The organism is Paenibacillus sp. MDV22-iso6 (assembly GCF_058408365.1).
Genome location: NZ_JBZVDZ010000011.1, coordinates 115,343 through 173,013 on the forward strand (window position 1 = coordinate 115,343; position 57,671 = coordinate 173,013).

The following is a 57,671-nucleotide window of genomic DNA, read 5'->3' on the forward strand; positions in this document are numbered from 1 at the left end:
CATGCTGCGGCTTGAGAAATACTTCCGTCACTGGCCCTTGCTCCACGATGCCTCCCTGATGGATAACCGCCACCTGATCACAGATATTCTGGATCACGTGCATCTCATGGGTGATTAGAACAATCGTGAGGTTATACTTTTCATTGATATCCAGCAATAACTTCAGAATCGAATCAGTTGTCTGGGGATCAAGTGCCGATGTGGCCTCATCACACAGCAGCACGTTCGGATCACTCGCGAGCGCTCTCGCAATACCTACCCTTTGCTTCTGTCCGCCTGACAGCTGGGCCGGATATTTATTGCTGTGGTCCTCCAGTCCAACCAATGCGAGCATTTCCTTCACTTTTCGATCAATTGCAGCCTTGGGCGTATTAACGAGCTTTAAAGGAAAAGCCACATTGTCATATACCGTAGCTGAGGATAACAGATTAAAGTGTTGAAAAATCATGCCGATCTTACGCCGTTGTTGTTGCAAATCGGACTTATTGAGATCGGTTAGGTTGATTCCATCAACCCAAACCTCGCCTGCCGTGGGGCGTTCGAGCAAATTGATACAACGGATCAATGTACTCTTGCCTGCACCGGAATGACCGATAACTCCGAATATTTCACCCTTGCGGATATTCAAATTTAGTTCCGATAAGGCCGTCGTACTTTTTGAACCTTTACCGTACTTCTTGGTTAAACCTTTTAATTCAATCAAAATTACTGCTCCTTCCCACTGCCTACATGTATCTTTACCCGAATGAAAGGAAAACTCCCCTTCATCGTACAAAAAAAGAGCCCCTTTTGCAGAAACAAAAAGGGCTCTTCACGTGAAAGATTATACCTTCTCATCTGCCAAAATCGTGCCTTGCACCATTTTGTAGGAATTAGCACCTAACATCTATAAAGTATGACACAGCTGTCATGCAGTTATAAATCGGTTGCCGGGCTTCATCGGGCCTGTCCCTCCGCCGCTCTCGATAAGAAATATTTAATTTATAAGTTCAGTAGTAGTTATAATGTTAATGTCATAAATGTTAATTCCATCTAACTGTCGATCAGGAACTCAGTATAATCCAAGTATTCCGATTTGTCAAAGGCAAATATTACTATCCAATCAGTTCGTCGGTTGATTCACTACCTGCTTATGCCACTTCTCGTTGATGTAGCCATACGCTGCTTTTAACGTCTCACATACCATATCCACACCCTGCCGGAGTTCCAAAAGATGCTGATCCAGGTCTTCCAGCTTCACTTTCCCTTGCAAAGTCTGGTGCAGCTGCCACAGATCATCCTGCATTTCGGAATTCATGTAATGAATCTCCATGTTTCGCCGCTTGCGCAATTTGCTCATTGGCTCACGGTAAGAGTCCTTGATCCGAATTAGTTCGTTAGCAAGAACATAATGCAGCTTATCATATCCGAACTGTCTTAATACGGTGAAATAAGAATAATGCGTTTTAACATTGGTTGTGTTCAGCTCAAATATTTCATTCAACACTGTACCTAACTTATCCAGAATGGCAAAACATCGGATGAAGCCATCCTTATAGAAATAGACGTAACGGGCATACTCTGCTTTTTCTGGTAATGTCATATCGTCCGTAGAGCCCGCTTTGACTTTCTGACGGAAATGGGAAGCTGCAAAACAGCTTTGCTCCAATTCATCCAGCGAAGAGATCAATCCCTGGGTCCATATATACAGTTTACGAAAATCATGGGTAGGATCATGGTCCACATGCATCTGTCGCTGAAATAGCTCAAGCGTATCCGCCATCGCTTCCATCGCGTCCTTTAGTATGCCTTCGTTCTTACGCGGCTTTTCACCCAGCAACGTTCGCAGCATATATAGCCTCCTCTTTCCACTCTGCAGATCATCAAATTAATAATAATTCATCATATTAAACAAAATCGGAATCAGAGTAAACGTATGACCGCTGCTTACAATAGGGTGCCCTGACACGCCTGACATCAAACAAAGTTCACCTGTCCAATGATGTACATCATCGGATGGTGAACTTCACTGGATTATCCCTGAACTACAATAATTCGGATATATCAGAACCGATTAACGGGCCGATGCAACTTGTACACCAGGAAACTCATATAGGTTAATACACCGAACAAAATAGCAATATCAAGCATATGCGCCAGCGCCACGAACATATACACTTCCGGACGATTCATCGTGAGCATCAGTCCAAAACCAATGACCACTTGCAACAAAACCAGCACAACAGAAATGACGCCAAGTGCTCTTAATTCCGTGTTATCCGGATGTTTGCGATACGCAAAATGACCGAGGATTGCAATGACGATTACTAATGAAACAGCTGCCACCCGGTGAGCAAAAGCAACAGCTACGCCTCCCGAGAGCTCAGGAATAATCTGCCCGTTACAGAGCGGAAAACCTGAACAGCCTCCAGCAGAATCCGTATGGCTCACAAATGCTCCAGTATATACCACGAGGTACGTATAGATTGTGGAAAACCACACCAGATTTCGGAACCCTTTGCTGACTCGCGGATATCGATTCAATCGTTCCAATCCACCATGGCGAGCTTCCTGCCGAATACCAAGCGCCATCATTAAGGAGCTAGCAAAAGCAATTAAGGCAAATCCGAAATGCAGTGCCATGACTGCGGAAGATTGGGAGAATACGACGGCAAAAGCACCCATGATTCCCTGGACAATAACAAATATCAGCGTTAACAATGAAAACAATTGCAGATCACGGCGTGATTTGCCAAAACGCAAAAATGCTACAAAAGAGGCTATGGACAAAAGCCCTGCCAGTGCGCTGACGGCGCGGTGGGAAAATTCAATAAGTGAGGCAACAGTATGTGCAGGCACAAGTTTTCCGTTACATAAAGGCCATTCTGCGCCGCAACCGAGGCCCGATTCCGTTCGGGTCACAACGCCTCCGCCAAATGTGGCCAGAAACATGACAAGACAGGTTAATACGGTTAACCATTTAAACAAGGTTAAGTGTTTCAATTTTTTCTCACCCGCTGTTGGTTTAAGATGGCGAAGAACTACATCCTCCGCTTGATTCGATACTTTGACACTTATTTCACAACTAAATTCATTATACCGGATAAATGTGTCATTGACGCCGCGCTTTGTGACAAAATGTTAACGTCTGTCGAGAAGTTGACCCGCAGGTCATCGGTAAATATGTACATTATTACAACGTTAGTTTCTCCCGAAAACTCGGAAAATACAAACGCCACTTCCCTATTTCAAGAGAAATGGCGTTCCTTTAATTATAACCTTTAACATGGTAAACCTGTCATGCTTTATTTATGAATCGTGTTATACACCTCAACTGCACGCTGCAGGAATTGCTCAATCTCTTCTCTCGACTTGCGCAGTTTGTTCACATAACGAACAAGTTCCCGGCCATCTGTGTAAGCTACAAAGCTGGGGATGCCGAGGATATTTTTCTCTTCGCTCACTGTACCCACCTGATCTACGTCGACCTCAACCAACTTCAGTTCACGAGCAAACTTTTCTTCAACTTCAGGCATAAACGGATCGATGTACTTGCAATCACCACACCAATCTGCCTTAAATACAGCTACAGTCAAACGCGGAGATTGGATTGCCACATCAAATTCCGGTTTCGATGTAATCTTTTCCATTACAACATCTTCCTTTCTATACCTTGTCTTATCCTCTAAGTGAAGCAAATTGCGGAGTGGAAGTCAAATATTCGGCGCATACTGACATCAACAGCTTCTTAAACTAAAAGCGTAATCAGAATATCAGGAAAGGAGGTCATGTCATGACTTCCGTTAAATCGGATTCCTCCGAGTCTGCCCATCATGGGTCAATATTACAGATGGTTCGATCCATCCCCGGTGCGGCCCGGGAAGTGTGGAGGGGCAAACAGGCGGCTTGGCAGGCTTCTGCACAGCTTCGTCATCCCTTGCGTGATATGGCTTGGGACTCTGACATGGCTGCTACCTTACAAGCTGAAGTGGAGCGCTTGTTGCCTGGAAACGAGAGTTCTTTTGCCCGAAATACGCTCAGTGCACTGGTCTGTGAAGAGGACTGCATCATTCTGGAAGAAATCAAGACATTAACGCAAGAAAACAACCGGAGTAACATCACTCGCACAGCAGCATACCTGGAATGTTACGAACAGTATCCAGAGCTGCATTGGGCCCTGCTTGCCCATATGGTATCCCGCAACGGAGGATATCACATGACCGATCTTCAAAGTGACCTTATGCATAATCTGCAAAATCAAACAGACCGTGAGCACATGTATCGACTACTGGAGCGATGTAATGCCCTCATTTTCCAAGATGCTTATCCCCAGCTTCTGTTATATATGAACAGCCGCCGGATCGGCCGGAGCTGTTTTCATTTGTTGTCCCATTTTCATGTATCGGCGTTCATGACACCGTTCTGGGAACGATTTTGGCTGGAGCGATGCAGCTCGCTGCTCAGTGTCGCGTTAATTATTAATGAGCAGAACTATATCGAGAGCCGGGTCGTGCAGCATCCTTATTTTCAAAAACAAGTGCTGTCCAAACCCGCATTCCATCTGCATAATCTGGCTGGGCTGAACCATATCGTATTTCCACTCGGACGGGAAAAAGGTCTTGCAGGCCGGGTTATTGAACATTTTGGCAAGCTGGATGAGCGGATTATGTTTGGTAAAGGCTTATATGCGATGCTGTTTGGAGTGGAACAAGTGTACACACAAGTATTGGAGTTTGCGCGCTCGGTTCCCCACCGTGGCTCACGTGCTGAATACTGGCCTGGTCTGTTCACCGCACATAAAGATGAACCCGGAGAAGCTGAGCTCTATAGTCAGGAGCTGTTGGATCAAGAATGGCTAGGGGAAGGACAACGGTTATATAGTCCTGAATTGCTGGCTGTATGGGGTGATACGCCGTATGAACCGATTACAAGGCAGGATTGGCTGCAAAATCGCGATTGTCTCGGTCATCTCACTGCCCCGCGCCGCCCTTGGCTGTTTGAGATGAGTCATGAGCATCGGTATGGAATGCTAAAAACTGCATTGGCCCATGATGCCAAAACCTTGACTCATTAAGGACAGAGGCCTTACCAGGGAATACGTCTAGAGTACAATAATGGACTACTTTTTTGGTATTATAAAAAAGCCCTGTCCGCTTTGAGAGCAGACAGAGCTTGTACTTATTTCAAACAATATAACGAAGTGTGTATTGTGTGTTGAATCGATTATCCACGTTGCCCGGCTCCACGTTGTAGACGCATGAGCGGACGGAGTATTTTTTGCAAAATACGAGGGTAACTGCCCAGTTCGTCTTTACGAAGTACACGTAGAACAACCATGAGTACCAAGTACACGACAACCACAAGCGCACCCACAAACAGACAGGTAACGAGGAATGATACACGTGTTGGCAGGAATAAATCAAAGATGGAGTTCCCAGCCCAGTTCGCCGCAAAACCAACACCCGCTGCACACAGCACGGTAATGATGAATCCTTTCCAACGATCACCCATGATCGAGAAATCAACAATTTTGCGAAGCACCCGCAGATTAAGATACGTAATAACCAGGAAACACAATGCGGTCGCAATAATGATCCCGTAAATGCCAAAGATTGGAGCCAGAATTAAACTCGCTACGAGTTTGACTACGATACCGGCAGCTACACTGATCATTGTAATCCGTGGTTTACCTACCCCAAGCAAAATGGAGTTGGTGGTCATCATCGTAATTTGGAAAATGGTACCGAACGTCAGCAATGTAATGATTGGTGTTCCGTCTGGGCTGGTAAACAGTAAGCCGTTAACGGAATACGCTGCCGCACACAGAGCGATAACGATCGGCATTCCTGTCAGAATCGAAATGCGCAAAGCAAGCGTCACCTGATTTTTCAGATGAACTTCATCTTTGCGTGCAAAAGCTGCCGAAATGACTGGCACAAGTGATTGACTCAGTGCGATAGCCAGAATCGGAGGAATGCCTGCAATACTTTGGGCCTTGGCACCGAGAATGGCAAGAACTCCTGTCGCTTCATCCATCCCGATTCGTCCGCTAAGCAGTGGAACTACCAGCGATGAATCGATAAAGTTAATCGCCGGAACAGCGAGTGAAGATAAAACGATTGGAATCGAAAGTTTGAATATATCGCTGTAGATGCCCCGCATGGGCAATTGATCCGCACGCTCATAATTCAATTGCGCCGCACGGTCATTTTTGCGAAGTTTCAAGGTGAAGTACAACATGACCGCAAAAGCGCCAATGCTTCCGAATACGCCCCCAAATGAAGCCCCTGCAGCAATGGTTTGATCATCGTAATTCCATTGCAGCATAACAAACGCCACGATGATCGCTGTACCTACACGTGCAAACTGCTCCACAATCTGTGAAATGCCGCCTGCCGTCATATTGCCGCGACCCTGGAAATATCCACGCATCATTGCGATGGCCGGGAAGAGCAGTAGCGCTGGAGCCAAGGCCCGAATGGCGCTCACCGATTCCGGTACTTTGGATACGTACGTCGCATAATAAGGTGCTGCGAACCATAATAAAGTAGACATCACTACCCCGGCTACAGCCGCAAAGATCAGGGCTGCACGGTAGATTTGTTGAGCTTCACCTGCGCGTCCCAGTGCATAACGTTCCGAGACCATTTTGCTAAGTGTACTCGGTATGCCTGCTGTAGCTACGGTTAACAGCATTAAATATACCGTATTGGAGATGGTAAACGATGCGTTACCGATATCGCCGAGGATATGCTCCAGCGGCACCCGTTGAACCAATCCGAGTACCCTCGCAATTAGCGCAGCTGCCGCCAAGATGAGCGTACCTCTAATGAATGTTTCCTTCTTAGACAAACCAATTCCCCTTCTTTCCCCCACAACGACGTGCATCCAGATGAAGCCGCTCCCGAACGTCTATGCGAATCTTACCACCCAGATAATAAACAGAACAATCATGACGATTTGCAAAATAATTTTCATAACGGTGCTTGTAAACAGCCCCACCACGGAACCAAATCCGACTTTGGAAGCTTTGGCAGGTGAAGACCCTCCGATCAGTTCCCCGATAAAAGCACCGATAAATGGTCCCAGTACCAGTCCGAATGCCGGAATCACAAATGGGCCAATGATGACACCAATCGTACTGAGAGTCGTCGATAATTTGGAGCCGCCGAATTTCTTCACACCCCAGGCACTGACTACATAATCAGCCACAAACAGCACCACTACGATCAAAATCTGGATAATCCAGAACCATACACCGAACGGAACAAAGCTGAAGAACCAGCCATAGACCAGAAACGCGAAGAAAATCGCTACAGCACCAGGCAGTATGGGATATACCGTTCCGGCCATCCCCACCGCAAACAGCAGTACAATTAAAATCCAGCCAACGGTTGCGAGCAAAGGTTATTCCCCCTTCAAAATATGATCACGGATGACTTCGACAATGCCATCTTCGTTGTTGCTCGCTACGATCAGGTCAGCCGCTTCCTTCACTTGCTCCTGTGCGTTGCCCATGGCAACACCAAGACCCACGGCTTCAATAACCGCCAGATCATTCAAGCTGTCTCCAACAGCAACCACTTCGGACATCTCTATGCCCAGCAGCTTGCAGACTTCAGCTACACCACTCGCTTTGGATACTCCACCAGGGTTAATTTCAATATTAACAGGTGAGGAGTTCGTCATTTGCAAGCCTCCCATTTGTTGCAGCTCCATCATAATCTGGTGACGGACTTCATCCACTTCGGTATTGAATCCGAATTTCAGCCATTCCAGACCTTCAATATTGTCCGTCCAGCGATCACGGTTGAACAGCTCTTCCACGGAGTATGCCCAGTACCAGCTATTATATTTTTCGCCAATCTCCTGCATTTTGCGGATCAATGCCGGGTCCATCAGATGGCGCATATGCAGATCATGCGGAGCTTTCCAGACTTCACTGCCATTGACCGTTACCATCTGGGTCTCCAGCCCAAGCTGTACCGCATAAGGCATCGCATGAAAAACAGCTCTTCCCGTCGAAAGGCACACATGCACTCCCCGACGAATGGCGATCTGAATCCATTTGGCGGTTTCCTGTGTGATCTCATGATTATCGTTAAGCAATGTTCCATCCATATCCAATGCAAGCAATTTGTATTTTAGTTCACTCATACCGTATTTCCTCCTCAGTTGTCTCTCTACTTCTCCCTATCCAAATACTCTCACAAAAAGATCGCCCGGCATCCGCGTAGGCGGATACTCCGGACGTCACAGCTAACGACATTTTACCACAGATCGTCGGCCTGCAACAAAGTAACCCGCGATACGGGTGAACCTTTGCAACAAGGGCACAGGTGTCTGTTCCAATTCGTGTAAGAGTCTGGTATAAGATAAAACTTACCCGTATCCATGAAAAAACCGCCTGCAATGCAGACGGCTGCTACTTTTTTATCCATTAACGTGCCGCGAATTTGCGACGAGCATATCGGAAGACAATACCATGCTTTGGAGACAGCAACAGGGCCAGCACAAACAGAATTCCTGCTACCGCCACCATGCAACCTGCAATGGAAGCATCCAGCGCGTAAGCCATGATGTACCCTCCAACCGAGGAAGCTGCTCCTACGAGCACGCTGTACAGAATCATTTTGCCCAGTCGATCCGTGAGTAAGTAAGCCGTCGCTGCAGGTACAATCAACATGCCTACCACGAGAATAGATCCTACGCTCTCAAATGAAGCCACAGATGTCATGGAAACGAGCCCCATAAGCAGATAGTGGAACAACACCACCGGAATGCCGCAGGCCGCAGCCAGCGCCGGATCAAAGGCACACAACTTGAACTGTTTGTAGAACAAGCCGATTACAAGGAGGATGACCAGCAAGGTGATGCCCAGCATCCAGACCGCCCTTGGGCCTACATCCGTCCCTCCAAGCGTTAGGGTATCCCACTGGACATAAGCGATCTCACCGAACAAGACACAATCGAGATCCAAATCAATATGTCCAGCATTCAGACTAATTAAAATGACACCCACTGCGAAGAGTGCCGTAAACACTATTCCGATGGAAGCATCCGATGATAGTCCACCAGCCTGCAAGCTTTGAATGAAGAACACTGTCAGTAATCCAAATACCGTCGCCCCAAGCAACATCCATAACGAATCACGTGATCCACTCCACAGGAAAGCAATCGCAATACCCGGGAGAACAGCATGACTGATCGCATCTCCAACCAGAGCCATCCGCCTTAATATGAGAAAACAGCCAAGAATAGCGCAGGCGGAGGATACCAGGATAGCCGTCAATATAATCCAAAACGTTGCCATTACAACTCACCCCGTTCCTGCTGTGCTCGCTGTGCAGAGAGTGTCTGTAGCGTGGCATGTTCTTCTCTCAAGTAAGCGGATTTCGCCTGCATACTTCTTAAACGGCGTGCTAACAGTCCGCGCCGTGGAGCAAGCAATGCGGAACCTGCAAATAGCACTGTCGCTGCCAGTACCGTTACTGGCCCTGTCGGCAGATTAGGCACCAATGTGCTGAAGATTGTACCTGTCGCACCGCTCAGTGCTCCAAATACGCCGGCTAACAGTACCATAAGCGAGAGCGAGTCCGTCCAGCAGCGAGCTGCTGCCGCCGGGGTAACCAGCAAAGCGGCCACAAGCACCACGCCAACCGCCTGAATCCCCGCAACAACCGCAATCACGGTCAACAGCAGAATCAGTTGTTCCAGCATGCCAACCGGCAGTCCCATACCCCGTGCGAATCCCGGGTCAAAACTCACCAGCTTGAATTCCTTGAACCATGCCAGACAAGCGATCAATAATACAAGACAGACACCGCCCATGACATACACATCCGTCATCACCATGGAGGCGGCCTGACCAAACAAATATTTATCAAGTCCACTCTGACTGCCGCTTGCACCGTGCTGAATCCGAGTAAGCATCACTACACCAATACCGAAAAATACAGTCAGCACAATCCCCATTGCCGCATCCTGCTTGATCCGGGAATACCGTGTAATCCACGATATGCCGAAGGTCGCAATGATTCCAGCCACAAGCGCACCGAACAGAAATAATCCTACTGATTTGGTTTCAGTCAACATAAACGCGATGCAAATTCCTGGCAGAGCTGCATGAGCCAACGTATCCCCCATGAGACTTTGACGACGCAAAAATGTAAAAGAGCCAATAATTCCACTACTGAATCCGAGTAACAAGCAGCCAAGCAATATCCAGCGTGTATTGGGATCGGACAAAATGGCTACTATCCAGTTCCACATGCACTACACCTGGCCTTTCTCCGACCGGCTTCCGATCATCGCTATCCGGCCTCCGTACGTCTCTTGCAAAGTATCCGGTACAAATACTTCATTCGTCGGTCCACCTGCAACCAGCCGTCCATTAAGCAGCAGCACATGGTCGAAATATTCCTCTACTGTCGCCAGATCATGGTGAACAACCAGTACGGTCTTCCCTTGCTTCTTTAGCTGTTCCAACAATGAAATGATAGCTTTCTCCGTTGTGGCGTCCACACCTGCAAACGGCTCATCCATGAAATACAATTCCGCATCCTGTACCAGTGCTCTTGCCAGAAAGACACGCTGCTGCTGTCCTCCAGAAAGCTGACTGATCTGGCGGTACATATAATCACCCATTCCGACTTGCTCCAGGCAGTGAGCTGCCAGATCCCGTTCTTTTTTGCCAGGACGGCGGAACCAGCCCAGATGTCCATAACGCCCCATCATGACAACATCGAGGGCGTGGGTTGGGAAATCCCAATCAACAGATTCACGCTGAGGTACGTAGCCGATCCGGCGACGCTGTTCTCGGTAGGACTGACCAAAAATTTTCACCTCGCCGTGCATTTTTGGAACAAGTCCCAGAACGGCTTTGATCAAGGTTGATTTCCCAGCCCCGTTTGGACCAAGGATGCCAATCAGCTGACCTTCCGGGATGTCAAAAGATACCCCACTGAGGACCGGCTTTTTATGGTAAGCCACCGCCAGATCCCGAACGCTAAGCGGAGCTGATGTAGGCTGTGTTCCCTTCAGATGGTTAGCATTTGGTTGTGATTGAGATTTTTCGGATAAAATTGTATCGCTCATGCTCTGTCCACTCCTCTCTTCATATCGTTTATCATTTTAATGCCTCTACAATCGTCTGAGTGTTATGGCGGATCATGCCAATATACGTTCCTTCTTCTGTTCCCTCAGCACCCATCGCATCCGAGAACAGTTCACCACCAATACTTACGGTATGTCCTTTTTCGGCTGCACCAGCAATAATGGCTTCCATCGCTTTTGCTGGTACGCTGGATTCTACAAATACCGCTTTGATATTGTTGTCCACAAGATAATCTCGCAACTCACTGACATCTCTCGCACCATATTCTGCTGCTGTACTGATTCCTTGAAGCCCCATCACTTTCATGTCATAAGCTTGGCCGAAGTATCCAAAGGCATCATGCGCCGTAACCAATACCCGGCTGGCTTCCGGAATCTCCTGGATTTTTTCCCGCACCTCGGAATCCAATGCCTCCAGTTTGGTTAGATACTGCTCTGCCTGGGCCTTGTACTCTTCTGCATGTTCCGGGTCTGCTTCCACGAGCGTATCGCGCACAGCCTCTGTGGCATGCATCCAGTGGCTAACATCAAACCAGACGTGTGGGTCGTATTCCGTTCCGCCTGTATCTTTTCCTGAACGCAATTCCTCCACCGGAATGTTCTCCGAGACAGCTGTTACTATTTTGCTCTTGGACATTTTCTCTAAGATGTCTGTCATTTTGCCTTCAAGATGCAATCCGTTATAGAAGATAACTTTTGCTTGCTCCAGCTTCCTAATATCTCCCTGTGAAGCCTTGTACAAGTGAGGATCTACCCCTGGGCCCATCAGCCCGGTCACATCAACATATGCCCCGCCGACTTCACGCGCTACATCCGCAATCATGCCTGTTGTGGCTGTGACCTGCACCTTCCCTTCACTACCTCCTGTTTCCGCTGCACCTGAGCACGCTGTTAGCACGATAACCAGAACAACAGCTGCCAGCGTCATTAACCCTCTCTGAATGCTCCTCATCTTCACCATCAACAATTCAAACCGCCCCTTTCCCTCTCCTAACATAATTGTCCTCATCTAATTTTGTTGTACAAGGTATTAAAATTTATACAAGACTAATAATGTTTCCCTTGTGCAAATTTTAGCCGATGCAAAATAAAAAGGCAAGGGATAATTTCCCCTGCCTGTCCAATTGAGTATATGGGCGATTTAATTAGATTGTTTGTCTTTTTTCGCTTATCTGTGCTAATTCATTTGCGTTTCTTCACGTTACTCTGTATCTTTCCCCTGATCTTTCTTCCCTTTTGGAGTCCCATCAAGGCCATACACTTCATCGTAAGCATCGAAAATTTTACGTGCAATCGGAGACGCACTAACCGATCCAAAGCCACCTTCAGGCACAACAACCGCTATAGCCAGCTTCGGATTATCCCGTGGTGCAAATGCGATAAATACTCCGTTTTCCTTTTTGTTCGGCCCTGTTCCCTGCTCCGAGGTTCCTGTTTTTCTCGCATAATCGTAGGGGAAACCGTCAAACGAACTTACTTTGGTAACCATACCCTTGTGCACTTCATTCCAGTATGCATCCGCAAAATCAACCTCGTTTAACACTTTTGGTTTAATTTTCTTCACCACATTACCTTCTGCGTCACGGATTTCCTTTACTAAATGAGGCTCCATCCGTTTGCCTTTATTCGCAAGCATTGTCGTATATTGTGCAAGTTGAAGCGTTGTATATTTACCTTGCTGACCAAATGAGGCAAAAGCCAGACGTGTAAGAGCCGATTCATCTTTGTTTGTATACTCAAGTCTGCCCAAGAATTCACCAGGCAAGTCAACACCAGTTGATACACCCAAGCCAAATTCCTGCATGTGCTTGTGCCAAACATCAAGCCCTTTATCCGAGCCATACTTATTTAGAAGTCTCTTACCAACCATATCAATCATAAAGGCATTGGAAGATTTCTCAATAGCCCGTCTCGCTGTAATATTGCCATTATATGCTGAATGGGAGTTCTTCACTTGTCTCCCGTCTTTCCCTAAAATAGCATATCCTTGGTCGTGATACGTTTGCCCTGTCGTGAATAGTCCTTCTTTCAATCCAATCAATACACTGAGTGGCTTGATTACGGAACCTAGCAGTACAACGGATTCAGTATGTTTTTTCGAATCGTCCGGCGGGAAGGAAGCCATCGTTCCGTTGCGATAAACGTACTTGATCTTGTCATAATCCCAGTCATTCGGATCATAATCCGGCATACTCGCCATAGCCACTACATTGCCAGTATCCACTTCCATGGCTACCGCATATCCCGTAACGGCTTTCGGAAGCTTACGCAATTCATCCGTTATTGCCTGCTGTGCTGCCATCTGAATTTCTTTATTGATTGTGGAGACCAGACTGTATCCCTTCTCCGGCGGAGTCTGTTGCATCGTACCCTCTGGCAAATTACGCAAATTAATATCAATGGATTGGTAGCCGCTACGCCCACGAAGCTCTTCCTGATATTGAAATTCAAGACCATCAACTCCAACTTTTTCTTGCTGGGTATAGCGCAATCCCGGGTCGCGTTCTGTTGCTTCCGATTTGCTGATTTCTCTATACTTATCCAAGTTGTCCTGTTGGCCCTTGAACTCTCTTGTATATCCGATCACCTGAACTGCGACCCTATCGGGATCATACTTTCTTACGTTTTCCTCAAGTACCATAGCACCTGGATATTCAGCCTTTTTCTCCATAAAATAAGCAATTTCTTTCATGTTGAGATCCGATTTCACCAGACGAGGAGAATACCCATGTGCCTTCTGAGATTTGAGATCCAGTCTTTTAATGATCTCTTCTGCATCCGGCTGCTCCTTGTCCCCTGGATTAAACTGTTTAAACACAGCGGCCAGATCATGAGCCAGTTCCTCCGCTTCCTGTCTGCGGTCATCATTTCTATAATCCTCATACAACAACACATAGAGGGATTGTACAGGCTCCGAATAAGCCAGCGCGACTTCCCCTGTCGCATCATAGATTGGCCCACGAACAGGGGCGAGCGGAATATCTTTGGTATTACGGCTGGTTTCCATATAGGTCAGTTCAGGTCCCTCGACAAATTGTACAAAGGCCAACCTAAAAATTAGGATACTGAATATCACAAACGCAGCGAAAAAAAACATATTCATTCTTACACTAGACGGCTTGTTGTTGACTGGTGTATCTTCATTGGACATTTTCTTTTTCCTCAATCGGTTAAACATGGGATAAGCCTCTCCGTTCTTATGTAAAAGTAGATTCATCTATCACGCATATTGCATTAATCGGTTCAAATAACATACCTTTCCTTCTACAAGTCTATCAAAGGTCAACTGCCATGTCCTCCAGATTTTGGTTACATTTTCGTGAACATTCTCTTATATAAACGTGGCATGCACGATGTTTGTTACATATTGATTTGCAGCAGCTTGTCGAAAAGAGACCTCTCAGTACTGGCAAACGTAAAAAGGACCCTCGAAAGGGTCCCCTCTTTTGAAATCAAAGAATCACATTACTGTGTATCTGATTCTTTATTTTTATCTTTCTTCGGTACACCGTCCAGACCAAACTCCTCGTCATACGCGTCGAAGATCGCACGTGCAACAGGGGCAGCACTGCTCGAACCAAAGCCCCCTTCAGGAATAACCACGGCTACAGCCAGCTTCGGATTGTTACGTGGTGCATAAGCAATAAACACCCCGTTATCCACCAATTTGCCTCCGACTAACTGTGTGGATGTACCTGTTTTTCTTGCAAAGTCATAAGGGAATCCACTAAACGCTGTTACTTCGGTTGCCATGCCTCGCTGTACTTCATTCCAGTAAGCATCATTAAAATCGACTGTGCTGAGCACTTTCGGTTTCATTTTCTCAACCACATTGCCTTCCGAATCACGGAACTCACTGACTAATTGTGGCTCCATGCGTTTTCCTTTATTCGCTAGCATCGTAGCATACTGTGCCAGCTGCATTGTTGTATACTTCCCTTGTTGTCCAAAGGAGGCATATACGAGCTTAGTAAGTGAGCTCTCTTCACTCTTAATGTATTCCAAGTAACCAGAATATTCATTAGGCAAATCTACTTCAGTAGGTACACCAAGTCCAAACTGCTTCATGTATTCATCCCATACGCCAATACCCTCTGCACCATACTTCGAGTACAGTTTCTTCCCGATCTCGTCAATCATGAACACGTTCGAGGAATGACGAATCGCATCACGAGGAGTTAACGAACCATACACGTGACCGGAGGAATTCTGTACTCTGCGGTTATCCCCACCAAAAGTCGTTGAGCCTCTGTCTGAATATACTGTATTTGTTGTGAAAAAACCTTCCTTCAAACCAATCAATACACTAAGCGGTTTGATTGTGGAACCAAGCAATACAACAGATTCCGCCCGTTTACCTGAATCGTCTGGCGGGAATCCACGAATGGTACCATTTTGATAAATATATTTTATTTTATCGTAATCTTCAGTACTTATACCGCCAGTTCTCCAAACGTTCGTGTCGTAATCCGGCATACTGGCAGCAGCAACAATCTTCCCTGTATCCACTTCCATTGCGACTGCAAAACCTGTTTTTGCATTGGGATGCAGCTTACCGGAGACCTGATGTGTATGCAGCCAGCTTATTTGATCCAGTATCGCTTGTTCCGTTTTCACCTGAACATTTTTGTTAATCGTTGTAATCAGATCATACCCTTTTTCGGGTGGGGTAGAGCCTGCTACACCTTCAGGCAAGTTACGTAAGTCAACGTCCACGGAGTTATAACCGCTTTTCCCTCGCAGAACATCCTGATATTGCAGTTCCAGTCCATCAAAGCCAACAAACTCATTCTCGGTATATACAAGACCTGGGTCCGTTTGCTTTTTATTGGCCTCATCGACCTCTTTGTATTTATTGAGTGTTTTAGAGCTTTTGAACTTTTTGAGATAACCAATCGTCTGAACGGCTACCGTATCCGGATCATAGTAACGCACACTTTCCTCTACAATCTGAATTCCCTTGAATTCATCCTTGTGCTGCAGGAAATAAGCCACTTCCTCATCGGACAGATCACTCTTGATCAGACGTGGCATGAACCCGTTTGCTTTACGCGAATTGAGGTCCATTGCTTCTAAGATGTTATCGACCGTAAGGGCCTCGGAATCCTTTTTCTTATACTGCTCAAAAACATCATGCAACCGAGTTGCGATGTCCTCCACTTCCGCTATATTTGGATTTGGCTTACCATCCACATCCCCATAGTTTTTGTATAAAGTCAGATACAAGGATTGAATCGGCTTGGAGTAAGCCAGCTTTACCTCGCCCGTGGAATCATAGATGGTTCCTCTCACGGGAGCGAGTGGTACATCTTTGGTAATATTACTCGCTTCCTCCTGACTGAGCTCAGGGCCTTCCACGAATTGCAAAAATGCCAGCCGTACAATAATAACGCTAAAAATAACAAAGGAAGCGAAGAAAAATACGTTCATCCGGTAACTGAAGCGCCGCTTGTCCGTAAGTTCGTCCTTCTCTTTTGAATGATTTTTCATTCATCCTACCTCTTTCATGACTTGATGCATACCGTCCAGGCTGTACAGCCTCGGCATGATAACCTGGCAACGTCGTCATCTCCCGGACCCATGTCCGGCGTAATATTAAGCTGATTGATCTTTCAGATGGGTATCGGCAAAGTTAGGAGGATTGAACCAATTACCACTAATCGCCCAAGTGGGGTCAAGCGGAATCCAGCTTTCCGAATCACTTAAATATATTTCATTCCAGGCATGTGGACCATATCCACCCTGCCCATTATAACCAAGTCCTGTAACCACTTTGACTTCCAGACCCTGTGAACGAGCCATGACTGCATATAAACGAGCGTAATCGATACATACGCCTTCACGTGTATCAAATGTATTTTGTGGCGTCTGCTCGTGCCATATGCCTTTTTGCTCATAATCATCCACTTTACCATAGTCATATTGAATGCGAGAACCTACCCAGTCATATAATGCCCTGGCTTTGGCTTCATCTGTCGTTTGACCTTTCACAATTTCTTTTGCCGCAGATTCAATATCCGCCGGAATGTTATGGTCAATGACTTCATATTTGCGTTGCAGGATCGCGCCAAGTTCCTTTTGCACGGCTTGCGTAAATACGGGCAGCTTGTCCTTAATAAATGTACCTGATAATGGCTCTATAACAGATTTGGCCCCTTGCATATAAATGGGTGAAGCCTCTACATAGCGACTAAACATGCTGCCCGGATAGAGACTTACAATCATGAACAACACGGCAATCACAATCATCCCACGGACGGAGCCAATGACTGTACCGATCACTGCACCTGTAAAACGGCTGAAAAATCCTTTGGGTCTGCTCTCTTGCTCTGCTGAACTGTATCTTCTGCTGAAAATAAGGGAAGAGAGCAATCCGAGAATCAATCGGATGAAGCCATAACTAAGCACAAACAACACGGCAAACCGCATCAGCGGAAAATCAGCAATGGCCGTAATCAATGTATAATACATCTGCTCCCATCGGTTCAATTCACGGTTTGGCATGTCTGCCGCATGCACAGACAACCATTGTTGAACATATGGCGCAAGCCATAATGTTAAACCGATGGATAACAAAATACCAATGACCGCCATAATGCCATCCATGAGGAACCCAAAGAGTCTTCCTGCCGAACGCGAAGCACCTCTGGACCACCCCTGAAGCAATGAAGCGGCCACAATAAGCAGCAGCATAATCGTTATGCCGTTGAATTCTTTCAGACTATCCAGCCAACTTTGCAGCACGTATCCATTCCTCCTTTACTACGAAGCCGGTGCTGTTCCGTTCTCCTGTGCCTGTTCGACAAACGTACGTATGGTGTCATTGTCGAGTTTCCATTCGCCAAGTGAAATTCCGCGGAAGGTCACATCGACTTTCTCTGATTGAGTTCTGCCTTTAATCTCCACATTGGGACTTGTGATGGTGAACGCCCCATCCTGTCCTTTGACGTATTTAGCTTTGGAAGCTTCCTTAAGCATCATGCTGGTAGCTTCCTTCTTCAATGTGTCCATCGTACTCGATTGTACGTCAGTAACTGTCTGTTTGATCTGATCAATGGAGATGCCGCTGTATATCAGTAGAGCCGCAATAATGATGATGGCAATCGCCCATTTCAATACGGTTTTGACCACGTTCAGAACAAAGAACAAAATGATCAACGCAACCACGATCACCAGCCAGTTCTGCATCACAAACTCTTTGATTACTTCTATGTTCATGACTACACCTTCCGTATTAGAGTTGATTATTAACACTTCCCGAATATTATACATGATTTCCGAAGCTGCTGTCAGCTAAGCCCTCCTATGTAAAAATAAACGGTCTAAGTTCGTCCCGCCGGGCGTACAAGTAGTACCATGAGGTTCTGTCCAAGGAACGGGGAACACGTCATAACCAGTTATTGAATATGCATCGCTTAACAAGGAGGGGCTTCTGTGAAAACGGCCATCTGGCTATATCTATTTTTGTTCCTTGCTGTTTTTGATTTGCACGCCCAGTATCCAATCTTGACCCCTTTCGCTATCTCGCTCGGGGCGGCCCCGACCTTCATCGGCTGGATGATGGGCATCTATTCCTTGACTCATCTCCCAGGCAATCTGATCGCCGGAACCCAAATCGACAAACATGGCAGCCGTCGTTACATTGTATTCAGTTTGCTGGGTGCAGGCATCATTTTGCTTATTCAGGCACAAATCCATACGCCATGGCAGCTGCTCGCCCTGCGCTCCATCAGCGGGTTTGTACTTGCTTTTCTCTCTCCGGCCTGTCTCGCACTGCTTGCGCAACTGTCAAGTGATCCAATCAAGCAAGGCAAGTATATGTCAGGCCATGGCGTCGTACATACGCTGGCATCCGTGGTGTCCCCTGCCGCAGGCGCATTGATCGTCGGAGCTTTAGGATTTTCCGCCACCTTTGCGAGTCTCGGTTATCTGCTCATTCTGTCCGGCGTTATCGCATGGTTATCCATGCCCAAAGGCCTCGCTGAGGTTCAGCACGAAAAAGTGACCGAGCCCGCCATGCCTAGCAACCCAGTCGGAGAAAAAAGAAAGTTCCTGCCCGTATCCTGGCGATACTTTGCTCTGCCCCTTGTCATTGCGTGTGCCCAAGGAATTCTTTTTTTTGAACTACCACTGCGCGGAGGCGGACATTCGTCCATGATGTCTACCGGGCTTTTGTTTTCCATTATCAGTATTGGAGCACTATTTACCCTGAGCTTGCTATTTCTCAACCGTTATTCCCCCAAACTGCGGTTGATTGCAGGTGTACTGCTAATGTCTTTATGTTTCTTTGCTATGGCGGCCATACCACAGATTCCGTTATCATCCGTGCTTTTCGTTCTGGGGATGTCTAAAGGCATTATTTTCCCAGCCATGGCAACACTCTTTATTCATTTAAGCGGTGGAAACAAGCTGGGTCGCATCTTCTCATTGCAATCCATTGCTACCTCCATCGGTTCTTTCATCGGCCCCATCACAGCAGGACAGCTTCGTGTGGGTTTATCGCCGTATTTCATTGCCTTTGTATTATTGATGATCGGCATTATGCTGCTCCCTTATTTCACAGCCAGACGCGAAGCTGCCCTATCTGATCCCAAAAGCATACTGGGTTAACCATATCAGAACGCTCCATATCCATACCCTTTGACAACAGAAAGGCTTGTATTTTTCTTGGCTTTGCATCATTCTCCCATTTACAGCTAAACTATATAAAATGGACTGATGTTTTACACACGAACGGAACGGACAGACATTCAGTTTCAGAATGTGGAAAAGAAGTTAGAAATCAAAGATGTTTCTGTCAGCGTAGTCGCATGTGTAAAAATTAGAAGGTCCATTTTATATAATCCAGTCGATTTTCGCTGCAACATTTCCCGGGGAATGTCGACATAAGCTCTCGATCAAGAGGTGAATATGATGCCAATTCATGTCATTGTGGAAGGTAAAAACGACCGCAGCAAACTAAAACGTCTTGTAAGACCCGAAATAAACATTTTGTGCACGTTTGGAACACTGAATTCCCTCAAACTTGAGTCGCTGCGCAAACAGATTGGTTACGACGAGGTCTACTTATTTATGGATAATGACAGTTCGGGCAAAAAAATTAGGGGTGTGCTGCGAGATGCCTTCCCAGATGCAGTACAGATGTATACACGACGCGGTTACGCTGGTGTAGAAGGAACTCCCGATGAATACATCATCGCCCAGCTGGAGAAAGCCGGATTGGAATCGTATATCCAATATCCTGAACTCCCATCGTTTTAAACCGTAAGAGGCTGCTCGCCGGGGTATTCATTCATCCCAGGAAGCAGCCTCTTTATTGGCTTGTTATTATGAACGCATTTTTATTCCTTGATCAGATTGCGAATGTCTTCCGCAATGACTGCTGGTTCAACATCCTCTGTATTAAACGCATTGTATACCTTGCGCAACTGGTTATTCCGATCCACTAATCCAATCATGTTCATATGGGCAAAATCGTCCTTGTTCTCACCCTGAATGAGGATCTGGAATGAATCCTTGGCGAGCTGCTTCGTTTGATCCATATCCCCCCGCAGGAAGTACCAGCCATTATAATCCGCATGGAATCGATCTGCAAATTCCTTAATCTTCTCCTTAGTATCCACTTTCGGATCAAACGAGATGGATACAAAGGAGACATCCTTACCAAAGGTATCGTCCTCTTTTAACAGATCCTGCACCTGGGATAACGTAAACGTCGTAATTGGGCACACATCCGGACAACTGGTGAAATAAAAGTAGAACAAACGCACCTTGCCTTTGGTATCATCCAGAGATACTGTGCTTCCATCCACATTTTCCATCGAAAAGGATTGAATCTCCCGAATTTCGGGTAACTTTTCCTTGCTGGCAAATACGGTGCCCCACATTAAATACACCGCCATAATTAGTGCAAGCCCTAACAGCATCCATGTCCATTTATACTTTTTTAGCATCATTATCGTCCCTTCCGACTATCAGATCATATGAATACGCATACATAAAGTTTTAAAGGTTATCTATAAAAATCATGGACTTGAATTGTGTTTTTAATGACTTTTCCTCATTCCCATACCACTTTGATGCATATGTATACCAAGAACCCAACCGACAATGGGCCCCTTGTTATTGTAACTGTTCCACGGACCCATGCCCATCTAATGTTTATTAAAGCATTTCATGCTGCTCATTTGTGCACTGTATCCAGAATCATTAATATAAAACTCAAAGAAAGATAGTTAATGGAGTAAAGGAATACCTTTTTGGCCCAGGCATCTGTATTTTGTGCACGAAAACCTTTAAGTGCGTAGTACAGCCACAGTACGGAAAGTATCAGTGAGACGGTAAGATAGAAGATTCCTGCATACCCGTAAGCATACATGAGGACCGGGACAAAGATTTGCAAAACCAGATAAGGAATCATCTGAATCTTGGTCCGTTCAATACCCTTTACAACCGGTAATAGCGGAAATCCACCAGCCCGATAATCTTCCACCCTGCGGATCGCGAGCGCCCAGAAGTGTGGAGGCTGCCATAAAAACAACATGGCCAGAAGCAGCCATGCACCAAGATCCATACGCCCGGTTACTGCGACATACCCGATGACTGGCGGCATTGCACCAGACAGACCACCAATGGAGGTGCTCCATGTCGACGAACGTTTTAACCAAAGGGTGTACATAATCACATAGACAAACATGCCAAAAATGCCGCATAATCCGGCAAGTACCCCGGAGAAGGAAAAGAGTACGGATAATCCAATCACACCTAAAATAATGGCATAGGATAGAACGACTTTGGGTGTTAAACGTCCTGTTGGCAAGGACCTGTTGCGAGTACGTTCCATTTTGAGATCAAGTTCACGATCAAAGTAGTTGTTAAATACACAAGAAGAAGCCATAATCAGCACCGTTCCAAGCAGGGTCAGCACCATCTTGCCATAGTTGACGTCCCACTGGGATGCAAGCCAAAAGCCACCAAAAACCGCAATAAGGTTGGTTCGAAGAATGCCAGGTTTCGTAATATGGATAAAATCTTTCCACGTCCCTGATTTCATCGGAGGCGCAGATCGTGTTGCCGAATCGGAAGAAGCCTGGTATCTCAATGGATTGTCCACGCTTGTGAATCCTCCTTCTTCTTGATCTCATGGAGGTTTCTCTCTCTGCCTCCGATATAAAGTTTATCACAGGAAAAGGAAAAAGAGTTTGACAATGCTCGTACAATTGCTGTCAATTGAGCAGGTTCTTGTCATATCTTTGGAAATTAGGGTGTTTTGCTTCCCGGTAGGCGGATAATATACACTATATATGGGTATCACCTAGATAGAGAAGCAACTCGCATTAACGATACACCACACAAAGGAGACGTTTATGGATACTTCTACACATTTTGTCATGGGGATTGGTTTGGCCGGTCTGGCTTATGTCGATCCTGTTGTCGCGACGAGTCCCATGCTCGCAGCTGCGGTCATGGTTGGTACCATTGCAGGCTCGCAGGCTCCTGACATCGACACTGCGTTACGTCTCAAAAGTAACTCGCTCTACATTCGGAATCACCGGGGTATGTCTCATTCATTGCCATTTCTACTGTTATGGGTTCTGCTCATCACCGGAGTCATTGCACTGATCTTCCCGGGTGTCGCTGTTGGACACGTCGCGGCCTGGACTGCTGTCGCCGTAGGCGTGCACGTTTTTACCGATTTATTCAATACCTATGGAACCCAGGCAGCACGACCTTTTACAGAACGCTGGATTGCCTGGAACATCATTCATATTTTTGATCCGTTTCTGTTTACCACACATGTGCTGGCCATTTTGTTATGGGCTTTCGATCTGATCGCCCCTGCTCCACTCTTTGTTTCACTGTATATTTTGATTGGCTTGTATTATGTATGGCGGACAATAGCACGTGCTATGGCTGTTAGACAGGTGAAACGACTCGACAAAAATAATTCTGAGGCTCATTATATGGTCATCCCAACGATATCCTGGAACCGCTGGCATGTGGTGAAAAGATTTGTAGACGGCAGTTATGAGATTGGCAAAATGGATCATTCCGTCCTAACCTGGAATCTCCATGCTTCATCGTCCACTCACGCGGCTGTCGCCGCCTCACGCAAATCTCCTGAAGTCACTGCGTTTCTGTACTTCACCTCCTATGCTGTTGCAGAGGTGGAAGAATTACCAGCAGGATACAAGGTTCGCTGGGCAGATGTGCGTTATCGACACCGCAAACAATATCCATTTGTCGCTGTAGTCGTTATGGATCGAAATTTCGAAACGATTGATACGTATGTCGGCTGGTTAAGTGACGAGAAAATGGATAAAAAACTTTTATCCGCACGCTCTTGACGAAAGGTGCATGGAAGGGCACAATCAGACATAGGAACGAATGCGCGCGAGAAAGCCCGGAGCGTTTCCGCTCCGGGCTTCTGCTTGTTGCTTTTTGGTTATAATAATTATTTGCCAGACCCAGCCAGAGACTGCTCAGCGATTTGTACCAGACGTTTGGTGATATACCCGCCCAGAGATCCTGTCTCACGGGAAGTGTAGTTACCGTAGTAACCGTCTTGTGGGATAGTTACACCCAGTTCTTGTGCAGCTTCGATTTTCAATTGTTGCAGTGCTGAGTTTGCTTGAGGTACCACCAAGTTGTTAGAACGAGATCCTTGAGCCATATTTAAAATCTCCCTTCAATCTGTGTCTGTAATGTAATTGCAAGCTTGCAAGATTATTATGGCTCGTGCGCTTCAGGTTATACGGAATTTCATCAAATTTCTATATGGAGGTTTTTCCCAATGAGCAAAGGTTTATCGCTATGGTTTGCATTCTCTTCGATTATGTTGTTAGCGGTTACGGCGATTATGATCTCTTACTCCGGCTGGTTGGCTACGCTGCTGTTTGTCGTGTCCGTTGCCAACATCGGCTGGGGATTCGTTATTCGTGCAAAAAAAGAGCGTCGTGAAGCACGTATTACCTCGGAAACCGCCTCTTGACCGGTAAACTTCATAGGTATAGTACGAAACGATAATAAAGAGGAGCCCCATCAGGGCTCCTCTTTATTATGTGAACGATTCATCTACTTTAAGTTACTTGCCTCGTCCAACTACAACGTACGTCTAGGAACAAACCCCATACGTTCTTTAACCGCATTAAGTGTCTGAGAAGCCACCGCTTCTGCCCGACGAGCTGAAGTTTCCAGGATGTCTGCTAATTCGCCAGACTCACGAATCTCACGATACCGTTCCTGTAAAGGTTCAATAACGGATACGACCACTTCAGCCAGTTCTTTTTTGAACGGACCATACATTTTGCCTTCATAGCGCTCCGCTACTTCTTTCAATGACAGACCTGCGCATTCAGCGTAGATACTCATCAGGTTGCTGACCTCAGGTTTGTTTGCCGGATCATATACAACTTCACGACCGGAATCGGTTGTGGCACGACTGATTTTTTTGCGGATGACATCTGGCGGATCAAGCAAGGCAATGTAGCTGCCTGGATTGGGATTACTTTTGCTCATTTTGGAAGATGCATCATCCAGTGACATTACACGAGCACCCACCTGTGGAATATAAGGGTCTGGAATCGTGAAATACTCACCATAACGGTGGTTAAAGCGTCCCGCCAGATCGCGTGTCAGTTCCAGATGCTGCTTCTGATCCTCTCCTACAGGCACAAGATCAGCATTATACAGCAAAATATCAGCAGCCATTAATGAAGGATAGACAAACAGCCCGGCGCCAACGGAATCTTTACCGGATGATTTGTCCTTGAACTGAGTCATGCGTTCGAGCTCGCCCATCGATGTCAGTGTAGTCATCAACCAGCCCAATTCCGCGTGCTGCGGTACATGGGATTGCAGAAACACATTGGATTTCGTAGGATCGATTCCTGCTGCGATGAATAAGGCAGCTACCGCCTCAGATTGCTCACGCAGCGCTGCTGGCTCTTGAGCTACCGTTACAGCGTGAAGATCAACCACCATGAAGTGACATTGGTAGTCATGCTGCAATTTCACAAAGTTCTTAATTGCTCCGATGTAGTTGCCCAATGTGAGCTTGCCACTCGGCTGAATTCCCGAAAGTACTGTTTTCATTTCACATAACGCCTCCTATTTGTTATGTTCCTATTCTCCGCGAACGCAAAAAGGCCCCACATCCGCAAGGGACGTGAGACCGTGGTGCCACCCTTATTCGCATTTCTCCATTCCTCTAGACCTGATTAAATCATGTAGAAGAAATGCCTTCATTTCTCCGTAACGTGGAGTATACGTCCAATTCTACTAAGGATAGCCCAAGATCAGACTTCGCCTGTTCAAACCAGCACTCAAGGGTCCATTCGGTAAAGAGTTCACACCGGTTCACATCACCCACCGGCTTTCTGAAGAGAGTTCTCTTGGCTTACTTGTCCCTGTCATCGCTTTGCTTATCATTCATTGGATAAAACGCATCGTTCAGAATACCATCTTAATCCGCACGAAGCAGAATGTCAAAATGGGAATAGCTTTTTTTACCCACTTAACAGAAATCTGTTATGATGGAATTGCTTATCCTAATCACCAGCATTCATTCGGTATGCTAATGGGATAAGTGGCATGTACACAATGACACGCCTGCAACGGCAGATAGGAATGGTCGTTTGCAGACAGATTTCAAGTGGGAAAAGGAGCATCGATATGAAAAAAGTGACCAAAGGCCAATGGAATGGTTACGACACGTATATCCTACATAGCCGTGAATTGGAGATTACCCTGCTGCCACGTCTTGGAAATAATATTATTTCGATTCGCGATTTAGTGCAGGGCCGCGATGTCGTTCGCAGTCCGGAAGAAGACGAACTTGCCTTTTATTTGCAGAAGCCGTATCACTTCGGCGTTCCGCTTCTTGTTCCGCCAGGCCGCATTCATCGAGGACAATTCGAATATGAGGGAGTTCATTACCAATTCGATCAGAATACGGCCAATGACAACCATATTCACGGCCTCCACCGCAGCCAGTCCTGGTGTGTCAGCGACATCGAAGAAGATGAAGATGGCTGTGCAATTACAACGGAATTATTAACTGAAAATGAAAAGCATTGGATGGCTCAATTTCCAATTCCTTTGAAGCTTGAGATGACGTTCAGACTACAAAACGCGGTGTTAAGCCAGCGTCTGCGTGTGACCAATCTGAGCTCTACTCCTGCTCCTTTTGGAATGGGATATCATACATGGTTTCTGCTTGACGGCAAACCTGCCGAATGGTCACTTCAACTTCCTGTGTCCGGAATTTACGCTCAGAATGAAGAACAACTGCCTACTGGTGAGATTGAATCTCTCGGAGAATGGTCTTCTTTGAACGAAGGCATGAACATGCAAGGACGAAACTGGGATACCATTTTGAAAGCTGCCGAAGGGCAACCAGCAGTAGCTCACTTGCGCAGACAGGATGGATATACGCTGAAATATTCAGCGGATGAGGCATATTTCAAACATTGGGTCCTCTTTACAAAGGGCGAATCCGATCAATTTCTATGCATTGAACCTTATACCTGGCTTCCTGATGCACCCAATTTGAATTTAACAGACGAGCAAACGGGACTGATTCGTCTAGAACCTAAACAGCCCGTTGAGCTATTTACACGTATTGAGATTGTTCCGCCAACCGAGTAGTAATCTTGTACTCTCAGGGATCTTCTAGGGAACATAACCCCTATTTTTTCCTTTTATTCTACGTAGCCGATCCATACTGGGTCGGCTTTTTTCATGTTATATCTCATTTCTATTATCCAAATTTTCCCTTACGCCATATCATGCATATTTCCTCATTCTCTAACCATACTAACATCACCAAGCCATAAGGAGGTGACACACATGTACGGAGGTCAAAACCAAGGTAGCGGAAGCCGCTCCAACAATCTGGTTGTTCCCCAAGCAAACGCAGCATTGCAACAATTGAAAATTGAAGCTGCACAAGAGCTGGGTGTAACTATTCCCCAAGACGGTTACTACGGTAACTACACTTCCCGTGAGACAGGTTCTCTGGGTGGTTACATCACTAAACGTCTGGTCCAAATCGCTGAGCAGCAATTATCGGGTCGTTCGTAAGCTCGTAATTTGTGCTCGTATATGCAACAACAAAAAGCGGCCTTCCTCGGAAGTGCCGCTTTCCTGTGCTCATCACAATTATGAAGACGACTCCATGCCTGAATCCATGTATGTATTGGTTCTTGGATAACGAATCATCAGGTTCGCCATATTATAGTTGGACTCCATCGTGGCATCAACCAGAATCATGCCTTGTCTTACTGTAAAATCATATGCAATTTCTCCATGAGTCCAATTTCGCTTGAATTTCAAAGTCTCCAGTGCCATTGCGCGGAAAGAAGAGCGCTGGGTTTCGTTTAATCCACCGTCCTCCACTTCCATTTGACCGTCTCGTCCGGTTATCGGATTATGTCGAATCCCAAACTTCCCAATTACATTATTTCGTATTTGCACAAAAACCACACCTGAATCTAACCCTGATAATTCATGATCAAGCTCTTTGAACACCAAATCCAACTGTCGTGCTAATGAAAGCTGGTCAATTTTTACCATAACGCTCCTCCTTTATGCACTTCATCCTACAAAACAAGGACTTACGACTCATTATATGACAACAAATGTGGTCATTCAACAAAGTCAAACAAACTTGGGTAATTATAACTATAATTTGCACAATTAATTGCCATTTTGCGTCCTTTTAGCGAGTTATTTCTCTCAATTGCGACAAAATATTTAGTGGGACCTTAACTTTAAAAAACACAAAAAGGGCCGCAACCCCGTATGCATTTACACAGGATTGCAGCCTCATTTCATATATAGGAATACTATTTTGCGGATTCTGTCATCTCAAGAAATTGATCAATATCGGCAATGACCAGGTTCGCTGCATTTTGCCAGAAACCAGGTTGTGTGAGATCTGTACCCAGATGTTTCTGAGCCAGTTCTTCTACCGTCATTCGGCCTGTATCTCGTAACAAATCATCGTATTTATCGGCAAATGCCGTGCCTTCCTCCTGCGCTCTGGCGTAGATGCCTGCACTGAACATATATCCGAACGTATACGGGAAATTGTAGAATGGTACACCTGTCAGATAGAAATGCAGCTTGGAAGCCCAGAAATGTGGATGATCAGATGCAAGCGCACCACAGAACGCTTCTTGCTGTGCTTCCACCATCAGTTTGGACAACTCATCTGCATTTACCAAACCTTGTTTGCGTTGCTCATAGAAGCGATTTTCGAACAGGAAACGAGCGTGAATATTCATGAAGAACGCAACGCTTCGTTGAATCTTGTCTTCGAGCAGAGCAAGCTTCTCTTGCTCATCCGTTGCTGCCTGAACCAGTGCATCAGCTACAATCAACTCAGCAAAGGTAGATGCCGTTTCCGCCACATTCATGGCGTAGCGTTGATTCAAAGCTGGCAGTTCTTCCATAATGTGCTGATGATATCCGTGACCAAGTTCATGGGCAAGTGTCGACACATTCGACGGCGTCCCAGAGAAGGTCATGAAAATACGTGTTGCTTTGCTGAGTGGCAAGGACGTACAGAATCCCCCTGGACGCTTGCCAGGACGGTCCTCTGCTTCGATCCAACGTTTCTCAAACGCCATCTCTGCAAATTTGGAAAGTTTGGGACTGAACTTGGCGAATTGATCAACAATATTGATGGCTGCCTCGTCATATGTGACTTTTCCACCCGACTTGCCTACGGGTGCATCAACGTCACTCCAACTGAGTTTCTCTACTCCAAGCAGTTTCGCCTTGCGCTCCAAATATCGAACCAACGCAGGTTTGGCACCGTTAATTACATCCCACATCGTATCAAGCGTCTGACGCGACATCCGGTTGATCGCCAAAGGTTCCTTGAGAATATCATCCCAGCCGCGCTTCTCATACAATTTGAGACGGAAGCCTGCGAGATGGTTTAATGTATCTGCACAGAAGTCTTCGACATCGGTCCAGGCTTGTTCCCAATTGGCGAATACAGTCTCGCGTACATTCCGGTCACTGTCGCTCAGCTTGTTGGAAGCCTGGCCTGCGGACAGCATAACCGTTTCACCATTTTGCTCAAATGGAATGTTAACCTTGCTCACAATGGTGTTATAGAATTTGCCCCAGCCATGGTAACCATCGACGCCCAAATCAAGCGCAAGACCTTCAAGCTCAGGAGACAGTTTCTCACGAGCTTGCGTGCGGCTCTCATTCAATGCAAAGGCAAGCGGCTGAATATCCTCCCGAGCAATCCATGCTTCCCATACAGAGTCTGTCGTTTGGCTAAGCGTATTATCGAATTGGGACTTGGTACTGTTCAACATCGCGCCAAGAGAACTCATGGTTCCCTGAAGCTGAACTGCTTTTTTATCATTTTGGTTTTGTGAAGAAAGACAGGACACAAATGCGGACCCTTCCGAAATTCGGATATAACAGCTCTGAAGCAGTTCAAGAATCGGATCAAATACATTCGTTTCTTCCAGCGACTTGGGTGCAGGTGTTTCTTTCAAAAAAGCTTGCAGCTTGCGTACATCCTGCTCCAGCTCAATCAAATACGCAGCGAACGACTCGGAGGCAGAACCTCCACTAAAAATGGACTCCAGATCCCAGACGGGTTGTAATGGTGTTTTCATTTAAATAAGGCACCTCTCTCAGTAGAATGGATAATTAACCTTGAATTAGAACTGGTTTTATAAGCGCTATATCTCTATACTAGAGAAATAGTTTAAGCTATTTTCAGGAGGTAATCGTATGAAACCTTTACAAGTCTCGGCTGACACAGCCGTCAAATTAGCAGAATCCCTGGGTGTTCCCCTCGAACATCTGATGCATATGCCGCAGCATATTCTGATGCAGAAAATCGCCGAGTTGGCCAAAGAAGAAGCGGCTAAACCTGCCTCTACGGAAGGCGATCAAGAATGATCCCCTTTGAGAACAGCTGGCCTTACGATATTGTAATGGGGGACATTTATGTACAGCAATGTCCGTACTGCCATGCAAACAATGTACTGCTGCCGCTCAAACCGAAGGAGCTTGTACGCATTCGCGAAGGCAAAAAGAAATTGCTGGTCTTTCCTTGTTGTAATGCCAGCATGACCGTGATCGACAACGATAGTGATTACCTGCTGTCCAGTCGTCCTGTCCGCAATTAGAGAACAACCGTCACTTATCAAATGGGGCTGCGTTTCGCAGCCTCTTTGTCTGCTTCAATCATTTCATCTGGCAATTCCAGCTTGCTCGAAATCATCTGTTCCCGCAGTAATGCCCACTGCTCTCGCGAAGCTCGAATCATGGCAGCATCGGTAATGCGCTTGTCATGAATAACCCTGCCGAACCATTTTACAGCCTCATGGAATCGACCTACCCTGCGGTTCAACTCTCCCAACAGATAAAGAAGCTTGGCTTCATTCCCGCCAGTACCTTCCCGTTCATAAACCTTTACATAAGCCTCAAGGCTAAATTCAAGAAAACGGTTTTCCTGGGTATGATCCTCCATGTACCGATACAGCCAGGCAATATGATGCAGCAGACCCGCAACGACACGATCTTTCTCCTGAATAACCTGCGCAACCAACAGTCCAAGCTTGTACGAATCCATCGCCTGTTCCAGTGTCCGTGCTCCGCTATAGTCTCGTTTCACCCAACGATTGCCGATCTGCTCCTTAAAAGCCTTTCGCTGTTTATCGTTTAATTGTTCTGTCGAATTCTCTGTCGAAGCAAATCCACACTCAGGACAAATTCGAACAACATAGAAATCCGGATTTTCCCGCTTGTAGTACGCACAAAAATCGGAATCCGTCCGATATGGCCGTTTTAAGCTTGGTCTTACGCGTGAGGTATCATACTCAGTCTCGCAATAATGACACTTCACCTTTACCTTATACAGAGGCTCTAATTCCACTCATTCCATCCCTCTCCCACAAGCTTGTAATCGGAACTAAGGTGTATTCACAAAATGATGTGCTGGCCCCGACAATCGCTGCAGGACGAAAGAATGCAACGGCTCTTCCACACCAACTTGTGTCAACGCCTGATCCATACATGCAAGCCAAGCTTCTGCCCGTTCAACTGTCACTTCAAAGTGCATATGGCGGGCACGCATCATCGGATGACCAAAAGCTTCGGAAAACAATGCAGGACCACCGAAGAACTGAGACAAAAACATGTATTGCTTGTCGATTACCGGCTGAATATTCTCCGGAAAAAGAGGTGCCAGCTTCTCATTCTGCTGAACAATCGGATAAAAAGCTTCGACCAGTGCACGAACGCCTGCCTCTCCACCAAGATTGTCGTAGATGCTTAAACTAGGATTCATTCCGCTTTTCCCTCCTTTCAGGTGTCGAATTTTGACATATATTACACTCCCATGCTTAATTATGAAAGGAGATTGAAGAACAAGGCCACGAACGCCTTTATCTTCATTCTATCAAAAAAATCCCAAAAGTCCTATATAACATGAAAGGATTATGGTCCCACATAGCCATGACTCATACAGGTCTATCTCGTGCTGAAGGCACAAAAAAAGCGCCAAACAAGAGGTTTGGCGCACCAGATATTTCATTAATAACTTCGCCAGTCCTCTTCTTCAGAGCGCACAAGCGAGGCACGTATAACATAAACAAAAGCACAAACCAGGATTCCGGTGACAAGACTCATAATCATCACTCCATCCGATTTAATTCCACCTTCAAGGTAATTAGGTGACGTTCAGGCGTTTTTATCATTTTAGCATACATCTCCTAAAAACACAGCCACTTTTGCAAGCGCTTTCTAAACATTAATTTGTACTGTTTGTCCGCTTTGTCTCATATATTGATGGCAAAAGCACCTGCGTTCTGCTGCACACTGACCATTCCAAAAATAAAGGAGAAGAATTCATGGCCGCTTCACAACGAATCACCCATGTCCTGATCCCACTAGCTCTCCTGATCCTGTGTGTGTTGATGGTGCTGTTTCCTGCGGAAACCTGGCATGCAGGTGTACGTGGACTATCCATTTGGTGGGACGTGCTGTTTCCCTCCCTTTTTCCCTTTCTGGTGCTCTCCGAGCTGCTTCTTGGCTTCGGCATTGTTCATTTTTTGGGTACACTCTTAAATCCATTGATGCGTCCGCTATTTCGCGTTCCCGGAAGCGGCGGCTTTGTGTTTGCCGTCAGTTGCGCCTCCGGTTATCCCACTGGAGCCAAATTGACTGCACAATTGTGGGAACAAAAATTGCTTACTCGGGAAGAAGGTGAACGCCTCGTTGCTTTCACCACATCATCCGATCCCATCTTCATGATTGGAGCCGTATCGGTCGGTTTTTTTCATAATGTAGCTATTGCTCCCATACTGGTCACATCACATTATGGTGCTGCATTTCTTGTGGGCCTGCTCATGCGGTTCCATGGCGGCATCTCCGCAAAGGATAAACAGCCGAACAACAACTCTCCCTCCGACTCTGAGGAGGTACACAAAAACAGACTGATCCGAGCCATTTATGCCATGCACGAGGCAAGAAAGGCTGATGGACGGGCATTTGGTGAATTGCTGCGCCAGGCAGTCTCCTCATCCCTTCGCCTTATTATTATCGTAGGAGGGTTAGTTGTATTCTTCTCCGTTATGATGGAATTACTCGTTCAAACTGGATGGCTAGGCGGGTTATACGCCATTACGGAACAACTGCTTTTATATACAGGATTCCCCCCTGCCTTATCCCACAGCCTCGTAGGCGGATTATTTGAAGTCACTTTGGGAGCTAAAGAAGCAGGAGGGGCGGGCATATCCATTCCGCTCGTGTACAAAGCTGCTGCTGTTGCATTTGTCCTCTCCTGGGGAGGATTATCCGTTCATGCCCAGATCATGAGTGTCCTGAGCAACACACCCATGAGATATGGCCCCTTTCTGTTTGCCAGAGCAATCCATGCTCTCATTGCACCCATACTTGTACTTTTGTTATGGATGCCGATGATGGGTGATTCGGAATGGCCTGTTTTGTTCCAAACCGGTGCCAAATCAGAATTATTTTCGTATACACCAGACTGGGGACAGATCTTTTTTTCGGGAGTAGGTGTACTTGGAGGCGTATTACTTTTCCTGCTGATACTTTCTCTACTAAGTCCCTTTTTCTTACCTCGACGTATAAAAAAATAAGCCCTCCTGTGCGTTTATATACAACTGAATATCAATCCAACGTTGTGTTCTTCCCTGGAATTGATTATCATCGGTAGTATAATGACCACAAAGGAGCTTTCATCTTGAGATACTATGTTCAAGACCGCGGAGACCAGTTATCGATTGATCTCAGTCAGCAGTTTCATGCGCTGGCAAAAGAGGAAGGGTTTAAGCTGGATGCAGAATCGCCGGAGATTGTCATCTCCATCGGAGGCGATGGTACGATGCTGCAAGCATTTCACAATTTCATCGACCGCATCCCGGACATTGCTTTTGTTGGGGTTCATACAGGCCATCTCGGCTTTTATGCCGATTGGAAGAAGGAAGAATTACGTGAATTGGTTCGATTGATGAGCGGCAAAGGCGACCCGGAACGACTCAAACCACGAATTGTGGAGTATCCACTGCTGGAGCTTGAGATTCGTAAAAAGTCGGGCAATACCTCTTATATCGCACTGAACGAATTTACGTTAAAAGGTGTAGACGGTACAGTCGTTGCTCAGGTCGACATTAATGACGTGACGTTTGAGATGTTCCGGGGAGACGGTATCTGTGTATCAACACCTTCAGGCAGTACGGCATACAACAAGGCGCTTGGCGGCGCTATGGTGCATCCCACAATCGAGGCTATTCAGATCGCCGAGATTGCTTCGATTAATAACCGCGTCTATCGGACGCTGGGTTCACCGGTTATTTTGCCCAAGCATCATCACTGTGATATTTTCTCACGCAAGGATCAGCGGTTACTGCTTACCATTGACCACGTAAACGTTATGGTGGAAGATCTCATATCCGTACGCTGCCAGGTGGCCCGTCACAAGGTCAGTTTTGCCCGTTTCCGGCCCTATCCGTTTTGGAACAGAGTTCGCACAGCTTTTTTGGACTAAAATATACGCAACAAAAAAAGCGGTCCTTCTCAGGAACCGCTTTTTGCTTTGGCTTGAGGCTGATCTTTGCTCTTCTGAAGCACAAAGTATGCACATCCAAAGTTGCAATATTCATTGATATAGTCCACCATGCTAGAGATCGTGGAATCCTTCGTTGCTTTGGGATGGTTGTCCCGGTAAAAACCTTTCAACCGCAGCTGGCTGTAACCCCAGTCCCCAATAATGTAATCGTACCGCTCCAGCACTTCGCTGTAACGGTCACGGAAGACTTCAGGATTCCAGCCTTCTTTGTGGTTTTGTACGATTTCATAATTCTTTCCGCTGATTTGAACAATAACCGGTTCTTGGGGTTTGTCCTGAGCCGATTCTTGGGCTAATTCCTGAACCTGTTCTGTGCTATTATCTTCTTCCAATCCGGTATCCTCCATCATGCGTGTGTTGCCGCCTGTTCAGCATGTTTTGTAGCAGATTTTACCTGTTCGTGCGCACGGTAGGAACTACGTACCATCGGTGCAGATTCAACGTGGCTGAATCCACGCTTTAGTCCCTCCTGCTTCAATGCTGCGAACTCTTCTGGCGGATAGTACTTCTCCACAAACAGATGTTTCTCTGATGGCTGCAGGTATTGACCAATCGTCATAATATCACAATCCACAGCTCGCAAATCATCCATCGTTTGCAGAATTTCATGATATTCTTCCCCTACACCAAGCATGATGCTCGATTTCGTCGGGATATTTGGCTGCATTTCCTTGGCACGAGCAAGCAGTTCGAGTGAACGCTTGTATTTCGCCTTGGCACGGACTCTGTCCGATAGCCGCTCTACTGTCTCAATGTTATGATTCAAGATGTCCGGTTTGACATCCATCACAATCTGCAAGGAATCCCGGTCACCCAAAAAGTCCGGAATCAGCACTTCTACGCTACATAAAGGCAAACGACGACGAACGGCCTTCACCGTCTCCGCAAAGATCGTCGCTCCTCCATCCTTCAGGTCGTCACGCGCCACGCTCGTAATTACGCAGTGCTGCAGATTCATCTGTTCTGCCGCTTCTGCCACGCGTTCTGGTTCCTGCAAATCAAGTTCCGTTGGCAAGCCGGTATTTACCGCGCAAAAACGGCATGCCCGTGTGCAAATGTCGCCCAAAATCATAAAAGTAGCCGTCCGATTAGCCCAACATTCGTAAATATTCGGGCACCGTGCTTCCTCACATACTGTATGCAGCGTTTTGGAACGCATCATCGTTTTCATTTCCTGATAGTTATCGCCGGTTGTCAATTTGATCCGAATCCAGTCCGGTTTCGGTTCTTTAACACGTTTAGCCAATGCATAAACCTTCTTTCTACTGAAGTTAGGCTGTTGCTCGGAACATATTATACCATGAAAGCGCTGGAAAAACCCCCATTTGTCACATCTTGTGCATTCATGTCTTACATCCGCATTTTGCATAATTCGATTCCTTCGCTCCCGAGTACGAGAGGTAGACGAATAAACCCATTTCGATCTACCTCTCGCTGATTGAAAGTCGCTTTTTGGATTTATGCAAAATGCTTACATGGATAAAATGAAGACTTTTGAAGAACGCTAGGTTATAGCTTGGTTCATCGGGCACCATGTGCATCATCTCATTGGAAAGGGGGCTGCTTCCCTGTGCAAGATCGCTTTACATCGCGGTTAACTTATTCCTTTTGGATCAAAACATTACTTGCAGGCACACTGCTTCTCCCATTCTTGCCTGTTGATGTTTACGGTGAACCCACCGCCGCTGATTCCAAACCTCAGGCTGTAGAGCAAAAACCAGCGGACATTTTCGCATCGCGCCGACATCTATATGAAAGCATTGGTCAGATGACCCAAATTCCCTGGTACAGGCTCGCAGCGATTGATCAATATGAACGAACCATCTCGCGTGCTCATCCGAAAGATCGTAAACATCCGGAACGGCTGACCGGCATATTCATGACCTCCCCAGCCTGGAGAGGCTGGCTAAATCCGAATGAAACGGATCAACAACCGGGTTCCATTGTTTTTTTCAATGGATATGGTCGTGACGGTTCTGGTGATGGCGTAGCAGATGCTAATAATGACCTGGACGTACTTTACAGCATGGCTTCCATTGTTCAGAATTATGGGAACAAGCCGGAGGACTTCAACATCGCTCTGTGGGAATATTATCATAACTCCCGGGCTGTGCAGCGCATTCAGCAATTCGCGAAATTATATGAGCATTTTGACAGCCTTGATCTCTTTGGTCACGCCTTTCCCGTCCCTCTCGGAACCAACTATTCATATCGCAGCACCTGGGGAACCAAACGCAGTTGGGGTGGGTACCGTATTCATGAAGGCACAGATATTTTTGCACCGCATGGCCTGCCTGTGCGCAGTACCTGTTACGGTGTCGTGGAAATCAAAGGCTGGAATCCGTTTGGCGGCTGGCGTATCGGTATTCGTGATCTGAACAATCATTACCACTATTATGCTCATCTATCCGGCTTCGACAAAAACGCTCATATCGGCGAAGTGGTTATCCCTGGTCAGGTTTTGGGCTGGGTGGGTAGTTCAGGGTATGGAAAACTGGGTACACAAGGCAAGTTTCCTCCTCATCTTCACTATGGGATCTATCGTGATAGCGGGTTGAATGAATGGTCGTTCGACCCTTACCCGAATCTGAAGCATTGGGAGCAGGAAGAACGCAAACAGAAGAAAGCCAAAAGCAAATGAGGCAAAATGAGGTTGGAATAAAGGATAAAAAGTATCTACTTAGTATTCAAATGAATTTTAATACAAAGCGGGACCTCTATCTTAGGGGCCCCGTTTTGTATTCGATATTTACCTTTGACTCATTAGTGGTTTACATCCACGTCAAGCTGCAATCCCTCATTGGGATCAGACAAATCCGACTCAACCTCCAGTCCATTTCCGTTCAGACCGTTTGCTGGAGCCTGCTGCTGATTGGGAGAGGGTGAATTAGGCGTTCCTCCATGACCACTTGAAACACCCGTCTGACCCGATGGCAGTGCAATCGCGGGTGCATTGCTGCCGTTGCTGCCTACCGGTTTGCCCTGATTATCGTAGTAGTACATCGGCACATCCCCGACCACCAACAGGTAAGATATCGGAATTTCCGTATCAACGGTCTCAGGTTCCATGTCAAAGGGCACCACTACCGCGACTTCGGCAATGATGTGAATGTACACTTCCACCAGAATCATGTTTATACCGGCGTTCTGCTGACGGGTGTTCAGATCCACCTTGACGGCTCCCTGAGGCTCAATACGAACCGGTATACTTGGACCAAAGGATGCCAGTACCGGGCTGCCCAACGCCTGCCCCAGCGGAATTTTTTCTTTTAACATATGCACATTCTGCAAAGTGGATTGCACGATGTTCATCGTACTCGCAGTGATCCGCATATGCTCATCGTAATTCAGCATGAATCCGGACACTTTCCCAGCCGTATCGGTTTTCCAGTCAATCAATCCTTCGGTGGATTTGCCTTCGGAAACCTGCGCTGTAATCGCCTTGTTGATCGCTTCCGTTGCAATCTGCTTTACTCTGATTTTGGCCAGATGCATGATGGGTGGTTTCATTTTCTTATCCACATAGGCAAAACCCTGCATCAAACAAAACGCTGTTACCAATAAAATAATCAACCACATTTTGCGCCTGCCACTTGGCGGCTTGCGGCGTCTTCGGCTTCGCCATCGTCTTCTCATCATCGGGCGTCCCTCCCCTGCGGGATGAGCTATAGGCTATATACTATCCTTATGCATTGTTGTCCCGAAAAAGAAGGACAGCACCTGCTCGTACGGGGATATCATCACTTACAACTAAAAAAGCCTTCCGCCAGCAGATTTTGTCTGCAAGACGGAAGGCTTTTTAATGGATCTGAGGAATCAGATCCCTGTCCACATTTTATTATTTCGGAACGGACTCCCAATCTTTCAGGAAGCGCTCAATGCCGCTGTCTGTCAGCGGGTGTTTCCACAATGTTGGCAGGAGCGAACCCGGAATGGTCGCGATATGCGCACCAGAAAGAGCTGCATCCTCGACATGTTTGATATTACGGATGCTTGCTGCAATAATTTCGGAAGGCAAATCATACGTATCCAAAATGAGACGCAGATCGCGAATCAGCTTCATGCCATCCACCGCAATATCATCCAGACGGCCAACAAATGGACTGATGTATGTTGCGCCAGCTTTTGCCGCCATCAGACCCTGTGCTGCAGAGAAGATCAGCGTTACATTGGTTTTAATTCCTTTTTGGGTCAGTTCATGACAAGCATAGAGTCCATCTTCGGTCATCGGTAGTTTAATCACTACATTCGGTGCCCATTCTGCAATTTCATAAGCTTCCTTCAACATATCCTCGGCTTTAAGTCCGATCACTTCAGCACTGACCGGGCCTTTAACAACGCCACAGATCTCCTGAATCACTTCTTTAAATACGCGACCTTCTTTGGCAATCAAAGACGGGTTGGTCGTGACTCCATCCACCAGACCCAGACGTTCGATCCGTTTGATTTCTTCAACATTACCTGTATCTAAGAAAAATTTCATGATATGTTCCCTCCACTTGATGAATTTTATAAACAACTATACTCATCATTACCCGATTATCCGTATATGTTAACAGTTATATATGAATTAATTTTTTTCTACAGCGTGACCGCCAAATTCATTACGCAATGCTGCAACAACTTTACCTGTGAACGTGTCTGTTTCCAGGGAGCGGTAACGCATCAACAGGGACAACGCGATAACTGGCGTAGCAGTTTGCAGATCAAATGCTGTTTCAACTGTCCAACGTCCTTCACCGGAAGAATGCATAACCCCTTTGATTTCGTCCAGGTTAGCATCTTTGGAGAATGCACGCTCTGTCAATTCCATCAACCAAGAACGAATAACGGAACCGTTGTTCCATACGCGAGCAACTTGTTCGAAGTCGAAATCGAAGCCGCTTTTCTCCAATACGTCGAAGCCTTCACCGATGGAAGCCATCATACCGTACTCGATACCGTTGTGAACCATTTTCAGGAAGTGACCGCTACCTGCTTTACCTGCATACAGGTAACCATTTTCAACGGAAGTATCCTTGAACGCAGGCTCAACTACTGCCCAAGCTTCAGGATCGCCACCGATCATGTAACATGCGCCATTACGTGCGCCTTCCATACCGCCGGATGTACCAGCATCCATGTAGTGAATGCCTTTAGGTTTCATTTCTTCGTAACGACGGATGGACTCTTTGTAGTGCGAGTTACCTGCTTCAATGATGATGTCGCCTTTGGACAACAGTGGGCTTACTTCAGCCAATACAGCGTCAACCACGTTGTGAGGAACCATGATCCACAATACACGTGGGGATTCAAGGGAAGCCACCACTTCTGCATAAGAAGATACGCCCGCTGCGCCGTATTCTTTCATTTCATTAACAGCTTCAGCGTTCAAGTCAAAAGCAACCACTTCATGTTTGTGGTCAATCAGGTTTCTACCCAGGTTTAATCCCATTTTACCTAATCCAATAAGTCCAAGTTTCATTGCTAAGTTCCTCCTGTTATGAACATTTCTAATTTTTATCTGGCCAATTCCAAAATAGTGCTTAACCATGTGGCGCAGTAACCGTTCCGGTTACGAATCGTTCTTTCGATCGCTGTTGTCTCCAAATTTCCTTGATTAATAATGTTTATGGTTAAAATATGGAGACAAAGGCGAGGCATATGCTTCCGAAGTAGCTTTCTTTCAGAAAGCTTTTAGCTTCGCTTCTTCAGAATCGATCTCGTCCCCTACACTACTCGCGCGTAATTGTTACGAACTGATTTAGATTGAGCTAACTAATCTATATCAAAAATTTTCACAGCCTTCCGGGTATTACCGGAAGGACTTATGCAAAATTGGAACGGTGTAATTCATAAAAATTTGTATATTATCGAGCAAATAGATAGTAGTGTTCTCTTCTCTGATGCTGCTCTTACAATACTTTTACCACCAACGGTAGCCGTTCTCTGCAATCAGACGCTCTGCTGACTCCGGTCCTTGCGAACCTGCGCTGTACGTATCAAGTGGCACACTGCCCTCCTGGAATGCTTCCAAGATCGGCTGTACCCATTGCCAAGCCAGTTCAACTTCGTTCCAGTGAGCAAAGAATGTAGAATCGCCACGCATCGCGTCAAAGATCAGGTTTTCATAAGCTTCCGGAATGTTGCGTTCACCTGAGTTGAAGCTCATATGCATAGGTTCCACTTCGCCTTGGTTGAGTGGGTTTTTCGCATTTAATTGAAGCGAGATGCTTTCTTTCGGACCAATTTCAATCGTCAGCAAGTTAGGCTCTGTTGTATTTTCGGATTCATGACCTGTTTTAAGTGGAGCCTTGAATTCAACAACAATTCTGGTTGATTTCTCAGCCAGGCGTTTGCCTGTACGAATATAAAATGGAACTTCACTCCAGAATGGATCATCGATCCACAGTCTCGCCGCAACATATGTTTCATTCTGAGAAGCAGCTGGAATGTCAGGCTCGTCCAGATATCCAACAACAGAAGTACCTTGCAGTTCGCCTGCTCCATATTGGGCACGAACGACTTCGGAAGCGATATTCTCTTTCGTCAATGGACGAAGAGCTTCAGCGATCTTCTGCTTTTTGAATTGAATTTCTTCTGGTGTGCAGCGTTTTGGCAAATGCAAACCAATCATCATCAGCAACTGAAGCATATGGTTTTGGAACATGTCACGAAGGGCACCGCTTTGGTCATAATACGCGGCACGCTCTTCGACACCAACCGTTTCACTTGCTGTAATCTGTACATTTGCAATGTAACGATTGGACCACAAAGCCTGAATAACCGGATTCGCGTAAGTGAGGGTTTCAATATTTTGAACCATCGGTTTACCAAGGAAATGGTCAATACGGTAAATTTCTTCTTCCGCAAAAGTATTGCTCAATTTTTCGTTCAGATCACGAGCAGATTGCAAATCGTGTCCGAATGGTTTTTCGATGATGAGTTTCTTCCAGCCTTTGGTGTTACCCAAGCCGCTTTCTTGAATGTTCAGTGCAATTGGCTCAAAGAATTCCGGTGCGACCGACATGTAGAACATGCGATTCTCGGGAATATTGAGCTCTTGTTCACGTTTCTGAACCAGTTCCAGCAATTTGGTGTAATCTTCAAGCTTCGTATTATTTAAAGAACAATAACGGAAAGCACCAATAAAGTCGCGAACCTGAGCTTCTTCTTCCGGTGTTTGACGGGAGAAGGTATGCAATGACTTTTCGACATTCGCCTGGAAGTCAGCATCCGACAATTCACGCCGTCCTAGACCGATAACGGAGAAGGATTTCGGCATTTTCGAATCAATGTACAAATTATATAATGCAGGGTAAATCTTACGTTTGGCTAAATCGCCTGTTGCCCCGAAGAGGACAAATGTCATTGCGTCCATTGGAGTGCCTCCTGTGATCTGTGCAGTATAGTATATGATGATACAAAATGTTCAAATCCAAGCATGACAAAAGACGGAATTAGTGGGGGAGTTCCCCGCCTTACCTCCGCTTGTGTATCTGACCTGAATTAAACATGGAACATTCCTTCTCTCCACAACCTTAATCAAGGTTATAAATTGTAACCAATTGAATTGACGTTACCCATCTTACACCTGTCGTCACAATTCGTCAACAATCGTGTCCAACCTGTGAACACCAGTGTTTATAGGGTTTTTATTTAATGTTAACGCTTTATGTGGTAACATTAAGAACAATTGGTATGTGACATTTTACACATAGGACTTGTGGACACTCAGGTTACAATAAGTATACTAATGCTATAATAAGCATAACTAAATCAAAGGAGTACTATTATGAGCGATGATGAGAATGCCAAGCAAATATGCGAAAAGGTGGAACAGTCTTATCAGATCATTGGCCGGAAATGGGTAGCCCTCATTATTCATACTTTGATGGAAGAACCCAAACGATTCAGTGAAATTCACGCTTATATCCCGGACCTGAGCAAACGGGTACTTAATGAACGGATGAAGGAACTGGAGGAAGAGGGACTTGTCGTGCGTCATGTGGTTACGGAACGCCCTGTTCGGACAGAATATATGTTGTCCCGCAAAGGCACAGAGCTGGGGCGCGCATTAAGCTCCGTAGAACGATGGGCCGATAAGTGGCTGTAGCACGTACTTTTAAGGAAAGTATAGGTGTCTCATTCTATTTTAGAGAAGGAACTTATTTCACTTTTACTTACAACATATTGAGAATTTTAAAATAACGCTTTAAATTTCATTACGATAATGTGCTGACGCTACTTTTAATAACATCAGCAGTTACACTCATGTGATTCAATGTCTGCTGCTGCGTTCAAAATGCTGCCGATACTGTAGCGGAGTGGTTCCCGCCGACTTGCGAAATAATTGAATGAAATAAGATCCATTGGGAAATCCAGCTCGTCTGCCAATCTCTTCAACGGAAAGAGTTGTCGTTTCCAGCAGAAGATATGCCTGCTTGAGTCTTCGGGCTGTGACGTAGTCCGTAATACTGCTTCCTGTTTCTTGCTGAAAGATACGGGAAGCATAAGACTTGGATAAATGAATATCATTCGCCATATGATCCAGTCTGATTTCATCTATGTAGTGCTCTTCAATCCAATGCATCATCTTCTCCGCATGCCTTAATTGACGTGATTCGACCAAGTGTGGTTGACTCGCCTGTTCCCCGTCATTTTGTTGATCCAAAATATTCAATAGTTGTAGCAAAAACAGCACCGATTCCTCCCATTCTCCCCCAACCCGACTGCGTGACTGGTGATAACTTTTGTATATCCAATCCACCTGATCCATAGATGAACTTAGATCAAAAACCTGCTGTTGATTTCTTCCTTTCCATAACCTCGAAAAAAAAGCACGGCGATGTGGGAACGCTCCCAAATATCGGTCCATTACAATGGGCTCTACATAGAAAATGTTCCTTTCATATGGTGTATCTGGATGAACCTCGGCATAGACGTGATGCAGCTGATATGGCTGAAAAAAGAAGAGCATGCCTTTACGAATGGGATAGGTATGATTATTCAATACCACAATGCCTTGCCCTTCATGGACATAGAGAATTTCCCCGCATTGATGCCAATGATAATATCCTTTGAATTCGTTTACCGATTTAATTTGATAATCCCACACCAAAGTATTTCCCTCAAAGTCCACAGGTTCAAACACTCTCGTTCCCCCTTTTTCACAATGACAACAGAGCAATATTTCTTCATATCCTAACACAACTTTTAAGGTTTTTAAAAAGATATAATCTCCTTATAGGAAAGCGTTATCTTTATTTCTAATTAACCCTAAGGAGGTTATCTCATGGCCAAGGTAGAATCCGCCGTAACTACGACTTATTGGCAGGAAGTCATGCAGAAGCTCGAAAATAAATTGCCAGAGATGAAAAAAAACATTGGGGATAAATGTCCTCATTTTGCCGGTGATGATGGAAAGTATGATAACATCAATACCGATTGGTGGGTTTCAGGTTTCTGGCCGGGTATGCTGTGGATTATGTACGATATGACAGGAGAGGAAAGCTACCGGGATGCGGCATGGTTGTGGGATGAATCTTTGGAGCAATGGTTTATAAGACCAACAGGAGAGCTTCATCACGTGTTGGCTTCCAGTTTCTCTCTACTGCTGTGATCAAACATAAAATTACAGGTGATGAAGACGCTCTCAGACGTGGTCTGGAGGCAGCCAATTTCCTTGCAGGACGCTATAACCCGGCAGGCAAATTCATTCGTGCGTGGAATGAAGACAAATATGGCTGGGCCATCATTGATTGCATGCTGAATATCTCTTTGTTGTTCTGGGCTTCAGAAGTGACGGGAGATCCACGCTACAAACATATTGCCATTAGCCATGCAGAGACGACCATGCAGTATGGTGTTCGTGAAGACGGATCGACCAAACATATCCTTTCCTTTGACCCGGAGGATGGTCGTTATATTGAATGTTTTGGCGGACAGGGATATGCTCCTGAATCCTCATGGAGTCGTGGTACCTCATGGGAGTTATACGGATTCGCTAATACGTATCGTTATACCCAGGATGAGCGTTTCCTGAACACAGCGAAACGAATCGCCCATTACTTTATTGCTGCGCTCCCAGAGGATCATGTACCTTACTGGGATTTCAGACTTCCGACTTTGGAGGATCAGTCCCGAGATAGCTCTGCAGCAGCAATCGCCGCATCCGGTCTGCTAGAACTGGCCGCCGCCGTTCCTGAAGGTGAAAAACGACTCTATGCCGATGCAGCCGAACAAATTCTGCGTTCCTTAACAGAGAACTATGCAGTCTGGGATCAGCCAGAGCATGAATCGATTCTGCTGCACGCCACAGGCAGCGGCAATTCCTTCATCGATGTCTCCCTCATCTATGGAGATTATTATTATCTGGAGGCCATCGCGAAGTTGAATGGATGGAAACATCGGGTGTATTGATTTTGCTTTGTGAGTAGGACTCCAATAAAATGAAGCCAGATCTCACAATATCTGTGGGACTGGCCTCTTTTCCATGTTTATTTAACTACGACTCCAACTTTCTCCCTAACGTAATATCCACATCCTCGAAGTTCTCCACGGCTGTCTTTTTTTCATAAAAATGCACCGCATTTTCCATAATCCCTTCCCTTGTATAGAAAGCATCCTCTGCCTCTAGTGGAAAAGTAACCTTCTCTCCCGTACTAGCTGATTTATAGATACCAACAATGAGTTCCAGTGTATTCCGACCACTCTTCCCATCCACCAGAAGCGGTGATTCTGTCTCAATGGCGTTTAGCACATTCTCTACTTGCCCGGTATGCCCCACATGAGTAACATCTGGTAATTCGTCAGCGAGTTTCTGAATCTGTTGTTCCAGATCTGGATTGGGTTCTGGGAATCCATTCGTTCGTGCCGTAGAAGCAACGACCTTCCAAGGCGCAGATACCCTGGCCTCTTTACCCTGAAAAATCAACTGCTGCTCCTCTCCGTGGTGTACCACGGAACTGGTGATCATACCAAGTGCTCCTTCTTGGAATCGAAGCATCGCCATGGAAATATCCTCTACTTCGGCATTATCATGCGCCGTATTCGCCATCATGGCCTGCAATTCCACCGGAGGACCCATCATCCAAAGCATCGCATCAATATGATGTACCGCATGATTAAGAGTACAGCCTCCACCTTCCTTTTCCCATGTACCACGCCACCACAGATCATAATAATTATGGCCCCGCCACCAGAACGAATCGACCTGTACGTGGACAATGGGACCCATAAGTTTGCTATCCAACAGATCTTTTAGTTTCATCATCGGTGTCGTAAAACGATTCTGCGCCACAACCGATAGCAGCTTACCACTCTTTTGCGCCGCTTCCAGCATCATATCCGCCTCTTGTAAAGAAGAGGCCATTGGTTTTTCGACAAGCACATGTGTACTTGCATGCAGAAAATCACATGTGATCGTTGCATGGGTATACGGAGGGGTACATACCGAAACCAAGTCAATGTTTTGATCCAGCAATTCATGATAATCGGTAAAAGCTCGTGCTCCTTTCAACCCATATTCGTTAATTTGTTTCTGTGCTTTTTCCGTGTACATATCCACCACAGCTACGATCTGACATCGTTTAGGAAATGCCAAATACGCTGTAATATGCGCTACACTGATCGCGCCTGCTCCAATAATGGCTACTTTTAACATGAATGCATACCTCCCTTATTCCCTTCACAATACACAATAATAAAGCGCTTTTATGCGTTCATCTTGTGATAAAATGAAACTATATTGCGCTCTTGAAGGGGAAGCATTCCTAATGGCCATCATCACTGAGGATCAATTTAATCTGGCATGCCGTCGCACCTCCACCACTGCGTTCCGAGAGGTTTTTCACGCTCATTCACAGATGGAAATCACGTATATCCATGATGGATATGGACAGCTAATAACCGAGGGTCAGGCATTCTCCCTTGAACCGGGTACGCTGATGATATTCCGCCCTTTTCAGCTGCATCAGATCCAGATTCAAGTCACGAAAGAACATCCCTTTATCCGCAGCGTACTAATGTATGAGCAGCACCTGCTGAACCCGCACTCTCGGCAATTTGCCGTATCAAATCGTTTTACAATGGACCTTCTCGGGCAAACATCTCCGCTTCAACCGATTCGTCTTTCCCCTTCATCCCAAATGGTTCAGATGATTGAGCAATTTGCCGATATTCTACCTACATTACTTCCACATGAAGTGGAAGAGGATACACGAGTCTTTTTACTTGGACTGCTCGCACAACTTCGCTACCTTTGGAAAGACAGGCAGTATCCCAGCTCTACTACGCTCCCAACGAGTCCTCCCGCTCTGCATCCTCATGCTGAGGCTGTCATGCAGTGGATTGAAGAGCACTACAATGAACCGTTTCGTCTGGAGGATATCGCAGATACACTGCATCTCTCGCCTTATCATTTGTCCCATATATTTAAAAAAGCTACCGGTACCACCATCGTTGCTTATGCCCAAGCTACACGTATTCGTCATGCTTGTGTGTTACTCACAAGTACCACACATACTGTTCCGGAAATTGGCCACCGTGTAGGCATATCCAGCCCATCTTATTTTTGCAAAGTCTTCCGCAATGCAACAGGCACCACGCCGCATCAGTATCGACTTAATGTGCAACGCAGATAAGAAGATTATCTACAAAATCATTTCTACAAAATAAAAAAGGAGAAAAAGGAATAAAATACCTTTCGCTCCTCAGCCCCTAACACTACCTAAGCTACTCACCCGGTTTGCGTACATCCAGTCCCAACTTCTCCAAGAAGGGAAAAATCTGCTCACGTACCTGCTTCAGTTCTTCTTTCTGCTCCGCAGACAATCGTTCTTCATGAATGTTCCCATCCTGATCCATCACCATGGCTTCATACTGCTTCATCTGTGCATACAACGATTTGAACTCGGTAAACTGCTCCTTGGAAAACTTCGTCTCTGCCATTGCTAGCTGTTCCTTCCAAAATTGTTCCTGGTCCTTAGGTTCTTTTGGAGAGTCTACACTTGCTGCTTCCAGCTTTTCAAAAAAAGGTTCCAGTTCTGCAGTAAGACGATTAAACTCCGTCTGTTGTGTGACACTCCAATGCTCGGGGTGCATCTCACCCTGTTGATCCGCATTCTTCAAAGCCATTTGCCCCATTTGCTTCATCAGATCCATAAATTGAATGAATTCCTCTTCACTTAAATGTGCTTTGGCTGTCTGGAGCTTCTCTTCCAGTCTCATATAATCCTCCGATGTTCCACCCACCGCTGATATATTTTCCTGTGAACCATACATTTCGTTAGCCAAATAGGTATACCCCGCATAGGCTCCCGTAGGAATGATGAGCACAGCAGCCAGCAGCACAGTAACCAGCCATTTTTTCCGATGTCTTTTGAGATGTGATTCACTTCGTATAGCATTCATGATTTTATGTTTTGTTCTCTCAGGAATTGTCCAGTCTTTAGTCTCTTTCTGGTAGGCTGTTCGCAGCTGTTCATCGAGATTCATGTAAATCCTCCACCTTTCCCCGAATACCTAGGTCCAACTTCTGATTCTGCCTCAGCTTGGTTAATGCCGCATGAATACGCGATTTCACCGTTCCTAGTGGAATTTCTAATATGCATGAAATCTCTTCTTGTGTGTACTCGTTCAAATAGTGAAGAGTGATGGCCTGCTGGAGCTTGTACGGCAATCGGTGCACCTGTTCAACATCTTTAACCTGATCCATATCCCCATCTTTGATGCCAACTGCAACATTTTTACCGTTTCGTAGACATAGCCAATGCCTTGACCAACGCCTTGCTGTGATACTACAGCATCACCAAGTTCAGAGAACCCTTCCTTAACCTTATAATCATCCTTCTGGAATAGTCCTACTCCAACATAAACCGTACCGCTTGCAACCTTTCCAAGAAGCTCCCCCTGTCTTCGATGTGCCCGCTCAGCTCCATCCCCAATTTCTTTAATAGTTTAAAAATTGAATATTTCACCAGCAACCCTAACCGATCCACCATTTAATTTGGCCGTTGCTTTACCAGCGAATGTCCCAAGTTCTTTTAAAATCCCATATCAATCGACTCCCTCTGTTAAGACTATAAGCGTCAGATCTCACAATTTACTTACTTAATCTTTTCTTTAGTTGTTGCGTCAATATCTAAAACACTCAACTCTTTCTTCAATGTCACCAGCCCTGCCACTCCATCAAGGAAATTATCTTGAGCAAGTGCAGTATCCGTATTCATTTCTTCGAGGTCTTCCAGTTCACCTTTGGAGTAAAAGTTACTAAGCCTCCACATCGCATTAGATTTGAAGGTATAAGAATACTCAAAATCTTCTTGAATGCTCTTTAACTCACTTTTTCGTTCTGTAGTTAGCCCTCTTGGAATATCAATATCTTTAATACGATTTGCCGCCACTCTATACTGTCTTTCAGCTTCCTCGATCATCTCCAAATTCGGAATGGTTTCTATCGAAAAATCTTTCAATTCTTCGGCTACTTCATTTCCCAATTTCGATAGACCCTTATCAATTTCATTAACTTGCTTTTCAAATTCAAGGACAATTTGACCTTGTTCTTCAACAGAGCCTTCGCTAAAATGCTGAACAACACTATTGCAGCCTTTAACAGCGAGAATAACCAAGAAAATCAACACGATAATAAAAATAGATCCCCATGTACTACCCGACTTTTCTTTACTCATCTGAATTCCCTCCATGTTGAATGAATGATAGTGTAATTATTAAACGTGAGATTCTACCTTTCTCCCTTGATCATAGCTCCAAATTTTTTCCTCATCTTGCTATCACTCCTCATGTTGTTAATACTTCCAATTGATACCGCTATCTATTATGTCGGCAGTTTAGTAGGTCAAATTTACTATATAGATAACAATTAGTGACGATATTTCGAAATAAATCTCATGTTGACTTGATCTCATGAACGGTAATATCAGGACTATAGGTGAAAATGCGAATTTGGATGGAATAGATGCTTTGTTTAAAACATTAAAAGCCGAATATAATTAGTCTAAAATCCTGATAAGCATTCGGCTCGAAAGTATCGTTTTTAACCAAGAATTTGATTTTTTATGCAAAAAAAGACTACTTGTGATAATCAATTTGGCTTAATTCGTTTTCAAGTTCACTCCATTCAAATACTTCGTCAAACTCATCTAGGACGTCTAACTCGTCTTCAATGTGACCATATAAATCCTTAAACTTACCTCCATATTTCTTTTCATATTCATTAATTTCTGAAACAAGGAAAGTAGTACGTTCTTCCATTGATTGCTTCTTTTTTAGTTGTTCTTTATATTTCATTTCTAAATCGTAATAAATACCTTCTCGCTAAAGGATATATCTTTTTTCAACCTCATAATCTCGCTTACAGGCAAGTTAGTTAATTCAGGTGTACTATCCTCATCGAAACCTTCATTTAATATTCTTGAGGCAATTACTTGTTAAGTTATTTTCTATGTATTAGCTTTTATATCACGTACCTCTTCAAAGAATCTAACGACCGACTTCCCTACTGAGTATTTTTTGATTTTGAGCTATATAGAACCAATTCAAATCAAATTCTGCATATCCATAATCCATTGCATAACTTGCAATTCCACGAATACACTCATTAGAATATTGGACAAGTTCTTTACAATGACTACAGTAATAACAAGGAATATTGTAGATTGTAACTTTCTCATGCTTACCAAATATCTGCTGTAAATTCTGCTGGTAAATCCAAAGTGTGCATCTCTGCTACATTCGATGATATACAGGGCAAGTCATTACTTCTTTAAACCTGATTAAAAACCCTATTACTTTGTAGAAAGATAAAAATAACTGTCCCCGATCCAACCTACCTTAATCCCTTACCCCACAAAGTCTCACCGCCATTTTCGAGATAAAAATTCCTGTCCCAAAAATACTAAAAAAAGCCCTGAAAACTGGAAAGAAACTGGTTCAATTGTGAAGGAAACGACTAATAATTCGTGTCCCTGAAAGGATAGAGAAGTGCCTGAGAAAAAGTTTGAATCAACTGCTTTCAATCCCCAAAAGCCTTGATTAGAGTGGGTTTCTGCTTGATTACCTATTCGGGATTTTGGATGGGAATTCTCTGCTGGGATGATTTTTGGGATGAGAAAAAGACTGGAGGGATTGGTGGCGAAAAGCGGCAACCAAGTTCCAGTCTTTGGTGGTTTGGGGACAGTTAATTTTAGTTAGGGACAGTTAATTTGAATTTGGACAGGAATTATTCATGGGCTAAACCATCCGCTGCCTCATCGCTTCAAACAGCAAAATCGTGGCCGCCATCGCCGCGTTAAGTGACTCTGCCTGTCCCTGCATCGGAATCGTAATTGCATCGTCCACCAGTTGTGCAGTAGACTCCGATATGCCCTTGCCCTCATTACCGATCACAAGCCACACCGTTTGTGTAAAATCATAACTGTAGCACGAATACTCTGCCTGCAAAGACGTACTAACCAACTTTACACCCGCAGCCTTTGCTTCAGGCAGTAACGATTCCAACTGTCCTTCTACAATCGGCAAATGAAACAATGACCCCATCGTTGAACGGATCGTTTTCGGATTATAGACATCGGCACAACCGGCACCGAGCACAACACCTGCCGCTCCCGCTGCATCCGCACTGCGAATGATCGTTCCCACATTACCAGGGTCCTGAACATTGTCCAATACAACGACCAGCCCCTTGGAGGAAGACAACAAGCTTTGCAGCGGCTCACGACCTTTATGTACAACGGCAAAAACAGGTTGGGGGGTCATCGTATCCGTACACTTGGCGATAACTGCAGGAGATACACTGATCCATTCCACACGCTGAAGTGGAGCCTCCAGTCCAGCCAGTTCCTTGGGTACACCCTGCTCCCCATCGTAAACGATGCATTCCAGATCTGCCCCGGCACGCAGCGCTTCCTGTACGAGATGAATACCTTCAATAATATATTTATGTTGACGGGTACGGTGCTTTTTCTCCAGCAGTTGTGCCCATTCCTTCACACGTGTATTTTGCGGTGATACAATATCCATCTTTCCATCCTTCCCGTCTGCGGGATTTTTTATCAACATGTTACATGACGAATTGAAATTTCCCGCCTAAAGATTGCTTCATCATCCCATCATTATACTTATCACTTTGGATACGCAAGCTCCATTTTCGTCAAATGGTCCTTGTGACCAACGATGATCAGTACATCCCCGTCCGCAATCCGATCCTCCGCATACGGAGAGATATTCATCGAATTCCCACTGCGGATCGCCATCACGTTGCAACCGAAACGTGCACGAATATTTAGCTCCAGCAGATTTTTACCAATCATTTGCTCGGACGCTCTCATCTCCAAAATGCTGTAATCCTCAGATAACTCGATGTAATCGAGAATATTTGGAGATGTCAGATGATGGGCTACACGCAGTCCCATATCCCTCTCAGGATAAATTACCTTGTCCGCTCCGATCTTCTGCAATACTTTACCATGAAGCTCATTTTGTGCTTTTACAATCAGAACAGGTACACCCATATCCTTCAGAATAAGGGTCGTGAGAATACTCGACTGAATATCTTCACCAATCGCCACAACGACGACATCAAAATTCCGTATACCCAGCGCCCGCAGCGCTTCCTCATCCGTTGAATCTGCCGATACGGCATGAGTCACCACATTGGACATTTCCTGGGTCCGCTGCTCGTCCGCATCAATTGCCAATACGTCGAATCCCATGCCACTCAGGGCATTGGCTACACTTGATCCGAACCGCCCCATGCCAATGACGGCATATTGTTTTTTTGCCATTAGGGTCTAACCTCCCGCTGCACTTCAGCATTACGCATCTATTGGTAGTCCATTTTTCAATTAAAGGGTGAATGTTTACTTAAATATCCTTCGTAGTATACCACAAAGCCCAATAAACTTGAATGCGCTCACGCTTCCCAGGGAACAGTATTAGAGCAGCCGAATATACGAGGAGGGACTTGCGATGCCAATTACATTAAGCCTGCGTGAAGCGATTGTTCATAAGGTTCATGATAAAAGTGATGATCAGCTCCGGGAGATGATCGAAGGTTCTGTAGATGGACCGGAAGCAGCATTACCCGGACTTGGTGCCATTTTCGAAATGATCTGGAAGAACACGGAACCTGCCAAGCAGGAAGAATTAATTCAAATCGCGCAGGAGCATCTGCACACCATTCCCGTTCAACCCATCAGATAATTGAAGCCTTGGAGGGAAAGGTACCATCATCACGTTGTTCTGTCTGCAAAGAAAGATTTTGGCTCATTGGTCTGGATGATGCCTTGCTCCAAGAGCAAGACAGTTATCTCCCTGTAGACTAATTAGGCTCCCCAACCAAACAAGGTACAGCCACTGAGCAAAACTCAGGAGGCAGTACCTTGTTTGTGTATACTAATGTTTTAGAAAAGGAAAAAGCGGTTCAATTAAATATTTTAGCGATTTTATCAAACAAAGCTGATATTTCTTCATCTCCAGCAGTGGATGTATCCGTATTCCCCCATGCATTCTTAAGTGAAGCCAGAAGATCATTCTCATCATCCTCACCCGAAGAGGCCGCCCCTGATCCCGAGCTGGTAATGAGACTTTGCAACTCACTCAGCAAGGATTTCTTTTCATCAACAGTAAGCTCGTTGTTCATTGTGTTATCTTGGTTCTGCTCGTTAAAATCTTCTTGAATATTCCATGCAAATGGCGGCATAATCCCACCCATAGCTTGCATCATTGGAGGTGTTCCATTGCGATCAGAACGCGATGAATCATTTGCTGGCGGAGGTTCAGGGCGTTGGCTTTGAATGATTTCAGCTACCTGGTCAAACAGATCGGAGATATCCTCGTCCGTTGCTGCTGAAAGGTTCTGACCGGATAACAAATCAGATATTGAAGCCAACGGGTTCACCGTGCTGCCAGTAATCTCATCTGTTACTTCTGAAGCATCCGAAGAAGACAGATAACTTTGCAGATCAGATAACAGAGATTTCTGTTGATCCGTCGTCAGTATAAACGCGTCCTCGCTTCGATTGTACGTTCTGCTGTAGTTTTCTGTTGGGAGTGAGGACTGTACCCCTCCAGCATATTCTGCAAATTCTTTGCTTAATTCAAGTGAATCAGCAGCCTTTCTTTGCGCAGTGTCGTAGTCCAGGCTATTTAACTTGTTTTCGTTTGCCTTTACTGAATGATCATAGGACGTTGTGATCGAATGCCTGTTAATGGATAGTGACAAAATAGATCTCCTCTCTCTGTGTACATATATGAGTAGCCGTACCGTACACTTCAATTTAATCGGTTGCCAAACTGAATTTAACCTGAGAGCCGACTGAATGATGACTGAATGTTATTCTCCCTTTTTCCCTATGCGGGTGAAACCTTAATGAGATATAAACGCTGGGAACGACAAAAATGACCTAAACCCCTCTGATCAGGGATTAGGTCATTTGTTTCTGCTGTCTTTACTAGTTTAGGAAGAAACGGCTTATGGAGCTGTCTCCAGGAATTTCGCCGTCGGGTTTTTGTCCATTGCGGTTCTCATCGCGTATTCATTTTCGAACAGGACAACATAATTACCCTTTTTATCTTTCACCAGGGTGGAGTTGATCCGGAATTTACTTGGGTCCAAGTTCTCGTCCACGATCCAGCGCGCGAATTGATAAGGCATGCGCTGCAATTGCACGTCTACCCCATACTCGCCCTTCATCCGGTATTCAAATACTTCGAACTGGAGTTGACCAATTACGCCGAGAATGGTCTCGTCGAAACTTACGGTCTGGAACACCTGAATGGTTCCTTCCTCCGTCAACTGGTCAATCCCTTTTTGGTACTGTTTATGTTTCAACGCATTCTTCACGGTAACTTTGGCGAAAATCTCTGGTGAGAATGTTGGCAATTCCTCAAATATAACTTCGCTGCCTTGGCTCAGTGAATCTCCAATCCGGAAGATACCTGGGTCGAACAAACCGATAATATCGCCTGCATACGCCTCTTCCACAATATCCCGGTCTTGTGCCAGGAACTGCTGTGGTTGGGACAACTTGATCTCTTTGCCCACACGGTTATGCTTCACACTCATCCCACGTTGGAACTTGCCTGACACAATACGCAGGAACGCAATACGATCGCGGTGTGCAGGGTTCATGTTCGCCTGGATTTTGAAGACATAACCGCTGAATTTCTCATTCGTCGGCTGAATCTCTCCTGCTGTACTACGACGAGGTTCAGGCTTCGGTGCGAGTTGCAGGAAATTCTCCAAAAACGTCTGCACGCCGAAATTATTGATGGCACTACCGAAGAATATAGGTGTCAGTTCCCCACGCTGTACTTTCTCCATGTCGAACTGGTCTCCCGCTACATCAAGCAGTTCCAGGTCCTGACACAGTTGATCATGCAGATACTCCCCTGCCATCTCGCGGATAATCGGATCTTTGTAGCCATCTACTTTTTGTACTCTAATGGTCGAATGATCGTCCCCTTGGAACAATTCCACCTGATTTTTCATTCGGTCATATACACCGCACAGCTCGCGACCTGTACCAATTGGCCAGTTCATCGGTACAGAGCGGATACCCAGTACATTTTCGAGTTCTTCCATCAGATCAAACGGGCTTTGTCCTTCACGATCCAGCTTGTTGATGAACGTAAAGATGGGAATACCACGCTTCGCACAAACCTGGAACAATTTGATCGTCTGTGCCTCGACGCCTTTCGCCACGTCAATCAACATCACCGCGCTATCCGCAGCTGTCAGTGTACGATACGTATCTTCACTGAAGTCCTGGTGACCTGGTGTATCCAGAATATTGACACGATGATCCAGATAATCAAACTGCATGACGGAAGATGTAACCGAGATCCCCCGTTGCTTCTCAATTTCCATCCAGTCACTTGTTGCATGTTTGCTTGCTTTCCGAGCTTTTACTGTACCGGCAAGACGAATCGCGCCCCCGAACAGCAATAGTTTCTCGGTCAATGTCGTTTTACCCGCATCCGGGTGAGAGATAATGGCAAACGTCCGGCGTTTGTCCACTTCCTGTTGAAGAATGTTATCTGCAGCTTTGCTCATAGATTCTATCCCTTTCGTCCGTTCATTCACGTTAATCCGGCGAGGCCGGTCTACCATTCAATCTTTATGCAATCCGGCTATGCCGGTTGATTGTACATTCGCATTTCGCATATGAGGCAATTAAGCATCCTATGTTAATTTTACACATTTACAACGGAGTTCATCCTCCCTAAGCATTGTGCTTCCATTCATGCCGTAGACCTGATTTAGTATCCAACTTTCCTATTGTACCATAATCTTTACCGAAAATAACCGATTACGTACAGCAGATTCTTCTCTTTTCCGATTGCAAAAAAAGAGCACCCTTCCGCCATCATTATGGCATCCAGGTACTCATTATTCATTTCGCTTGCCCCTCTTAGAAAATTAATGCGTCCAGTGCGTATTGTCCTCCACCTGTCAAAGCTAGTGCTACACCAACCACCAGGATCGCAAGGTTATATTCAAATCCGTTTTGCGTGGACCAGTATCCGTTCGCACCATGAACCTTCACAATCGCAATAACCATAGTCAGAGCAATCAGAATGCCGCCTACCGGTGTGAGCAAACCCAGAGCCAGCAGCAATCCGCCGCCGAATTCAGCCAGCCCTGCCAGTAACGCAACCAATGCGCCGGGTTTCATCCCCATCGATTCAAACCAGCCGCCCGTTCCCTTGATTCCATATCCCCCGAACCATCCAAACAATTTCTGAGCCCCGTGCGCCATAAACGACAATCCAATCACCAAACGAATCAACAACAATCCTACATCCAACATTTTCTTTTCCTCCATTCAATATATACAAAATAGTATTCTTAGATTAAAGATATTATGCTAAATTTTTTTCTTCATGAATGTATTTCGTAACCCCTTCACGTGGTTCACATTTTATCTCATGAATAATGTACGTTTCCGATTCGTCATCGGGTTTCGTATGTCTTTGCGTAATCTCTTTATCTCTTGAGTTGAGTATAAGTTATATACTTACTTTTTGTCAATAACTTATTTTATTATATGTAAAGTTTTACACCCCTCACTTCTCCATCGTAAAAAAGACCTGACAAGAGCGCATCTCTGCGTTCTTCCCAAGCCTTCTTTATAACAGTGTTAGTCTTTTCACCAATAGCATGACTTTGATCTAATCAAAACCTCAGCCAATCGTGAGTGTTACTCCCACGATTAATTGTTCACTTGCCAGACGACACTGTCTTCGTCCTGACCGTTCACCGGCCACCAGTGGAAGCCGTCCTGTTCCAGCAGTTTGCCTGTTGCTTCAGGACCCCACGTACCTGCCGGATACGTGTGCAGCTCACCATGATTCTCCGCCCAAGCCGCCGCAATCCGGTCAACGAAGGACCATGCTGTAGCAACTTCATCCCAACGGGTAAAGTAGGTGGAGTCTCCTTCTGCTGCATCATGCAGCAGACGTTCATACGCCTCCGGCGAGTTGATTCCAATCATACAGCTCTGACAGAAGTCCATCGCCAGCGGCTGAATCTCGGAGTCGGACCCCGGCTTCTTGGCATTGATTTTAATATAAATACCTTCCATCGGATTTACCCGAATGACGAGCAAATTCGGCTCCAGTTTATACTTTTTGCCCAGATAGACGTTACTCGGCATGGATTTGAATTCAACCACGATTTCGGTCGTTTTCACCGGAAGGCGCTTGCCTGTCCGTATATAGAACGGCACACCCGCCCAGCGGAAATTATCCACAAATACACGTGCCGCAAAGTAAGTCTCCGTATTGGATTCCGGATCAACCTTGTCCTCCTGGCGATAACCGGGAAGCTGCTTGCCACGATACTCCCCTTCGGTATACTGCCCGCGCACAACATTAGTACTCACTTCTTCATTCGAGGTGAACGCACGCAGAGAACGCAGTACCTTAACCTTCTCATCGCGGATGTCCTCTGGGAATAGGCGGCTTGGCGGCTCCATGGCAATCATCGTCAACATCTGCAGCATATGGTTCTGTCCCATATCGCGCAATGCTCCCGAATGATCGTAGTATCCACCACGTTCTTCCACACCAACCGTCTCTCCCAGAGTAATCTGAACGTTGGCAATATGTTTATTGTTCCAAAGCGGCTCGAAAAAGGCATTACCAAAGCGAATAACTTCGATATTCTGTACCATTTCCTTGCCCAGATAGTGGTCAATGCGATAAATCTCTTCCTCACGGAACACTTCACGAATCTGCTCATTCAGATGCTCCGCAGATTGCAGATCATATCCAAATGGTTTCTCAATCACCAGTCGATTCCACCCGCGGCTCTCCAGCATTCCACCATCACGCAAACTATATGACACGCTGCCGAAGAGCTCAGGTGCCAGCGCCAGATAGAACAGACGGTTACCCGGTGTGTTAAACTTCGCTTCCAAACTCTCTGTCTGCTCACGTA

The 57,671-nt window shown here is 45.7% G+C and carries 57 protein-coding genes, 1 pseudogene, 1 riboswitch and 1 other annotated feature (2 of these 60 running past the window's edge); of the genes and pseudogenes, 17 read left to right on the plus strand and 41 right to left on the minus strand.

All coding sequences use genetic code 11. The features are described 5' to 3' along the window. From AC4PM4_RS26375 to AC4PM4_RS26390, 4 genes are all read right to left on the minus strand, one after another. On the minus strand, window positions 1-703 hold the 5' portion of the coding sequence (locus AC4PM4_RS26375) for a methionine ABC transporter ATP-binding protein (RefSeq protein ID WP_491614898.1). Its footprint begins 332 nt before the window's first position; 703 of the gene's 1,035 nt are visible here — the first part of the coding sequence; its start codon is at window positions 701-703; its stop codon lies off the left edge, out of view. Window positions 704-830: 127 nt separating this feature from the next. Then, window positions 831-972, minus strand: a riboswitch (SAM riboswitch). Window positions 973-1,102: 130 nt separating this feature from the next. Continuing rightward, window positions 1,103-1,831 carry a Cthe_2314 family HEPN domain-containing protein gene (locus AC4PM4_RS26380; protein WP_491614900.1) on the minus strand — a complete coding sequence of 243 codons (729 nt, stop codon included), beginning with the start codon at window positions 1,829-1,831 and terminating at the stop codon, window positions 1,103-1,105. Between the two features lie 212 nt (window positions 1,832-2,043). After that, window positions 2,044-2,967 carry a COX15/CtaA family protein gene (locus AC4PM4_RS26385; protein ID WP_256336683.1) on the minus strand — a complete coding sequence of 308 codons (924 nt, stop codon included), beginning with the start codon at window positions 2,965-2,967 and terminating at the stop codon, window positions 2,044-2,046. Window positions 2,968-3,284: 317 nt separating this feature from the next. Then, window positions 3,285-3,629, minus strand: coding sequence for a thioredoxin family protein (locus AC4PM4_RS26390; RefSeq protein WP_449010837.1), 345 nt, complete (start codon window positions 3,627-3,629; stop codon window positions 3,285-3,287). Between the two features lie 143 nt (window positions 3,630-3,772). Here AC4PM4_RS26390 and AC4PM4_RS26395 point away from each other — a divergent pair, with 143 nt between their 5' ends. After that, window positions 3,773-5,053, plus strand: a complete 1,281-nt coding sequence (locus AC4PM4_RS26395) for a DUF2515 family protein (protein ID WP_491614903.1) — start codon at window positions 3,773-3,775, stop codon at window positions 5,051-5,053. 149 nt (window positions 5,054-5,202) lie between these two features. Here AC4PM4_RS26395 and AC4PM4_RS26400 read toward each other — a convergent pair whose 3' ends face one another. The 11 genes from AC4PM4_RS26400 to AC4PM4_RS26450 form a co-directional block, all read right to left on the minus strand. Then, window positions 5,203-6,831 (minus strand): putative polysaccharide biosynthesis protein, encoded by a 1,629-nt coding sequence (locus AC4PM4_RS26400; RefSeq protein WP_491614904.1) that lies wholly within the window; start codon window positions 6,829-6,831, stop codon window positions 5,203-5,205. A 60-nt stretch (window positions 6,832-6,891) separates the two neighbouring features. Next, a complete protein-coding gene (locus tag AC4PM4_RS26405) occupies window positions 6,892-7,383 on the minus strand; it encodes a DUF456 domain-containing protein (protein WP_488732125.1) in 492 nt (163 codons plus the stop codon). 3 nt (window positions 7,384-7,386) lie between these two features. Further along, the gene (locus AC4PM4_RS26410) at window positions 7,387-8,136 is read right to left on the minus strand and encodes a Cof-type HAD-IIB family hydrolase (RefSeq protein ID WP_491614905.1); all 750 of its coding nucleotides are present in this window, start codon (window positions 8,134-8,136) and stop codon (window positions 7,387-7,389) included. 283 nt (window positions 8,137-8,419) lie between these two features. Further along, window positions 8,420-9,292, minus strand: coding sequence for a metal ABC transporter permease (locus AC4PM4_RS26415; RefSeq protein WP_063566127.1), 873 nt, complete (start codon window positions 9,290-9,292; stop codon window positions 8,420-8,422). Continuing rightward, window positions 9,292-10,251, minus strand: a complete 960-nt coding sequence (locus tag AC4PM4_RS26420) for a metal ABC transporter permease (protein ID WP_063566128.1) — start codon at window positions 10,249-10,251, stop codon at window positions 9,292-9,294. Before AC4PM4_RS26420 ends, AC4PM4_RS26415 begins: the two co-directional genes overlap by 1 nt. A 3-nt stretch (window positions 10,252-10,254) precedes the next feature. Next, complete coding sequence (locus AC4PM4_RS26425; protein ID WP_231952394.1) at window positions 10,255-11,076, minus strand: metal ABC transporter ATP-binding protein; 822 nt, start codon at window positions 11,074-11,076, stop codon at window positions 10,255-10,257. Window positions 11,077-11,107: 31 nt separating this feature from the next. Further along, window positions 11,108-12,055: a metal ABC transporter solute-binding protein, Zn/Mn family gene (locus AC4PM4_RS26430; RefSeq protein ID WP_079696714.1), complete on the minus strand. Its 948-nt coding sequence runs from the start codon at window positions 12,053-12,055 to the stop codon at window positions 11,108-11,110. 240 nt (window positions 12,056-12,295) lie between these two features. Continuing rightward, window positions 12,296-14,272, minus strand: coding sequence for a peptidoglycan D,D-transpeptidase FtsI family protein (locus AC4PM4_RS26435; RefSeq protein ID WP_083584868.1), 1,977 nt, complete (start codon window positions 14,270-14,272; stop codon window positions 12,296-12,298). 287 nt (window positions 14,273-14,559) lie between these two features. Continuing rightward, window positions 14,560-16,584, minus strand: coding sequence for a peptidoglycan D,D-transpeptidase FtsI family protein (locus AC4PM4_RS26440; RefSeq protein WP_400348710.1), 2,025 nt, complete (start codon window positions 16,582-16,584; stop codon window positions 14,560-14,562). Between the two features lie 105 nt (window positions 16,585-16,689). Then, the gene (locus AC4PM4_RS26445; protein WP_491614934.1) at window positions 16,690-17,787 is read right to left on the minus strand and encodes a transglutaminase domain-containing protein; all 1,098 of its coding nucleotides are present in this window, start codon (window positions 17,785-17,787) and stop codon (window positions 16,690-16,692) included. A 69-nt stretch (window positions 17,788-17,856) separates the two neighbouring features. Next, window positions 17,857-18,312, minus strand: coding sequence for an ATPase (locus AC4PM4_RS26450; protein WP_274568449.1), 456 nt, complete (start codon window positions 18,310-18,312; stop codon window positions 17,857-17,859). A gap of 216 nt (window positions 18,313-18,528) precedes the next feature. Here AC4PM4_RS26450 and AC4PM4_RS26455 point away from each other — a divergent pair, with 216 nt between their 5' ends. Further along, window positions 18,529-19,704: an MFS transporter gene (locus AC4PM4_RS26455; RefSeq protein ID WP_063566132.1), complete on the plus strand. Its 1,176-nt coding sequence runs from the start codon at window positions 18,529-18,531 to the stop codon at window positions 19,702-19,704. A gap of 303 nt (window positions 19,705-20,007) precedes the next feature. Beyond that, window positions 20,008-20,355 (plus strand): toprim domain-containing protein, encoded by a 348-nt coding sequence (locus tag AC4PM4_RS26460; RefSeq protein ID WP_491614935.1) that lies wholly within the window; start codon window positions 20,008-20,010, stop codon window positions 20,353-20,355. A gap of 80 nt (window positions 20,356-20,435) precedes the next feature. On the opposite strand, the gene AC4PM4_RS26465 is transcribed toward AC4PM4_RS26460, so the two are convergent. Continuing rightward, on the minus strand, window positions 20,436-21,047 hold the full coding sequence (locus tag AC4PM4_RS26465) for an SCO family protein (RefSeq protein ID WP_079696718.1): 612 nt from the start codon (window positions 21,045-21,047) through the stop codon (window positions 20,436-20,438). 230 nt (window positions 21,048-21,277) lie between these two features. Continuing rightward, on the minus strand, window positions 21,278-22,207 hold the full coding sequence (gene cyoE / locus AC4PM4_RS26470) for a heme o synthase (RefSeq protein WP_072735501.1): 930 nt from the start codon (window positions 22,205-22,207) through the stop codon (window positions 21,278-21,280). 253 nt (window positions 22,208-22,460) lie between these two features. Between cyoE and AC4PM4_RS26475 the strand changes: the two genes are divergently transcribed. After that, a complete protein-coding gene (locus AC4PM4_RS26475) occupies window positions 22,461-23,441 on the plus strand; it encodes a metal-dependent hydrolase (RefSeq protein ID WP_063566136.1) in 981 nt (326 codons plus the stop codon). A 107-nt stretch (window positions 23,442-23,548) separates the two neighbouring features. Here the strand turns inward: AC4PM4_RS26475 and AC4PM4_RS26480 are convergent, their stop codons facing one another. Beyond that, window positions 23,549-23,767 (minus strand): alpha/beta-type small acid-soluble spore protein, encoded by a 219-nt coding sequence (locus tag AC4PM4_RS26480; RefSeq protein WP_017692386.1) that lies wholly within the window; start codon window positions 23,765-23,767, stop codon window positions 23,549-23,551. A 120-nt stretch (window positions 23,768-23,887) separates the two neighbouring features. On the opposite strand from AC4PM4_RS26480, the gene AC4PM4_RS26485 reads away from it, so the two are divergent. Then, entirely contained in the window at window positions 23,888-24,085 is a 198-nt protein-coding gene (locus AC4PM4_RS26485) for a hypothetical protein (protein ID WP_491614907.1), read from the plus strand. A 110-nt stretch (window positions 24,086-24,195) separates the two neighbouring features. On the opposite strand, the gene trpS is transcribed toward AC4PM4_RS26485, so the two are convergent. Beyond that, window positions 24,196-25,188, minus strand: coding sequence for a tryptophan--tRNA ligase (trpS, locus tag AC4PM4_RS26490; RefSeq protein ID WP_491614908.1), 993 nt, complete (start codon window positions 25,186-25,188; stop codon window positions 24,196-24,198). 64 nt (window positions 25,189-25,252) lie between these two features. Further along, window positions 25,253-25,518 (minus strand) — a binding site (T-box leader). Between the two features lie 249 nt (window positions 25,519-25,767). Between trpS and AC4PM4_RS26495 the strand changes: the two genes are divergently transcribed. Next, window positions 25,768-26,742: an aldose 1-epimerase gene (locus AC4PM4_RS26495; RefSeq protein WP_063566139.1), complete on the plus strand. Its 975-nt coding sequence runs from the start codon at window positions 25,768-25,770 to the stop codon at window positions 26,740-26,742. A 201-nt stretch (window positions 26,743-26,943) separates the two neighbouring features. Beyond that, the gene (locus tag AC4PM4_RS26500) at window positions 26,944-27,177 is read left to right on the plus strand and encodes an alpha/beta-type small acid-soluble spore protein (RefSeq protein ID WP_063566140.1); all 234 of its coding nucleotides are present in this window, start codon (window positions 26,944-26,946) and stop codon (window positions 27,175-27,177) included. 78 nt (window positions 27,178-27,255) lie between these two features. On the opposite strand, the gene AC4PM4_RS26505 is transcribed toward AC4PM4_RS26500, so the two are convergent. After that, the gene (locus AC4PM4_RS26505) at window positions 27,256-27,669 is read right to left on the minus strand and encodes a hypothetical protein (protein WP_063566141.1); all 414 of its coding nucleotides are present in this window, start codon (window positions 27,667-27,669) and stop codon (window positions 27,256-27,258) included. Window positions 27,670-27,941: 272 nt separating this feature from the next. After that, complete coding sequence (locus AC4PM4_RS26510) at window positions 27,942-29,741, minus strand: M3 family oligoendopeptidase (RefSeq protein WP_491614910.1); 1,800 nt, start codon at window positions 29,739-29,741, stop codon at window positions 27,942-27,944. Window positions 29,742-29,859: 118 nt separating this feature from the next. Here AC4PM4_RS26510 and AC4PM4_RS26515 point away from each other — a divergent pair, with 118 nt between their 5' ends. Together AC4PM4_RS26515 and AC4PM4_RS26520 are read left to right on the plus strand one after the other, a co-directional pair. Continuing rightward, window positions 29,860-30,030, plus strand: coding sequence for a YycC family protein (locus AC4PM4_RS26515; RefSeq protein ID WP_090810556.1), 171 nt, complete (start codon window positions 29,860-29,862; stop codon window positions 30,028-30,030). Next, a complete protein-coding gene (locus AC4PM4_RS26520) occupies window positions 30,027-30,260 on the plus strand; it encodes a hypothetical protein (protein ID WP_063566143.1) in 234 nt (77 codons plus the stop codon). Before AC4PM4_RS26515 ends, AC4PM4_RS26520 begins: the two co-directional genes overlap by 4 nt. A gap of 17 nt (window positions 30,261-30,277) precedes the next feature. Here the strand turns inward: AC4PM4_RS26520 and AC4PM4_RS26525 are convergent, their stop codons facing one another. Continuing rightward, window positions 30,278-31,009 (minus strand): DUF2225 domain-containing protein, encoded by a 732-nt coding sequence (locus AC4PM4_RS26525; RefSeq protein ID WP_063566144.1) that lies wholly within the window; start codon window positions 31,007-31,009, stop codon window positions 30,278-30,280. A gap of 36 nt (window positions 31,010-31,045) precedes the next feature. Beyond that, complete coding sequence (locus AC4PM4_RS26530) at window positions 31,046-31,423, minus strand: globin domain-containing protein (protein ID WP_024634405.1); 378 nt, start codon at window positions 31,421-31,423, stop codon at window positions 31,046-31,048. Between the two features lie 562 nt (window positions 31,424-31,985). On the opposite strand from AC4PM4_RS26530, the gene ylbJ reads away from it, so the two are divergent. Both ylbJ and AC4PM4_RS26540 read left to right on the plus strand, forming a co-directional pair. Continuing rightward, window positions 31,986-33,239, plus strand: a complete 1,254-nt coding sequence (gene ylbJ, locus AC4PM4_RS26535; RefSeq protein ID WP_491614911.1) for a sporulation integral membrane protein YlbJ — start codon at window positions 31,986-31,988, stop codon at window positions 33,237-33,239. Between the two features lie 104 nt (window positions 33,240-33,343). Further along, window positions 33,344-34,147 carry an NAD kinase gene (locus tag AC4PM4_RS26540; protein ID WP_024634403.1) on the plus strand — a complete coding sequence of 268 codons (804 nt, stop codon included), beginning with the start codon at window positions 33,344-33,346 and terminating at the stop codon, window positions 34,145-34,147. A 29-nt stretch (window positions 34,148-34,176) separates the two neighbouring features. Here AC4PM4_RS26540 and AC4PM4_RS26545 read toward each other — a convergent pair whose 3' ends face one another. Then, window positions 34,177-34,578, minus strand: coding sequence for a YutD family protein (locus tag AC4PM4_RS26545; RefSeq protein ID WP_491614912.1), 402 nt, complete (start codon window positions 34,576-34,578; stop codon window positions 34,177-34,179). Continuing rightward, window positions 34,575-35,474 carry a lipoyl synthase gene (gene lipA, locus AC4PM4_RS26550; protein WP_063566146.1) on the minus strand — a complete coding sequence of 300 codons (900 nt, stop codon included), beginning with the start codon at window positions 35,472-35,474 and terminating at the stop codon, window positions 34,575-34,577. Before lipA ends, AC4PM4_RS26545 begins: the two co-directional genes overlap by 4 nt. A 324-nt stretch (window positions 35,475-35,798) precedes the next feature. Between lipA and AC4PM4_RS26555 the strand changes: the two genes are divergently transcribed. Further along, the gene (locus AC4PM4_RS26555) at window positions 35,799-36,869 is read left to right on the plus strand and encodes a M23 family metallopeptidase (protein ID WP_491614913.1); all 1,071 of its coding nucleotides are present in this window, start codon (window positions 35,799-35,801) and stop codon (window positions 36,867-36,869) included. A 122-nt stretch (window positions 36,870-36,991) separates the two neighbouring features. Here AC4PM4_RS26555 and yunB read toward each other — a convergent pair whose 3' ends face one another. The 4 genes from yunB to zwf (AC4PM4_RS26575) all read right to left on the minus strand — a co-directional run bounded on the left by yunB (window position 36,992) and on the right by zwf (AC4PM4_RS26575) (window position 41,588). Then, entirely contained in the window at window positions 36,992-37,867 is an 876-nt protein-coding gene (yunB, locus tag AC4PM4_RS26560; RefSeq protein WP_400348699.1) for a sporulation protein YunB, read from the minus strand. Between the two features lie 199 nt (window positions 37,868-38,066). Further along, on the minus strand, window positions 38,067-38,711 hold the full coding sequence (gene fsa / locus AC4PM4_RS26565) for a fructose-6-phosphate aldolase (protein WP_024632668.1): 645 nt from the start codon (window positions 38,709-38,711) through the stop codon (window positions 38,067-38,069). An 87-nt stretch (window positions 38,712-38,798) separates the two neighbouring features. After that, window positions 38,799-39,692 carry a phosphogluconate dehydrogenase (NAD(+)-dependent, decarboxylating) gene (gene gnd / locus AC4PM4_RS26570; RefSeq protein ID WP_491614914.1) on the minus strand — a complete coding sequence of 298 codons (894 nt, stop codon included), beginning with the start codon at window positions 39,690-39,692 and terminating at the stop codon, window positions 38,799-38,801. Window positions 39,693-40,133: 441 nt separating this feature from the next. Continuing rightward, the gene (gene zwf / locus AC4PM4_RS26575) at window positions 40,134-41,588 is read right to left on the minus strand and encodes a glucose-6-phosphate dehydrogenase (RefSeq protein ID WP_090954704.1); all 1,455 of its coding nucleotides are present in this window, start codon (window positions 41,586-41,588) and stop codon (window positions 40,134-40,136) included. A gap of 414 nt (window positions 41,589-42,002) precedes the next feature. Between zwf (AC4PM4_RS26575) and AC4PM4_RS26580 the strand changes: the two genes are divergently transcribed. Then, complete coding sequence (locus tag AC4PM4_RS26580) at window positions 42,003-42,323, plus strand: winged helix-turn-helix transcriptional regulator (protein WP_063566151.1); 321 nt, start codon at window positions 42,003-42,005, stop codon at window positions 42,321-42,323. Between the two features lie 165 nt (window positions 42,324-42,488). On the opposite strand, the gene AC4PM4_RS26585 is transcribed toward AC4PM4_RS26580, so the two are convergent. Next, the gene (locus AC4PM4_RS26585) at window positions 42,489-43,361 is read right to left on the minus strand and encodes a helix-turn-helix domain-containing protein (RefSeq protein ID WP_491614915.1); all 873 of its coding nucleotides are present in this window, start codon (window positions 43,359-43,361) and stop codon (window positions 42,489-42,491) included. A gap of 141 nt (window positions 43,362-43,502) precedes the next feature. On the opposite strand from AC4PM4_RS26585, the gene AC4PM4_RS26590 reads away from it, so the two are divergent. Then, window positions 43,503-43,829 (plus strand): hypothetical protein, encoded by a 327-nt coding sequence (locus tag AC4PM4_RS26590; RefSeq protein ID WP_491614917.1) that lies wholly within the window; start codon window positions 43,503-43,505, stop codon window positions 43,827-43,829. After that, entirely contained in the window at window positions 43,826-44,629 is an 804-nt protein-coding gene (locus AC4PM4_RS26595; RefSeq protein WP_491614919.1) for a glycoside hydrolase family 88 protein, read from the plus strand. The genes AC4PM4_RS26590 and AC4PM4_RS26595 overlap by 4 nt, the downstream gene beginning before the upstream one ends. A gap of 85 nt (window positions 44,630-44,714) precedes the next feature. On the opposite strand, the gene AC4PM4_RS26600 is transcribed toward AC4PM4_RS26595, so the two are convergent. Beyond that, entirely contained in the window at window positions 44,715-45,872 is a 1,158-nt protein-coding gene (locus AC4PM4_RS26600) for a Gfo/Idh/MocA family protein (protein ID WP_491614921.1), read from the minus strand. Window positions 45,873-45,984: 112 nt separating this feature from the next. On the opposite strand from AC4PM4_RS26600, the gene AC4PM4_RS26605 reads away from it, so the two are divergent. Continuing rightward, on the plus strand, window positions 45,985-46,851 hold the full coding sequence (locus AC4PM4_RS26605) for an AraC family transcriptional regulator (RefSeq protein WP_491614923.1): 867 nt from the start codon (window positions 45,985-45,987) through the stop codon (window positions 46,849-46,851). A 91-nt stretch (window positions 46,852-46,942) separates the two neighbouring features. On the opposite strand, the gene AC4PM4_RS26610 is transcribed toward AC4PM4_RS26605, so the two are convergent. The 6 genes and pseudogenes from AC4PM4_RS26610 to AC4PM4_RS26635 form a co-directional block, all read right to left on the minus strand. Beyond that, window positions 46,943-47,704 (minus strand): DUF3600 domain-containing protein, encoded by a 762-nt coding sequence (locus tag AC4PM4_RS26610; RefSeq protein WP_491614924.1) that lies wholly within the window; start codon window positions 47,702-47,704, stop codon window positions 46,943-46,945. Beyond that, window positions 47,691-47,912, minus strand: a pseudogene (locus tag AC4PM4_RS26615) (sigma factor-like helix-turn-helix DNA-binding protein); the annotation flags it as partial. The gene AC4PM4_RS26610 and the pseudogene AC4PM4_RS26615, both read right to left, overlap by 14 nt. 403 nt (window positions 47,913-48,315) lie before the next feature. After that, window positions 48,316-48,897, minus strand: a complete 582-nt coding sequence (locus AC4PM4_RS26620; protein WP_491614925.1) for a hypothetical protein — start codon at window positions 48,895-48,897, stop codon at window positions 48,316-48,318. A 400-nt stretch (window positions 48,898-49,297) separates the two neighbouring features. Further along, window positions 49,298-49,516: a hypothetical protein gene (locus AC4PM4_RS26625; protein ID WP_269054126.1), complete on the minus strand. Its 219-nt coding sequence runs from the start codon at window positions 49,514-49,516 to the stop codon at window positions 49,298-49,300. A gap of 942 nt (window positions 49,517-50,458) precedes the next feature. Beyond that, complete coding sequence (locus AC4PM4_RS26630) at window positions 50,459-51,247, minus strand: TrmH family RNA methyltransferase (RefSeq protein WP_090810572.1); 789 nt, start codon at window positions 51,245-51,247, stop codon at window positions 50,459-50,461. A 101-nt stretch (window positions 51,248-51,348) separates the two neighbouring features. Then, a complete protein-coding gene (locus AC4PM4_RS26635) occupies window positions 51,349-52,011 on the minus strand; it encodes a potassium channel family protein (RefSeq protein ID WP_064635682.1) in 663 nt (220 codons plus the stop codon). Between the two features lie 184 nt (window positions 52,012-52,195). Between AC4PM4_RS26635 and sspI the strand changes: the two genes are divergently transcribed. Then, window positions 52,196-52,429: a small acid-soluble spore protein SspI gene (gene sspI, locus AC4PM4_RS26640; protein WP_062324046.1), complete on the plus strand. Its 234-nt coding sequence runs from the start codon at window positions 52,196-52,198 to the stop codon at window positions 52,427-52,429. Window positions 52,430-52,649: 220 nt separating this feature from the next. Here sspI and AC4PM4_RS26645 read toward each other — a convergent pair whose 3' ends face one another. From AC4PM4_RS26645 to zwf (AC4PM4_RS26660), 4 genes are all read right to left on the minus strand, one after another. Beyond that, window positions 52,650-53,450: a hypothetical protein gene (locus AC4PM4_RS26645; RefSeq protein ID WP_491614926.1), complete on the minus strand. Its 801-nt coding sequence runs from the start codon at window positions 53,448-53,450 to the stop codon at window positions 52,650-52,652. A 249-nt stretch (window positions 53,451-53,699) separates the two neighbouring features. After that, window positions 53,700-55,283, minus strand: coding sequence for a peptide chain release factor 3 (locus AC4PM4_RS26650; RefSeq protein ID WP_063566161.1), 1,584 nt, complete (start codon window positions 55,281-55,283; stop codon window positions 53,700-53,702). 358 nt (window positions 55,284-55,641) lie between these two features. Then, window positions 55,642-56,040 (minus strand): DoxX family protein, encoded by a 399-nt coding sequence (locus AC4PM4_RS26655; RefSeq protein WP_053783291.1) that lies wholly within the window; start codon window positions 56,038-56,040, stop codon window positions 55,642-55,644. Between the two features lie 402 nt (window positions 56,041-56,442). Next, window positions 56,443-57,671: the 3' portion of a glucose-6-phosphate dehydrogenase gene (zwf, locus tag AC4PM4_RS26660; RefSeq protein ID WP_090810576.1), read on the minus strand. 322 nt of this gene lie beyond the right edge of the window; only the last 1,229 of its 1,551 coding nucleotides appear in the window; the start codon falls outside the window, past its right edge; it ends in the stop codon at window positions 56,443-56,445.

Excerpts from the sequence above, each read along its gene's own strand:
- AC4PM4_RS26380 (WP_491614900.1), bottom strand. The coding sequence starts at position 1,831 with ATGCTGCGAACGTTGCTGGGTGAAAAGCCGCGTAAGAACGAAGGCATA.
- AC4PM4_RS26390 (WP_449010837.1), bottom strand. The coding sequence starts at position 3,629 with ATGGAAAAGATTACATCGAAACCGGAATTTGATGTGGCAATCCAATCT.
- AC4PM4_RS26395 (WP_491614903.1), top strand. The coding sequence starts at position 3,773 with ATGACTTCCGTTAAATCGGATTCCTCCGAGTCTGCCCATCATGGGTCA.
- AC4PM4_RS26410 (WP_491614905.1), bottom strand. The coding sequence starts at position 8,136 with ATGAGTGAACTAAAATACAAATTGCTTGCATTGGATATGGATGGAACA.
- AC4PM4_RS26415 (WP_063566127.1), bottom strand. The coding sequence starts at position 9,292 with ATGGCAACGTTTTGGATTATATTGACGGCTATCCTGGTATCCTCCGCC.
- AC4PM4_RS26420 (WP_063566128.1), bottom strand. The coding sequence starts at position 10,251 with ATGTGGAACTGGATAGTAGCCATTTTGTCCGATCCCAATACACGCTGG.
- AC4PM4_RS26425 (WP_231952394.1), bottom strand. The coding sequence starts at position 11,076 with ATGAGCGATACAATTTTATCCGAAAAATCTCAATCACAACCAAATGCT.
- AC4PM4_RS26430 (WP_079696714.1), bottom strand. The coding sequence starts at position 12,055 with ATGGTGAAGATGAGGAGCATTCAGAGAGGGTTAATGACGCTGGCAGCT.
- AC4PM4_RS26435 (WP_083584868.1), bottom strand. The coding sequence starts at position 14,272 with ATGTTTAACCGATTGAGGAAAAAGAAAATGTCCAATGAAGATACACCA.
- AC4PM4_RS26440 (WP_400348710.1), bottom strand. The coding sequence starts at position 16,584 with ATGAAAAATCATTCAAAAGAGAAGGACGAACTTACGGACAAGCGGCGC.
- AC4PM4_RS26445 (WP_491614934.1), bottom strand. The coding sequence starts at position 17,787 with ATGCTGCTGCTTATTGTGGCCGCTTCATTGCTTCAGGGGTGGTCCAGA.
- AC4PM4_RS26450 (WP_274568449.1), bottom strand. The coding sequence starts at position 18,312 with ATGAACATAGAAGTAATCAAAGAGTTTGTGATGCAGAACTGGCTGGTG.
- AC4PM4_RS26460 (WP_491614935.1), top strand. The coding sequence starts at position 20,008 with ATGCCAATTCATGTCATTGTGGAAGGTAAAAACGACCGCAGCAAACTA.
- AC4PM4_RS26465 (WP_079696718.1), bottom strand. The coding sequence starts at position 21,047 with ATGCTAAAAAAGTATAAATGGACATGGATGCTGTTAGGGCTTGCACTA.
- AC4PM4_RS26475 (WP_063566136.1), top strand. The coding sequence starts at position 22,461 with ATGGATACTTCTACACATTTTGTCATGGGGATTGGTTTGGCCGGTCTG.
- AC4PM4_RS26480 (WP_017692386.1), bottom strand. The coding sequence starts at position 23,767 with ATGGCTCAAGGATCTCGTTCTAACAACTTGGTGGTACCTCAAGCAAAC.
- AC4PM4_RS26485 (WP_491614907.1), top strand. The coding sequence starts at position 23,888 with ATGAGCAAAGGTTTATCGCTATGGTTTGCATTCTCTTCGATTATGTTG.
- trpS (WP_491614908.1), bottom strand. The coding sequence starts at position 25,188 with ATGAAAACAGTACTTTCGGGAATTCAGCCGAGTGGCAAGCTCACATTG.
- AC4PM4_RS26495 (WP_063566139.1), top strand. The coding sequence starts at position 25,768 with ATGAAAAAAGTGACCAAAGGCCAATGGAATGGTTACGACACGTATATC.
- AC4PM4_RS26500 (WP_063566140.1), top strand. The coding sequence starts at position 26,944 with ATGTACGGAGGTCAAAACCAAGGTAGCGGAAGCCGCTCCAACAATCTG.
- AC4PM4_RS26505 (WP_063566141.1), bottom strand. The coding sequence starts at position 27,669 with ATGGTAAAAATTGACCAGCTTTCATTAGCACGACAGTTGGATTTGGTG.
- AC4PM4_RS26510 (WP_491614910.1), bottom strand. The coding sequence starts at position 29,741 with ATGAAAACACCATTACAACCCGTCTGGGATCTGGAGTCCATTTTTAGT.
- AC4PM4_RS26515 (WP_090810556.1), top strand. The coding sequence starts at position 29,860 with ATGAAACCTTTACAAGTCTCGGCTGACACAGCCGTCAAATTAGCAGAA.
- AC4PM4_RS26520 (WP_063566143.1), top strand. The coding sequence starts at position 30,027 with ATGATCCCCTTTGAGAACAGCTGGCCTTACGATATTGTAATGGGGGAC.
- AC4PM4_RS26530 (WP_024634405.1), bottom strand. The coding sequence starts at position 31,423 with ATGAATCCTAGTTTAAGCATCTACGACAATCTTGGTGGAGAGGCAGGC.
- ylbJ (WP_491614911.1), top strand. The coding sequence starts at position 31,986 with ATGGCCGCTTCACAACGAATCACCCATGTCCTGATCCCACTAGCTCTC.
- AC4PM4_RS26545 (WP_491614912.1), bottom strand. The coding sequence starts at position 34,578 with ATGATGGAGGATACCGGATTGGAAGAAGATAATAGCACAGAACAGGTT.
- yunB (WP_400348699.1), bottom strand. The coding sequence starts at position 37,867 with ATGATGAGAAGACGATGGCGAAGCCGAAGACGCCGCAAGCCGCCAAGT.
- fsa (WP_024632668.1), bottom strand. The coding sequence starts at position 38,711 with ATGAAATTTTTCTTAGATACAGGTAATGTTGAAGAAATCAAACGGATC.
- gnd (WP_491614914.1), bottom strand. The coding sequence starts at position 39,692 with ATGAAACTTGGACTTATTGGATTAGGTAAAATGGGATTAAACCTGGGT.
- zwf (WP_090954704.1), bottom strand. The coding sequence starts at position 41,588 with ATGGACGCAATGACATTTGTCCTCTTCGGGGCAACAGGCGATTTAGCC.
- AC4PM4_RS26580 (WP_063566151.1), top strand. The coding sequence starts at position 42,003 with ATGAGCGATGATGAGAATGCCAAGCAAATATGCGAAAAGGTGGAACAG.
- AC4PM4_RS26590 (WP_491614917.1), top strand. The coding sequence starts at position 43,503 with ATGGCCAAGGTAGAATCCGCCGTAACTACGACTTATTGGCAGGAAGTC.
- AC4PM4_RS26600 (WP_491614921.1), bottom strand. The coding sequence starts at position 45,872 with ATGTTAAAAGTAGCCATTATTGGAGCAGGCGCGATCAGTGTAGCGCAT.
- AC4PM4_RS26605 (WP_491614923.1), top strand. The coding sequence starts at position 45,985 with ATGGCCATCATCACTGAGGATCAATTTAATCTGGCATGCCGTCGCACC.
- AC4PM4_RS26610 (WP_491614924.1), bottom strand. The coding sequence starts at position 47,704 with ATGAATCTCGATGAACAGCTGCGAACAGCCTACCAGAAAGAGACTAAA.
- AC4PM4_RS26620 (WP_491614925.1), bottom strand. The coding sequence starts at position 48,897 with ATGAGTAAAGAAAAGTCGGGTAGTACATGGGGATCTATTTTTATTATC.
- AC4PM4_RS26625 (WP_269054126.1), bottom strand. The coding sequence starts at position 49,516 with ATGAAATATAAAGAACAACTAAAAAAGAAGCAATCAATGGAAGAACGT.
- AC4PM4_RS26630 (WP_090810572.1), bottom strand. The coding sequence starts at position 51,247 with ATGGATATTGTATCACCGCAAAATACACGTGTGAAGGAATGGGCACAA.
- AC4PM4_RS26635 (WP_064635682.1), bottom strand. The coding sequence starts at position 52,011 with ATGGCAAAAAAACAATATGCCGTCATTGGCATGGGGCGGTTCGGATCA.
- sspI (WP_062324046.1), top strand. The coding sequence starts at position 52,196 with ATGCCAATTACATTAAGCCTGCGTGAAGCGATTGTTCATAAGGTTCAT.
- AC4PM4_RS26650 (WP_063566161.1), bottom strand. The coding sequence starts at position 55,283 with ATGAGCAAAGCTGCAGATAACATTCTTCAACAGGAAGTGGACAAACGC.
- AC4PM4_RS26655 (WP_053783291.1), bottom strand. The coding sequence starts at position 56,040 with ATGTTGGATGTAGGATTGTTGTTGATTCGTTTGGTGATTGGATTGTCG.